Source organism: Bacteroides sp. 41_26 (assembly GCF_949740115.1).
GTDB classification, from domain to species: Bacteria; Bacteroidota; Bacteroidia; order Bacteroidales; family Bacteroidaceae; genus Bacteroides; species Bacteroides nordii.
Genome location: NZ_CATJGZ010000081.1, coordinates 57,672 through 111,008 on the forward strand (window position 1 = coordinate 57,672; position 53,337 = coordinate 111,008).

A 53,337-nucleotide genomic window follows, 5' to 3' on the forward strand; every position below is an offset into this window, starting at 1 on the left:
AAATCCGGGACTGGGTTCAAAGTTTTCACCTTCTTTCGGATTGAAGGGAGAATAAAAAGTTCCGTCAGGAAGTATGGGACGAAGCGTGCCAAACTCTTTACTGTAATAATGTTTATATCCTAATGAGCGATTGTAGAACAGTTTGGCATCCTCTTTCTTTCCCAAAGCACCGGCAAGCCGGGAAAGAGCGAAGTCTGCTATGTAATACTCCAATGCATGAGAAACCGAATTATCATACTGTTCGCGCAGAGGCACATAACCTTTAGACATATAATCGTCATTGTCCGGGCGCATCAGATTCTCAGCACCGGGCAGAGTGGCCGATTTGTACATGGCTTCATAAGCCAGATTAATGTCAAAATCGCGTAAACCTTTCATCCAGGTATCTACAATCACAGGAATACTGGGATCTCCCTCCATTGTCAGCGTCTCACGACCATACAACTCCCATTTCGGAAGCCAGCCGTGTTCACGATACATATCAAGCATGGTACGTACCATGTCTATCTGCCGCTCCGGATAAACCAGCGTAAGCAACTGATGCACATTCCGATACGTATCCCACAAAGAGAATACCGTGTAACGATTGCCACTGGCAGTCATTATTTTATCGCTTTCCATAGCCGGATATTCTCCGTTGACATCCTGCAAAACATTGGGATGAATCAGCAAATGATACATGGCTGTATAGAAAACGGTTTTCTGATCTTCTGTCCCTCCCTCTACAAGAATACGGGATAAATCATCATTCCAGCGAGCACGGGCTTCTGCATGTACTTTCTCAAAATCCCGGCCTTCCTGCTCCTTGTTCAGATTGAGACGGGCGTTTTCTATACTTACAAAGGAAACACCCATTTCTACTTCTACTTGTTCACCGTCTTCGGTGTCGAATGAAAAAAAGGCACCGATATCATCTCCGGCGATCTCTTTTCCATATTTGGTATAAAGTTTATATTTACCATTATCCGGATCCCACTCGGCTTCAACGCCGGTCATCGGACGCTGTTTCTTCCAATACCCTGTTTGCGAAGGGAGTTTGTTGACACGCATCACAAAATAGATAGGAAATACCGCCTGAGGATTATAACAGAAAGTGCCTAAGAGTTTAACTCCTTCTATCTCCTGGGCGTTCACCCGGCGAAGCATGGCACCCGATTCGTTGGTAAGCCCTTCACCCAAATTGAGTAATATATGACTCTTTCCTTCCGGAAATGTAAAACGGGTAACGCCCGTACGGGGGGTGGCAGTTACTTCAGTCTTCACATTGTATTTAGTCAGATAATTTGTGTAGTAACCCGGCGAAGCCTGCTCGTCTTTATAACGGCTTCCATATTCCTTGTAATCCACATTCAACTCTCCTGTGGTAGGCATTAACAAAAGAGAGCCCAACTCCGGACAACCCACTCCACTCAAATTTACATGGGAGTATCCGGTAAAAAAACAGTTATGATACTCATAAGGAGTAGACCACCAACGGGCGTCTTTATCATACTTGTTATCGGCGGAACCCATCACATTGAAAGGTACAACAGACATCATCCCATTCGGACAAACCGCTCCGGGATTTGTTGTACCAAAGTTGGTGGTACCAATAAAAGGATTCACATAATCAACAGGGGAAAGCTTCTCTCCACCTCCGGCAAAAGCCGGAAGCAGAAAGACAGCCAATGTGTAAGTCAATAAAAGTCGTTTCATTTATTTAATTGAAAGTTGAAAGGATCAAGAAAGATTGACGATTAGACAATTTACGATTTACGATTGAAGGAACTCTCTCTATTATATTCTCTCTAACTCTAACTTCTACTCTAACATCAATCGTAAAATCGTAAATCATCCAATGTTTGTTCTTTTTATAAATTCAATGATTTCGGAAATATAGCCAAAAGCAAGTCCCGTTACAGTATCGGCTGCTCCGTAGTATACGGCAACTCTCTCGCCATCCTGCAATGCTGCACAAGGGAATACAACATTAGGTACATCTCCCTGTAGCTCATAAGGTGCAGCAGGTGCAAGCAGATAATCACGGGTACGGTATAGCACTTTATCCGGATTATCTTTATCCAAGATAGCCGCTCCCATGGAATAACGGAAACCATTGCAGGTGGTAATTACTCCATGATAAAACATCAGCCAGCCTTCATCAACCAGGAAAGGAACCGAACCTGCACCGATCTTTGTACACTGCCATGCACTTTCAGGAAATGGAGTCACTTTCATCACATTGCGATGTTCTCCCCAATATTTCATATCCGGGCTATAGCTGATATAGATATCACCGAACGGAGTATGTCCATTATCGCTGGGACGACTCAACATGGCGTATTTTCCATTTATCTTCTGCGGGAAAAGTACCCCGTTGCGATTGAACGGAAGGAAAGCATTCTCGCACTGGAAAAACTCTTTGAAGTCGAACGTATAGGCAATGCCGATAGTAGGACCATGATAGCCATTGCACCAGGTAATCCAGTAACGATCCTCAATCCAGGTTACACGCGGATCATATTTATACTCCGACTCAATCATATCCGTATTGCCTGCCTTGAACTTTATAGGTTCGTGATTGATATCCCAATTGATGCCGTCCTTACTGAAACCGGCAAAGATATTCATTTGTACTGCCTTGTTGTCACAACGAAATACTCCGGCAAATCCATCTTCAAACGGCACTACGGCACTATTAAAAATACTGTTTGATGACGGAATGTGATAACGTCCGATAACAGGATTTTTTGAATAACGCCACATGGCATCTGTGCAACCAGCGGGACGTTCTTCCCAGGGCATATTAATTTTCTCGTTCATACTCTTCTTTATATTTAATATATTAATGTTTAAATTTAGTTCATACTATGACAGCTTTTTATTGAAACGCAGATGATCGCAGATTTTCGCAGATTAAATGGCTGCGCTATACTTGAGCGATGATATACTTTGCGTGAATCTATGAGTTTCTGCGTTTCAATAATAATATCATATAATTTAGAACATTTACTTATTTCTTGGCGTCCGGATATGTAAACGGCACAAAATAGGTAATCAGGAAAGCCGGAATAGTAGCAAACAGGATAAAAATAAAGAAATCACGGTAACCCAACCAGTCACTGACAAACCCGCTGACCATTCCCGGAAGCATCACTCCCAGATTCATAATGCCGGAAGCAAAAGCATAGTGGGCCATTTGATGTTTTCCGGGAGCCACTTGTTGCATCATAAACAAGGTGAGCCCCACAAATCCAAACCCATATCCAAAATATTCTAATACAATAGCACCACCTATCAGCATTCCATTGGTAGGTTGATAAATAGCCAGCAACGTATAAGCCATAAAAGGCAGGTTGAAGATGCAACAAAGAGAAAACAGTGTTCTCTTCAAACCACGGTGCGAAATATAGTAACCGGCCAGTAAAGAACCTAATACAAAAGCTGCTGCTCCATATGTGCCATAATAAATGCCAATCTCCTGTTCGCTTAATCCTAATCCACCTATCTCTCTACCTGCTTTCAGAAACAACGGTACAATCTTCATCACAAATCCCTCAGCAAAACGATAGAGAATAATAAAAGCGATGTAATACCAGATATGCTTCTTCTTAAAGAAATCAAGGATGACTTCTACCAGTTTATTAAACGTTTCAGCAAATGAGGTCGCTTCGGTAACAGCAGCTCCACCGGAAGGAAGCATCCGGGTATGATAGAGTCCTAACAATATCATCACAGCCGCCATAATGAACATGACAATCATCCAGGCATGTACGTTGGCTTCATACATCACTTCTCCGGAAGCTCCTTCCACCCCTCCAAAGTGTTTCACTAACCATCCGGCCAGGTAAACCAATCCACCGGAAGCGACAATCTTGGCTATATTATAAAAAGCACCCTGCCAACCGATATATTTAGCCTGATCCGGTTTACTGAGCTCAGTCATATAAACACCATCAGTAGCAATATCGTGTGTAGCACCACTGAAAGCCACTACAGCCAACAGGGCTATGGAACAAGCAAAGAAATGAGGAAGCTGTAACGATAAGGCAACAAGCCCAAAACCTATTCCGGAAACAATCTGGGTGAGGACAACAAAGTACTTTTTCGTCTTAAACATTTCAAGAAAAGGACTCCAGAGAAACTTTAAAGTCCATGGTAACATAATCAACGAAGTCCAAAGGGCTATTTGTGCGTCGGAGATTTCCAGTCCTTTAAACATCAGAACGGATACCATATTCAATACGACAAAAGGCAACCCCATGGCAAAGTACACAGTAGGAACCCATGAAACAGGGTTAAAGGCTTTTTTATTCATCAATAAGTATTTTATCGGTTAACGATTATAATGCATTTGTATATAATACAACCGAAACCGATAAAATACTAACTTGTATATACTACTTTTTTTTAATTCCAACGCAAATTATTTACTTTCAACCGTAAGAGTTGCTTTCTTAAGTCCACTTCCTGTAGCTTCAAGAACAATGGCTCCGGCTTTATCGGTAGTTTGAATAACCGCTGTCATCATTCCACTAAATACTTTCATCCGGGGGATTTGGAAAGACTCCAAAGAAGCCGGATTTCCATTGGCACCGGCACAATACACGCCAGATCCTTTCACTTTGAAACGAATTTCATCAGTAGCTTCCGGGCATAGATTTCCATCTTTATCCACCACTTTTACCGTTACAAAGCAAAGGTCTTTTCCATCTGCCTGCAACATCCGGCGATCCGGGACCAGCTCTATGTGATGCGGCTTACCGGCTGTGTGTATTTCTTTCTCAGCCACAGCCTTCCCATTCTCATCGTAGGCAACTACTTTTACTGTGCCCGGTTCATATTTAGTGTCCATCCACATCAGACGGTAACGCTGCTGGCGTTTCAAACTCATCATCGAAACAGAATCGGCACTATTGTATACTGTAACCGATAAATCTTTTGTGCGTTTACCCTGACTTTTGCCATTAATAAACAGTTCGGCCGAAGGATAATTGGTATAAACAAAAACCGGAGTCACCTCTCCCTCACGTCCTTTCCAGTTCCAATGGGGAAGGATATGCAATGTTTCTTTCTCTTTATTCCAATGGCTACGATAAAGATAATAGCGATCTTTGGGCAATCCTGCCAGGTCAATTATACCAAACAAAGAAGAATGACTGGGCCAATCCGTATAATAAGGAGTGGGTTCACCTAAATAATCGAAACCGGTCCACACAAATTCGCCAATACAATAGGGTAAATCTTCGTGTTGTATAAAATCATCTTCCGGCAAATTAGACCATCCGCAATGTTCCACATCATAGGATGAAGATTGATGATCATCGTATTTCTTCATCCAGGTACGAGTAACCGGAAATTTATAAATTCCCCTTGAACTTACAGTAGAAGCCGTTTCGCTTCCTAAAATGATCTGCTGAGGTAATTTCTTGTAAGCCTCCTGATATTTATGGGGACGATAGTTAAATCCCGCCACATCCATTACCGCTGCCATATTATTATTTATCACAGCATCCGGAGCATCCATTCCCTGCGTCACAGGGCGAGTAGGATCTTCACGATGACAAATATCCTGTAAATAACGGGAGAGCTTCGGACCACGATCCCCATTCCACTGGTCGGGTACTTCATTACCAACACACCACATCACTACACTGGGATTGTTGCGATAGTGACGCAGCACATTCACAAGATCTTTCTCTACCCACTGATCAAACTCTTTATGATAACCATTTTCACATTTAGCAGCCTTCCATTCATCAAAAGTTTCTACCATGAGCATCATTCCCATTTCGTCACAAGCTTTCACCAGTTCAGGAGCCGGCATGTTGTGGGAAGTACGAATAGCATTACACCCCATATCTTTCAGAATACGTATCTGACGACGGATAGCAGCGTCATTCACAGCAGCACCCAACGGACCTAAATCATGGTGGTTGCAGACACCTTTAAACACTGTTTTCTTTCCGTTCAGGAAAAAACCTTTATCGGGAATCACTTCAATAGAACGAATACCAAACGGAGTAACAGATTCATCTTTCAATGTATTACCCTCATATACCTTTGATTCGGCAATATACAAATAGGGAGTATCCGGGGTCCAAAGCATCGGTTTTTCAACCACAAACTCCTGACTGAATATCTGATTATCGAAATCAGTAAGCTGTTTACTCTCTTTACTGACCACCTTTCCATCTGCATCTTTTATTTCAGTAACAATACGGTAGGATGAAGGAGATTTGCCTTCCGGCATTACCCATGATGTATTCAAATGTACCCGTGCAAAGTTATCTTCTACCACCGGAGTAGTCAACTGCGTACCCCACATAGGGATATGTGCCTCTTCATTTACTATCAAATGTACATTTCTATAGAGCCCGGCACCCGGATACCAACGGGATGACTCTACTTCATTCTCCAGACGAACAGCCAGGGTGTTTTTACCTTCAGCATTCAGATAAGGAGTAACATCTAAATAAAATGTATTATAACCATATGGCCAATAACCTGCTTCTTTTCCATTCACATAAACACGTGCATGGCTCATAGCACCGTCAAAGACCAATGTAGCCTTTTTACCCTTCGCAAACGCAGGTGCTTCAAAATCCAACCGATACCAACCCACACCGACAAAAGGTAGTCCTCCCGTACGGCCGGCGTGCTCCATAGCTTCTTTCTGTCCATCTTGTGCTATTGCTACCTTCTGGCGATCATTCTGAATACTAAAAGGGCCATAAATAGCCCAGTCATGCGGAACCGTCACCTGTTGCCAACGACTATCATCATAATCAAAGAGACTAAAATTCGCATCATCCGAACGAATAAACTTCCACCCTCTTTCAAAGGTATAACGGGTATGTACTGATGCTGTTTTATCAACCGCCCATATCATTTGGCCGTGTGTTAAAAAAAATAGTGCCAGCATAGCAGTAAATAAAGATTTCTTCATGGTATTTTAATTAAATGTAAAAAATAAAAGCTGTTTTAGGGTAGACAAATATATAGAAAACTAACTCAACAATCCTAATTTAAAACTCATAAAATAGTAGAAATCAATTATTTTAAAGCCAACAAAGAAATTAATGACTTTTAGGTTAGCACTACCCGCTTTATAATTGTATTATATAATAAAGGAATTATCAATAACCCATTAAATTACTACTTATGAGTTTATCGAAACACTTTTGCGGAATACTGTCCGCATCGTTATGTACCCTCATGCTAAGCATGACCTCTTGTCAGGAAAAAGGAAACAAAGAGCAATGTTCTCTCATTCCCCAACCTAATGAATTAAAAACAAATACAGGACATTTCGCATTCAACAATTCAACTGTTTTCTATGTATCTCCGGAATTAGATAAAAACAGCACTCCCATTATCGAATCCTTCAGTGAAAATCTGAACACAGTATCCGGATTTCAAACAGCAGTTCAACCTCTCAATGAGACCGAAACACTTTCCAAACAAAGCATTGTTTTCAAAACCAATGAAAAAATAGCTCCCGAAGGTTATGAACTCAATATACAACCCGACGAAATAATGATACAAGCGTCTGACCGCAGCGGAGTATTCTATGCCCTTCAGACATTAAAGCAATTATTACCAGTAGCCATTTACGGAAACGAGCCTGTTGCTGATACTCAGTGGACATTGCCTTGTGTAGAAATAAAAGATGCCCCACGCTTCGGCTATAGAGGTTTGCACATTGACGTAGCCCGTCATTTCTTTCCTAAAGAAGAGATGAAAAAGATACTCGACCTTATGGCTCTTCACAAACAAAACCAATTGCACTGGCACCTTACGGACGACCAGGGATGGCGCATTGAAATAAAGAAATATCCCCTTCTGACAGAGATAGGCAGTATCCGTAATAAAACGATGATACGCAAAGAATGGGAAAACTATGACACTACTCCATATGGCGGATTTTATACACAGGAAGATATAAAAGAGGTTGTAGAATATGCCAATGAACGTTGCATCAATGTTATTCCGGAAATAGACCTACCCGGCCATATGATGGCAGCATTGGCAGCTTACCCCAATTTAGGATGTACAGGTGGACCGTATGAAGTATCCGGCCAATGGGGTGTACGCGATGATGTATTATGTCCGGGCAAAGAAGAGACCTTTACTTTCATTGAAAATGTCTTAACAGAAGTCATGGAACTATTCCCTTCGGAATACATACACATCGGCGGGGATGAATGTCCCAAAGCACGTTGGGAGAAATGTCCCAGATGTCAAGCACGCATCAAAGCTGAAGGATTGAAAGCCAATGAAAAACATAAAGCCGAGTTCTTCCTGCAAAGTTATGTTACTGCCCGTGTTGAGAAGTTTTTGAATGATCATGGACGGAAAATTATCGGTTGGGATGAAATCTTAGAAGGTGAACTGGCACCTAACGCCACTGTTATGTCATGGCGTGGAATGGATGGTGGTATCGAAGCAGCCCGTTTGAAACACCCTGTCATCATGACTCCTAACAACTATGTATACCTGGATTACTATCCGACCATGAATACACAGGATGAGCCTTTAGCCATCGGCGGATACAACCCTGTCGAAAAGGTATATTCATTGGAACCGGTTCCTGCCGTACTCAACGAACAGGAACGTGCTTACATTATCGGAGCACAAGGTAATCTGTGGACAGAATATATATTGAGCAATGAACAGTTGGAATACATGTTACTCCCCCGCCTGGCTGCGTTAAGTGAAGTACAATGGACACAACCTGCAAATAAAAGCTGGGAACGTTTTCAAAACAGCCTCAGCCACATTGTATCTATTTATAATGTAATGGGTGTGAATTATGGAAAGCATATTTATGAAATAGCAGCAAAATATGATGTACCTACTGCTTCTGAGGGCAAAGTAGTAGTAACTCTATCGACACTGGGAGACTCACCTATGTATTATACACTGGACGGAAGTCAGCCTACAGAAGAAAGTACCCGTTATACCCGACCAATAGCAATTTCTAAAAGCTGTGTGTTACAGGCAATCGTAGTAAGAGACAATGTGAAAACCCGTACATTCAAGAAAGAATTCAATTTCAACAAAGCAACCGGTAAACTGGCAACTCTGGCAACTACTCCAACAGAGAAATATACATTTGCCGGAGCTTCCATCCTTACAGACGGCCTACGTGGAGATTTCAACTACAGCACAGGTTATTGGATGGGATTCATGGATGAACCAATGGATATTACCATTGATTTGGGAAAAGCAACTCCTGTATCTTCTGTCAAAGTGGGAGCTATGATACAATTTGGTGAATATATCTTCCCGCCCACAAAGATTACCGTATGGACAGCCACCGGAAAAAATGGTGAATTTATCAAGCAGGGAGAGACAGATATTCCCGTTGCTACAACTGATGTTAAAGATGGACTGGCAGAGTATAGTTGTCAGTTTAAGGAAGTAGAAGCTGACCGTATACGGATATTGGTAAATACAACTTCCTCTATCCCTGATTGGCATGGTGCACACACGGAGAAGGCACACATGTTTATAGATGAAGTTATAGTAGAATAAATGTTCTTTTATGATTATAGAACGATCATAAAGTAATGATAATCAAGCAACACAAAAGTACGTACTTTTGTGTTGCTAAAATACGTATTTAACGCACTGTTAATATGCATTTTAAGTCACTGTTAAAATACTAATTTTACAATCAAAGAAATCCATAAGATAATCTCACCTTAAAGTATATCCTGTTTTTATATCCAGGTTTGTAACGATTTAAATCAGTTTTCACTCATAAGCCAACTCAATGTAAAACGAACAAACCAAAGTTTAAAGCCATCAGCGCCCGGTAATGAATCATCCCATTTACCTTCTTCCACTACAATGCCAATAGTTCCGTCCGGCAACACCGTCATTGATGAATAAGCTGATAATCCGGATAATATTGTTTTCTTTACCGGCCAGGTTCTTCCTTCATCATAACTTAAAAGAACAGAAACATTTTGTCGGATACGGTTATCATCGGGGATAGAATGAAGAATTATATTTTTAAGGGCACCTTCTTTTGTGGTAGAGTATCGCATAATATCGCCATTACAAGCCGGATCCTGAATATCTGACTGCAAGTATGATTTTCCCCATGTCATTCCTCTATCCTGAGATATACAAAATTTACGGACTCCTTTTTCCCTATTACGAATACTCATTAAAATATCACCATTATTCAGTTCTATTAGTTTGGCTTCATCACCATTATTATCGGCTGCATTCTCTGAAACCTTCCAGGTACTTCCACCATCATCAGAATAACAGACATAATTACTTAATGGCCCTCCCCAATCAGATGTAGTTCTTACAGCTATACAAAACATAATCCGGCCATCCTGTAACTGTAAAGCTCTTCCAGAAGAGGCAAAAGCCCCATACCAGTATCTTCTAATTTTATCAGGGCAGTCTTTTCCATAAATTTGCGAAGTGATATCCACAGGAGCATTCCACGTTTTACCATTATCAACACTTTTAGAAATATTAATTCTCATCAGATTATTCTCCCCCGATTGCCATAATCCATTACCGGAAGCAAAAATACAAAGTAAATGTCCGGTCCTCCTATCCAATACAATAGCCGGATCTCCGCAACCAACAGTCGTTCCTTCACCTGCTATTGTCACAGTTTCCGACCATGTTTTACCATTATCCTCACTCCGGCGGGACACTACATCTATATGTGCCGGAAGGTCATTTATTTTATCCCAACGCCTGTCTGCCACTACTACCAAAGAACCATCAGCTGCCGTTACAATTCCCGGAATGCGATAAAAGCGGGAGCCGCCATCTCCCATATCAAATAAAAGAACACGTTCCTCCAAGGGGATAGAAGGGTCGAAAGTAAAACCGTTACAAGGAAGAACAACCAGAAAGAGAAATAGCCCAATTATAAATATGTTTTTTACTTTTCTCATAATTAGTATATTCATAAAATAAAAAAAAGATTGCCCGAAGTGGAATATTCCACACAGCGAACTTTTACGTTCACTGTATTTTCGGGCAATCTATCAATTATAGATTCTTATATTTAATATAAAAAAGACCTTTACTGTTTAAGTAACTTCTGACTGCGAATTACATTGTTATATTCCATTTTTACAATATAAACACCAGATGTCAGTTCTGCTACATTCAAACTCTCCGGATTACCAATCACATATTTAACCAATTGTCCTGTAGTTGTATAAATCCAAGCTCTTTCTACATCCTGGAAGAATATTACATTCTCTGCAGGATCCATCCAGCATTTTGAGAAACCAGCATATCCTTCTTTTATATTCTCAACACCTGAAGGAGGAGTAGTCGGATCTTCATCTCTTACACGATCCGGTTCGTCAGCTTCTCCCTGATCATGCAAATCAGGAGCAACAGGACGTTGAGGATTATCACCTGTAATTTCTACACCGAAGTCAATAGAAAATCCTTTAGCAGTTTGTCCGCAAGGACCAGGGTGTGCAAACCATGCATCAGAGAATACAACACGAAGACGACTCTTTCCAACAGCAGCATCAGCAGGAATCGTAAATTCTTTTGTGTATCCAACAGTTTCGAATTCGGGCGTACCCTTCCTTACAGTACCTAAGTCAAACAATAATTCATCACCATCCGGTTCAAATGAATCACTCTTATCCAAATCCATATAACCTTTTGCAAAACAGAAGCGTAACCCGTCAACTTTAGACAATGTACTTGTATCGTAAGCTTTGAAAGACAATGTAATGGTTTGTCCTTGTTTTACTTTTAACACATGATCAGTAGCATTCACATATTGAGTTCCGTCCGGTTGAGGAGCACTTGCATGGTAATCTAAATTCTGGTCAGCACCAGTTGTAGTAAATGATTCAACATAACGTTGTTCACGGGCAATATCAACTCCTTCGGCCGCAGGATTTACAACAGATTCACAATATGTATTATCTTTTGGTGCAGGCAAATTAGGAGATGTAGAGCGTTCTACTTTCACCCACTGTATTGGAGAATAGGTCTTGAAGTCAACAGATGCTGAGCGTACTCCAACATAAGGTTCATCACTATCTCCTTCAAAAACAATATTACCAGCAAATCCAGACCATCCGGTTGTACGTGCTATCTCTGAGATCTTACCGTTTTCGCCATTTTTATACATGATCTCAAAATGATCTATATTAGCTTCATCATTATAAAGTAATCCCCAGTTTGCACGGCTGAAATTAAGACCTGTAGGATCTACCGCCCAATTCAATTTCAATGAAAGAGACTTGGTCGTTTCTTCTTTTACCTCAACAACTAAACTGTTAGATTTTATATTAGCAGGAGTAGCAATACGACTATCACTCAATTCTAACTTACCAACCAACATGTTATAATTACCAGCATATGCACCTTTCACACGGAATCCTATGTATTCTATAACATCATTAGAAGAAAAACCTGCTAAAGCGATCTGTTTCTCTTCCCATGTTGGGCCATTAGTTTCACCAACTGCATACTCAAACCATTGGTCATTATTTTCTTTCTTTAATATCACATATAAACGTGAAGGTTCTGTACCTGTTGCACCTGATTTCAAAGCAACTTTGACTACAGGATCTGTACCTGACACTTTTAACTTAGAACGATAGAGAACAATATCCGTACCGTTGTCCGTTGAAGAACCTTCCAAACGTAAGGCAGACCCACCAATATAAGCATCTTCATGAGTAAATGAAGGTTGAATTTTTGTAGAAACAGTTGTAGTACCCGCATCATACACCAACCAACGATAAGTAGGAACTACGTCCTGTGCCCCTATATTATACCAACTGGCAAAAGTTTTCTTTCCTTTATAGTTATAACGTTCTCCATTACCTAAAGAGAAGAATGTATTGAAAGGAAGATCTCCCTGAATAGCCGTACGTTCAGGAATAAAAGTTGCTAATCCACAAAAACTTTCTAAGGGCTCTTTGTCTCCATCCTGTTCCCAATTATTTCCTGTATTGGAAACTGGCAATAAATTGGCCGGATTTCTGTTACCTCCGGAAAAAGTTCTTTCTAATAATTTCTGATAATTAGACTGAAATTCCATAGATGTAGCACCCACATTATAACTCATAAAACGACTCTGACCGTGTTCGCCCCATAAGCATACTCCAGCTTTTTTGGCTGATTCATTTTCGTTCAAAGCGCTCCAGCGTCTATCCATGCTAACAATCCAAACTCCAGTATATACTCCATCGGCATTCCCATAATTTGCTTCGGCAATATCAACCGAGGACCCAATTCCATAAGAAAAGTCACCACCAGCATAATTAAGCATCAAATCAGCGGTTTTGCCTGTCTCTTTTGTTCCATACAATGCGTCAACATAGCGTTGGCTAAGTGTAGAATTAGATGTATAAATACCAATATGGAAATTTTTAAATCCTTCCCGCTCAGCTATTTTATACAATTCTTTATGGAAAGCCATTACATCAGCATCAGCATAACCGGTATCTTCCCAGTTATAATTGATACCATCTGTTCCAAAAAACATTAAACAGTTAATAAATGCTTCGGCATATTTAAAAGATCCGTCTGGATTTTTCGCGGTTATCATTTCTCTGTACTTCGCAGACTCACTTCCGGGTGTCCAACTTTCAAAGAACTTAATTCCACTAAAAATATCCGTACCGTTCTTATGAGCAGCATCTACCCACGAACCTGGTGCCTGAAATAAACCATGGTTCCATGATCCGAATAAATTTGTATAATTCCACATAGAATATGTATCATCACTGAATGTAGAACTTGGATACCCACCAATTGCTTTACCTACTCCCATTGGAATATTCATCCACAAATTACGGTTTTCGTATATATTCGGATATAAGTTTTTACTTTTATCTTTCAAAATAGCTCGTGGACGTACATGAGAACGTGCAAACTCTAAATCAATCAAATTGAATCCTGCTGCTTCAAATTCCGCCTCGGTTGGATATTTACGTCCATTTTCCTGAGCAGTCAAAAACAGCTCCAACATTTCCCTATCATTGAAAGGGGTAAAATCAAATAATTCCGTTGAAGCAGAAGGTGGTATATCTCCTTCAGCCATTACCGGCGTTCCCCACGATAAACAGCACACAGCTGCCATACATGCCAATGTAATTCTTTTCATAATAAAAAAATTTAAATTATACAATCGGTATCCGGATGGTACTTTTCATAGTACCATCCTTTTACTTTAAAATCACTCCATATTAAAAATTGGGTTTATCAATATCCCACCATAAACGCGTAGCCTGTACATCACTACCTCCCAAAGCTTTCAATCCGGTATCATTTATATCCTGTTTAATAGCGTCCGTATCCCCCGGATAAGGCATTCTGCGAAGTAAATCTCCTTGTTTTAAGCTTCTATCACCATCTTCAACATTCAACACAGGAAATAACTTAGGATACCCTGTACGACGTAATTCACTCCATGCTTCATATGAATATGGGAAAAGAGAAATATATTTTTGAGTTATAATTTTTTCCAACTTCGTTTCAAGGTCATCGCCTTCATTCCACTTCACACCTATTTTTGTGACACTAACCATATTATTAGCATCATCCATCGGATCTTCATACACATAAGCAACCGGTGTATCCAAAGATTTATATTCAGGTAGTTTTGTAGCGTACCGACTCCCCAATGCTCTGTTTTCTACATCGGCATTATCAATACCACGTTCATAAAGTACTTGTGCACTTTCTCCCATATTCCAGCCACGTATCGCTCCTTCAGCTCTTAAAAAATCAACTTCTGAAAGTTTCATAAAATAAAGTGGAGCCATAGCTATGTAAGAACTGCCAATACGAGAATATGCAACACGAGGATTATTATCATAAGATTGTCCGGGTATCATACGCACACCCGCACGTAAACCTACAACGCGCGTATTTGCTGCAAGTATTTTATTATTATCATCACGATTGACTAACGGATTAGAGTTCTTCTCAAACAAATAAGTTGTATATGGGTGTTTCAGGCTCATCAACAGGCTCTCAAAAGAAGCGTTCAGACGAGTATCCCCCCATGTCTGAGAAATCTCAAGCAAAGGATTCGAAAATCCGACAAACATAGGATCCAAAGCTATTTCTTGTGACAACTTTTCAACAACACCAGCTTCTATGGCTTCTTCTGCCCATTTTCTTGATCTTTCAGGATTAACTTTTACTGTACGCATAGCCATTCTCAGCTTTAATGAATTGGCAAAACGATCCCATGTATCAATTTTCCAATCGGTTGTTATTGCATCATAACTCATCAATAACTTATCCACCTTTTTCTTATACCATTCCGGACGCTGTGGATAGTGCTTAAAGCAAGCAGATATGGTGTCAATATTATCAACGATTGTTGCGTAAATTTCAGATAATGTATTATAAGTAAACGGATGCTCCTCCTTGTTCTCTTTATAATTTATATATGGAAAAGGTCCGTATATATCAGCCATTTCTTGGGAAGCATAATCGTATAATAAAAGTGCAATTGCTTTTATCTCAGGAATAGAATCAATATCCGGATGATTCAGCATAGGTGTCAGATTATTTTTGGTAATTGTAAACGAACCATTAGGACCGGAATTAAAATCTCTGTTTACGTAATAAGTAGACGCTATGCGACCATCGAAATTATGTGGAAGACATAAATATCCTGCGTAATTATCAACTCCCAGACTGAATTGATATTGATACGCATGGCCACCGGGCATATTCCCCTCTTTTCCTCCACGCATACTATATTGAGCAGTCAATAATTGTCCAAATGTTCTACTTAATGCAGTTTCAGCTTTTGCAAATCCTTCCTCACTGATTTCTTTATGATAATCAATCAAATCTGCCTGACCATGATATACGACATCATCTTTAAGTTCATCATTTCCGGTAAATTCATCTCCCGGAATATCAAAATCCAAACAAGATTGTAGTCCAAACGTGGCAAATACTGCACACGCAACTGATAATATATATTTTTTCATAATTGTCATTTTTAACGATATATACTAATTAAAAATTAGCTTTCAGTGAAATACCAAACGAACGGGCAGAAGGCATATTAAATATTTCAAAAGCTCCTAAACCATTTTGAGTAGAAAGAGAGATATCCGGATCTACAGGTGCATCTTTATAGATAAAGAACAGATTGCGCGCTATCAAAGACAATGACACATTCTTGGAGGCACCCAACAAATTACGGAATGTATATCCCAAAGACAATTCTCTCAAACGGAAGTTTGTAGCATCATAAACATATTGTGTTGCATTTACATCACCGCCAATTCCTTGGTAATAAGCATTTATCGGTGCGAGATTTCCATCTGGCATATACATAGCAGGTTTTCCATTCCATATTAAATCATTATTGTTTTCAGCAGCCAGGCGTGCATCGGCAGTACGTTGAGAAACTCCTAACTTATCCAATTCCGCTTCAGTGAAGGAAATCACTTTACCGCCAATTTTACCATTAATCAAGAAATAAAGAGAGAAATCCTTATACGTGAAAGTATTACTCCATCCCAATTGAAATTTTGAGTTCATATTTCCAATATAAACACCAAATTGCTCACCAGATAGTTGTGGTTTACCCTCATCTGTTAACAAAATGTTTCCATCTTCGTCACGTAAAAAGTCAGTAGCATACATATCTCCATAAGATCCGCCTTCAACATATTTAACTTGAACTTTTCCACCTGCTATCTTTTGCTCAATCAAGACTTCACCACCATTTTCATTATGATAGGTTTTTACTATTTTATTATTGTTGTAAGAGAAATTCACAGTTGTTCTCCACAATAAATTTTTAGCCAAATTCAAAGAGTAACCTACAGTAGTTTCAATACCTGAATTTCGAATTAATCCGGTATTAACAGGAATGGCCTTTCCACTACCACTTGCATTCAACAAATAACCATTATGCAGAGCTGTATTATAATAGGTAAAATCCATATCTAAAGAATTGCCAAATAATGAAAGATCAAAACCTGCTTCAAATGATTTCGTTTTTTCAGGTATAGGATTAGCAAAATATCCATAATTAGAGGTTGTCACTGATCCTGTCAGTTTATTTTCTGTACTCTTAGAAAATATTATATTAGGAATAGAATTACCCACTTCACTATACGAGGTTCTCAACTTTAAGTTAGTTATAACTTCTGGTAAGGAGAAAATTTTACTCAACAAAGCATTTGCACCCACAGCAAAATAACCATAATTAGTAGGAGTACCACGACCTTCAAATTGTTTGAAAGCACGATACCAGTCTCTACGATAACTACCGTCAATATAAACTTTCTCTTTATATCCTAACTGTGCAGTAAATAACGCAGCTTTATCCCAATCTGAAGATTTTGAAAAACTTCTACTACCCAAAGATCCGTCTGAAGCTGTAGGCTCAAAAAAGTTAACCTGGGTTGGCAATATCCTTTTTTGAGGATCTGCAACAGTAGCTTGAGTCCATATTTTCTGAATCTCTCCTTTAATAGTATGTCCTACCCATCCGGCTGTAGCAGATACAGAAAAATCTTTAATATCTTTATTATAACTCAACAAGTAATCTACATAAATCTCGTTACTGCGGTTGATATCTTGTCCAAATATACCATAATCTTCCATTGCAGCAGGAGTCCATGTTGTAGCTGAACGCTTGGATGTTCCTTTAGTACGGGTACGATCCATACTCAAACGTCCTTGTACATTCAACCCTGCAAGTAATTCATATTTAGCAGTTACGTATCCATATAATCGCTCTTCTTCCGTTTTTCCCGTACATTCATTTACCAACCAATAAGGATTATTATGACCTTTAGAGGTATAAGCCCATTGTTGTTGCTTGCCTTCCAAGGGTACCTGAACGTCAGAAATCCACTCATAAGAGTTACCGTTTTTCTTATAGTATCCCTGCGGATTAGATAACCATTGCCCCTTTTCTATCATATAGTTGTCTTTATAATACTGCATATCGATATTACGAGGAGTTGTATAAAGGTCATACAACGGATTTAATGCCGTACCACCACCAGGTCGATTACGCAGAACAGTATGTACATAATTCACAGATACATCAATATTCAATTTCTTATTAAATAGCGCATAACTCTGTCTAAAAGAAAGCGTATTTCTATTGTAATTATTCCTGGGAACCATACCATCCGAATGAGAATTAGCAAATGAAAAATAAGAACGTATCTTTTCCGATCCTCCACTCAATGATATTGAGTTATTCACAGTAACACCTGTTTGAAAAAAATCATCAACATCATCATTTGCATAATTGCGTAAATGAGCTCCTTCATAAGCAAGCTCTTCTGATGTCATATCCGTCAACTTTTTGCCCCAACTATCAAGAGCTAATGTGTTCGCAGACAGATTAAGAGACGCACCATAGATATTTTGTATTTCAGGAGTTAATAATGGTTTTTCAAATGTAACATTAGAAGAAATATTGACATCGATACGTCCCTCTTTACCTTTCTTAGTAGTGATCATAATGACACCATTCGCAGCTGCACTACCATAAAGAGCAGCTGCATTAGCGCCTTTTAGAATGTTAAGACTCTCAATATCATCAGGATTAATGGTTGAAAGAGGATCAGAACCTTCAGATGTACCTGAGTAATTAATACCAGAACCATCCCCCCAGCCTTTTTGTCCACTAATATTGTTGGTCATAGGAATACCATCTACCACTACTAAAGGGCTATTGTTTCCTAAAACTGACTTGTTTCCTCTTAATAAAATCTTTGATGCACCACCGGCGCCACCGGCACTTGGAGTAATTGTAATACCAGACGCCTTTCCCTGCAGTGAGTTAACAAAATTGGCATCTTGCACTTTCATTAGCTCCTCACCGCTCACTTTTTGAGTTGCATACGTCAAGGACTTTTCTTTGCGTTCGATACCCATAGCAGTAACTACCACTTCATTTAATTGTAGTGCATCTTCTTTCATTGTTACATTGAAAGAGGTACGCCCTGCAATCGATAATGATATTTTTTGATAACCAATATAGGAAAATTCCAATACACCATCTTCAGGCACTTCAAGGGAATAAATTCCGTCCATATCAGTAATAGTTCCTGTAGTAGTTCCCTTAACCAGTACGCTTACTCCAATCAAAGGCTCACCGTTTTCATCCGTTACTACTCCTTTTATTATACGTTTGTTCTGCTGTGTCACGTTTCTCACTTCATCCACTTCTTTTGTAAAGAGCACCAAATACTTATCCCGTACTGAAAAAGAGGCACTAGTATTTTTAAGTAAGCGATTCATAACAGTCCCTAATTTCTCACGATTAGCTTTAATCGTCACTACTCTATCAGGATTAATATCTTTAGTATTATATACAACTGACAGAGAAGTTTGCCGACCAATTTCGTTCAGCACCTTACTCAAAGGGACATTAGTAAAATCCAGATTTAACAGTACATTTTGTGCAGATGCACTTAAAAAGGCTGGAATAAAAAGGAAAAGGAACCCCAACAAGAATTTAATCTTGTACTTTGTAATTTTTTTCATTTCGTATTCTTTTAACATTAACAGATTAAGAAACCATCTCAATATAAAATCCAATACAGGAAATCTTTTTTATGGAATATCTTTCATTATCTATAATTATTTTAGGTTATTATATTGGTTGTTATTTCGCTTTTACTAAAATAATACAGTTAACAGAGCATAGTTACTAAAAGAAAAGAGAAAAATTTAAAAGAAAAGAGAAAAAAAGGATGTTAAAAACCCCAATAGTCTAAAAAAGATATGAATAAAAGATAGATAAAAAGACAAAGAGAGTATATCAAAGAGAGACACGTAGATCACATGCAAACTCTTCTTTGATATACTCTCTCTAATTTATTAGTTGATGAGTACTTAGAATTTATCTATTTTTATTTCCCGGCAGATAAATAGATCTTATTTCCGTCTATTTTATACTGAAAACGTTTGGTTAATGATAATACAGAGAGAATATCTTCTATATTATCATCCGTACGGAACTCACAAGTAAAACGTTCTTTTTTTAATTGTTCATCTTTAAAATAAAAATGAACGTCAAAGTGCTGTTCAAGACATCGCGTCATTTCTAAACACGTAGCTTGCTCAAAAGCAAGTTTTCCTTGTATCCATAAAAGTACATCCCGGGGTGAAGAAGATTCTGTAAGTTCTGCCTGCAGAGTTGAAGTATTCACATTAAGAATCTGTCCTGGTTTTAAAATGAAACCCTCATTATTTTCCCGAGGTAAATCAACACGAATAGAACCTTTCAGCAAAGTAGCAACAACTTTCTCTTCTGCAGCACGAGCACGTACATTAAACTTCGTACCCAACACCTGCGTTTTTATGTTTTTGCTGTTTACAATAAAAGGAGCATGTTCATCACGTGCCACCTCAAAATAAGCTTCACCCGTAAGATTTACCTGACGTTCCCGACTCCATAAAGAAGATTTATAAGCTAACTGAGTAGAGGCATTCAACCATACCTTAGAACCATCCGGCAACACAAACTGCGCACGCTGTCCAGCTGTTGTTGCCACAATATAATTCGATGTTTTATTTAATGCCAAATAAGAAAAGCCGATAGTAAATACAATTCCAGTGAGAAAAGCAGCCAATGGAATAGCATAACGCTTCCAACCAATAGAGCGACGCTTCTTTACTGCACTCTCTTTGGGCTTCATTGCGACTTTCAACTTCTTCAGAGAACCTTCTACATCAACTGAGTTCATCACAGCAACGCGATCCCCGACAAATGCTGTATAATATATTTGTTCAAGTAGCTTCCGGTTTTCTTCAGAAGCTTTGGACCAAGTCTCTACTTGTAAAACTTCCTCTTCACTGAGTTCTCCATTGAAGTAGCTCAGTAATTTCATTTCATCCATCATGTTCAATCTTTATACCTAATATATACTATTGTCGTAGGTAATACAATTGTGGCAGCAAAGATACTAAATGAAATAGAAAAAAAAATATTATTTAATGATTCATTTTGAGAATGGAGAAATTATAAGTATGTTTGTTGTATATTTAATTAAAAAGAATGGGGAACTTTACTAAACCTTTAGATATAAATGATAATAGTACCGTAATCGCCGCATTAAAGGACAGCGATGTACAGGCTTTCGAAGAAGTATACCGTTATTATTTTCGAGGATTATGTGCGTTTTGTTCTCAATATGTTTCCCAAATTGAATCAGAAGAAATCGTACAAGATACCATGATGTGGTTATGGGAAAACCGTTCAAGTCTGATTGCAGAGCTTACACTAAAAACTCTGCTTTTTACCATAGTAAAAAACAAGGCATTAAATCGTATAACTCATCATGAAATTAAACGAAAAGTCCACCAAGAAATAGCCGATAAATACGAGAAAGAGTTCATAAGTCCTGACTTTTATTTAGAAAACGAACTATTCAGACTTTATGACAAAGCATTAGCAAAACTACCTGTTGAATTTCGGGAGGCTTATGAATTAAACAGGAAGTATCATCTCACCCATAAAGAAATTGCCCTCAAATTAAAAGTTTCTCCACAGACTGTTAATTACCGAATCGGTCAGGCTCTTAAAATTTTACGTGTAGAATTAAAGGATTATCTACCATTTTTAATTTTCATATATTATATTCGATCCTTATAAAGTAATAGATAAAAAAAGGATCATATTTGTACCATTTTTTCCGCAAACAATCTACAGTTAGCCCGATCTATTTTTCCACTACCTGTAAGAGGGAGATGAGAAATTACAAGTATTTGCCTGGGGCATTGATATTTAGGTAATACAGAATGAATCTTTTCTTTTAGCATATCTGTATTCATTCCTTCTTCCAACAGAAGTACAACCGCCTGTCCTAACTTTAAATCCGGAATGGAGGTTATTGCAAAAGGAACTGTTATAAGAGATTTCAATAATTCCTCCACTACTTCTGCCTGTATCTTAATTCCTCCACTATTAATAATATTGTCCTTTCTTCCAATGATGATAAAACTACCATCCGGATAAAGTTGTGCCACATCATTTGTAACCAACACTTCGTCACAAACCAAGGGTGCCTTTATCATTAATGTACTTTCAGGAGATAATGAAAGCTCGACTGAAGGGAACGGCCGGTAATATAAAGAGGCAGAAACACCATTTAACCTGCGCAAAGCGATATGTGAAAGTGTTTCTGTCATGCCATAAGTAGAATAAATTTCTCCGGGTAATGAACGTATCTCTGTCTCAAGAGCTGCATCAATAGCACCTCCACCTATAATAAGTATATCTGTGTGACTAAGACGCTCTTTCTCTTGTGGTACCTGCAAGGTATTAAAAACCTGTAAAGGTACCATTGCCGCAAAACGAAGTGGCATATCCACATCGGCAAGCGGATGCCCGGAGGGAGTACGTAATATAAGATTTAAGCCAGCCACCAATGCGCGAACCACTACCATTTTACCAGCAATATACTGTAAAGGCATGCAGAGTAAAACAGTGTCATTTATACGAAGATTCAAAAACTCACAAGTCAAACGGGCACTTTGCATCATCTGTTCTTTACGGACCATCAACACTTTGGGTATCCCGGTAGAGCCCGAAGTATGGACTTCTATAAAAGGGGAGTCATTAAACCAATCAGCAAGAAAATGATATAAATCGAGCAAAAAAGGAGAAGTCACTTCTGAAACATTACTAATCAGATGCACTATTTCTTCCCGGGAGTACTTTTTGCCTTCTAATGTCAAACTCTGCTCACATCTATTCAGTTGCATGACAAATCAATAATTAATGTGTTACAGAATACCACAAGCAATCTTTCCTTACTTCAAGAGGCATCTCTATATTATTAGTGAACAAGGCACCGGTACCAAGTCCCTGTGGCAAAGGATTATTAAATGTAGCACACCAATGAGCAATAGCATTCAATCCAATATTAGATTCGAGAGCAGAAGTAATCCACCAGCCGATTGTCAGCTCCTCAGCCAAACGAATCCATTCGTCACCACCGGCAATACCTCCATGAAGAGATGGTTTCAAGATAATATACTGAGGACGGATCTGTTCAAGCAAACGCCGCTTATTTTCTGAGGTATTGATTCCGATTAACTCTTCATCCAATGCGATAGGCAAAGGGCTTACCTCAGTAAGACGTGCCATTTCCTCCCACTGTCCGGCACGAATAGGTTGTTCTATGGAATGCAGGTCAAGCTCCGCCAAACGGCTTAACTTATCCATTGCATCAACCGGAGAAAAAGCACCGTTAGCATCCACACGAAGCTCTATTTCCTTTGCAGAGAAATGAGAACGAATAAAACGTAATAAAGTCAGTTCCTCCTCAAAATTGATAGCACCTATTTTTAATTTGATACAACGGAATCCTGTTTGCATCTTCATTTCAATCTGTTCAAGCATTTTTTTGTAATCGCCCATCCAGATAAGACCATTAATAGGAATTCCAACTTCTCCATGTGAAAAAGGCGTATTCCAAAGTGCAAAACTCCCTGCCTCCAGATGACGGAAAGCAGTTTCGAGTCCAAAGAGAATAGAGGGATACTCCCGAAGTTCTTCTACCGAAAAAGTCCCTTCGGCAGCCACACGGTTACAGATTCGGGATAAGACTGATTCATAATCAGGAATATCATCGCAACTCAGTTTAGGGAGCGGAGCACACTCACCAATACCTATCCTATCGGGATACATATCAGAAGTAAGATGAAGATACCATACATCACGAGTGACGTAAATACCTCGTGATGTACCCGCCGGCTGCTTAAAATGGAGCTTATGAGGATGAATCTTTATATCGTACATAGCATTTATACTCTTAAAGAAAGCCGATCTTCTTTATTATGGCAATTTGGGAAATTGTTTAAAATCTGGTTTACGCTTTTCAAGAAAAGCATTTTTTCCTTCCTGAGCCTCATCAGTCATATAATACAGCATCGTTGCATCACCCGCCAACTCCTGAATGCCTGCCTGTCCGTCAAGCTCAGCATTCAATCCGGCTTTAATCATACGAAGAGCAAGCGGACTGAGTTGCATCATCTCTTCTGCCCACTGAACATATTCATCTTCGAGTTGCTCTAAAGGTACCACTTTATTCACCAATCCCATATCAAGTGCTTCTTGTGCATTATACTTACGGCAAAGGAACCAAATTTCACGTGCCTTTTTCTGTCCTACCACACGGGCAAGATATGAGGATCCAAAACCAGCATCGAAGCTACCTACACGAGGTCCCGTCTGTCCGAAGATGGCATTCTCTGACGCAATACTAAGATCACAAACCACATGGAGCACATGTCCGCCACCAATAGCAAAACCATTTACAGCAGCAATAACAGGTTTAGGAATGCTTCTAATTTGCTTCTGTACATCCAATACACTCAGACGAGGTACCCCATCCTTTCCAATATAACCTCCGCGACCTTTTACATTCTGATCGCCACCACTACAAAAAGCCTTATCGCCTGCTCCGGTAATAACAACTACACTGATACAGGCCTCTTCACGGCAAATACGCATCGCATCACTCATTTCACCGGTAGTAGTAGGCGTGAATGCGTTACGATACCGTTCGCGATTGATAGTAATACGGGCAATGCCGTTATAGTAATCAAAAAGAATATCTTCGTATTCTTTGATTGTTTCCCATTTTCTTTCTGACATATTCTTCTTTTTTATAAATTTAAGTACTGTATCCTAATTAAATAACCGTATCATTGAAACGCAGATTATCGCAAATTCACGCAAAGAATATCATCCCCTCAAATACAGCAAACCATCTAATATGCGATTATTTGCGTTTCAATAAAACGCTGCCATAACTATGAATGAAATTTGAAGTACTATTTATTTCTTCTCTTTATTCGGTGCACTTTCACGTCCGGCAGCCTGATGATAGAAGTCTTTCAGAATTCTTGCATCTTTATTCTTATTGGTAAAGACCTCTACCAATACCGGTTGCGTCATAGGCTCCGGTTGTGTAAACAATTGCATTGCTTCTTCTAATTGCACCTCATCTTCCACTTTCTGGTAAAGAAAACCGCGGTCTTCCGCCCATCCTTTGGCAGATGCTTTATGAACAGCAGTAATAAATTTGTGCGATGTACCCGACATTTCCAATCCCGGCAGCGTATGGAAAATTTCCCCTCCTCCATTATTCAACAGCAGAATACGCAGATTCGCACCAAAATTTCCATTCCACAAAGCATTCATATCATAGAAAAAACTAAGATCGCCAATGACTACAAAGTTCAATTTGTCCGAAGCCGCAGCATAGCCAACAGCAGTGGATAAAGAACCTTCAATACCACTCGTCCCCCGATTACAACAAACTTCTACCGTTGCAGGAACAGTGAACAACTGGGCATAACGCACCGCCGAACTGTTAGCTAAATGAAGCGCACACTGTTGGGGTAATGCTTGTATCAATGCTCCGATTGCAGACATCTCCGAATAAGGTAACTCGGGTTGTGGCAATGTTTTACAGAAGTTCTCCCACAACAAAGGATACTGAGGTGTTTTGTTCTCAAGTAAAAATGCAATTTTTTCAAGAAATTCAAAGGGGTCCATTTCTATCACAGTTGTCAATGAACCATAAAGATCGACTATCTCTCCATCGGGAGATACATGCCAATGTTCTTTTGGAGGATTATTCCGCAAAAACTTCTTCAGACGTTTGGATACAACGTGTCCACCGTAAGTAATCAATAGTTCCGGTGCCATTTTTCCTTGCATCTCTCCGTCCATTGCATAAATTGCCACATCGAAATTCTTCACAGGAATACCTGGAATGGTCTGGTTTCCAATATGCTCTGTCAACCAGGCAAAATGCTTGTAAAGTAGCTTCGAATATTTTTTTTCAAACAAATAAATCAGATTCATCTGTCCGACAATAATCATACGCTTTTGATATTGATTGAGCCGTTGGATAAGATCGTTATAATCCCGGTCATAAATATTCAAACCCTGATAACGGGTAATAACCCGTACTTCAGGAAGTGTCTCAGTAGTGAAACGGAATATCGGCTCGGTGACAGGGACATTGATATGTACCGGTCCTTTGCCATGATGATGTGTCTCCAGCAAAGCTTCATTAACCAGACGATTACAATACCATTCGTCTTCATCCGTATAGATTTCCGGAAGGTTTACTGATTTCTTCACCAGCGTGCCAAAAACACCCGGTTGCGGTAAAGTCTGCCCATCCATCTGCCCTATCCAGGCAGCAGGTCTGTCAGCAGAGATGACAACCAAAGGAACATTCTGATAAAAAGCTTCGGCTACAGCCGGATATAGATTGAGCAAAGCTGTACCGGAAGTACAACATACGGCAGCAGGTGCTCCACCATTCAGAGCTAACCCAATAGCAAAAAACCCGGCACTACGCTCATCCGTTACAGAATAACACTTAAAGGAAGGATGGGTGGACAGGGTATGAACAAGGGGAATATTACGACTCCCCGGACACAATACAATCTTCGTCACTCCATGTGCTTCGAGCAACGCCACTAATTGGAGAATATTCTTCTTATCTGTATACACTTTATTTAGTTGAAAGTTGTTTAATTGACAGTTGACAGTTGACAATTGACAGTTACTATGCAGTATCATAGCGCAGCTCACTGTCAATTGTCAATTGTCAACTGTCAACTGTCAATTAGATTAAGCATTGTTTGCATTTTCTTTTCCGTCTCCAACCATTCGTCCTCCAATTCGGAAGAAGCGAGCAATCCGCCACCGGCATAGAGAGTCAATTGTTCAGAACTTATATTCATACAACGCAAATTAACATATAAATCAGTCTTTCCACTGGGATTCAATGTACCAATGAAACCAGAGTAATATCGACGATCGTACTTCTCATTATCCTGAATAAACCGATATGCCTCTTCTTTGGGAAGTCCGCAAACGGCAGGTGTGGGATGCAACAAATTCAGCAAATTTCCCAGTTTATTGCTATCCGGCAATGAGAAATGAAAATCAGTCTTCAAATGAGACAGTGCCCCGGCAAATGCCGGATAAGGACCGTTTTCCTCAGGATGGATATTAAAAGAAAGAAGCTGGCTCCGAATATACGAAGCAACGTACTCCTGTTCTTCACGGTTCTTATCATCCCATTCTTGTGGTAATTTTCCATTTTGAAGAGACTGTGTACCAGCCAGTGCTACCGTGCTCCATTCATTTTTTTCTCCTGCAAGAATAATTTCCGGAGTACTACCCAACCATACCCCGGTTTGTGGAGTATAGCATAAATAGACATAGGAATACAGATACCTCCTACAAGCCTCATGAAAAGCTGCTGCCGGTGAAAATTTCGATGGAACGTCCAGTTTCTGATCACGGGAAAGTACCAACTTATCGAACTGCTTTTGACGCAATGCCTTGATGAAAATGCCAAAACAACCGGCATATTTGTCCGTACATGGCGCATAATGAACAGACTTTGGCGCCCGTTCCGCTACCGGACTATAATAATCCGGCTTTATGTCATCCGAACACTCTTTCGTTGAGTCAAACTCTATTTCACATACTTCATCCGGCCTCAGCAACACAATCGGTGCATCCTTCCCTATCCGAAAAGGGGCTATCACAAAGCCACTCCGTCCATTCAACTCTTCTATATCATTAAACAGACTTACTTCACTGTTGAGTTGTACCATCAAATGGATAACCTTTTCTCCCGGTATACGATACATGGCAAAAGGCATTCCAGTCTCAATAAAACGATCCACGAGGATATAGGCTTCCTGTTCTCCTGTATTAATCATCCTTTTTTCAATACACTATTTACTACCCGTATTGAAGACACCAGCTTGGCTGTAGAAGTAAACACATCCACGTTCCAGACATGCGAAGAGCGTCCTTTATGAACAATTGTTCCCACAGCTCTCACCGTATCTCCTTCGTGAGCAGAGGATATATGATTTCCACTGACTTGCATACCTACTACTATTTCGTCGGGGTTGCAGAGTATCATCGAACCGAGTCCTGCCACTGTTTCGGCCAGTGCCAGCGTTGCCCCTCCATGAAGGATACCGAATGGCTGACGGGTACGTTCGTCTACCGGCATAGTAGCTTCTACCCTATCCTCAGAAGCATAAGTATATTGAATGCCCAGGTTTCCCATCAAGGCATGGCGAGCCCGTTGATTAAGTTCGTCCAAAGGAACTTCTGCCGGACGTATTTCTGAGAGAATAGCTTTCTCTACAGCTATCGCTACTCCATCCTCATCATTAGAAGTGGTGATTCTGTCAGCACATACCTTTACTGAATCCTGCGCATTACCCATAGCAATGCCCAGCCCGGCAGACTGTATCATAGAAACATCACAAACACCATCACCAATAGCGATAACTTCTTCTGAACTGATATTCAGTGTTTCGAGCAAAGCTCCCAAGGTATTCGCTTTATCAATAGAACAAGGGACCACTTCGAGGAAGTAGGGTTCGGAACGGAATACGTCCAACGCACCGTTCAGTCGTTTGCGCCAGTGCTCTTCAAGTCCCACAAGGGCTTCTTCATCATCACTGACAAGCATACATTTGCAAGGAGCAAAGTCTATTGCAATTGAAAATTCCGTTTCAGGGATTATCTTCAGACCATTAAGCTCAGCTTCCTGGCGTATATGTTCATTTTCGGGTGAATCGGTAATAATAGTGTCGTCATGATAGGTAAAGATAGCAAAACCGTTTTTACGGGCTTTCTTTTCCAGATAAGGCAACATCTCAGGGTTTATCCTACGCTCAAACAGGAGTTCACCATTTTGCGCATTGATAATCTGCCCACCATTATAAGACAGAATAAAGCCTCCATAGTTTCCAAGTTCCAGCTTCATGGCAAGGGGCATAAGGCCATATGTAGGTCTGCCGGAAGCCAATACGATACGTACTCCCATCTGCTGCACTTTCAATAAAGCGGCAAGGGTACGTTTACTGATTTCCTTTTCACTATTGAGCAACGTTCCGTCTACATCAAGAACTAATAATTTATACTTCATAACTTATTGGTTTTGGGGTTCCGACAGCAAAGGTAGGATTATTTAATTGAAAATTGAAAGTTGAAAGTTGAAAATTAAATATTAATTGGAAAGAGAGGGGAGGAAAAAAAAGCTGCACTGTAGTTGTTCTCTCAACCTACAGCGCAGCTCCTCTTTTATTTTTTAATTTTTATTTTTTAATTACCTTCCCCATTGTTAATTCCAATGTACCCCCATCTACAATGTCTTGATGTGTAAAGAAAGGTTTATCCAGCGGTTTTCCATTCAACACCATAGACTGGATGTACTTATTCTCACGACTATTATTTTTAGCTATAACCGTAAATTTCTTACCATCTTTCAGATTCACCGTAGCTTTGTTGAAAAGAGGGCGACCGATAGAATACACTGGTTTTCCGGGACATACCTGATAGAATCCCATCGCATTGAGTATATACCATGCAGACATCTGACCACAGTCTTCATTGCCCGAAAGCCCATCCGGATCATTGAAATACAACGTTTGCAATACGCTGTCTACAAGTTCCTGTGTTCTGTAAGGCTTATCCACGTAATTATACATATGAATAATGTGATGACTGGGTTCATTGCCATGAGCATATTGTCCGATCAGACCGGAGATATCAGCTGAAGTATTTTCACCTTCCAAAACAGAGCTTACAGTAAACAATGAATCGAGTTTGCTAATGAACCCTTCGCGGCCCCCCATCAGTTCAACCAGTCCGTCAATCTGGTGAGGTACAAACCAAGTCCATTGCCAGGCTGTTCCTTCACAATAATCATCGTTGCGATGTGTAGAAGAGCGGGGATTAAACGGTGTACGCCAATTACCCTTACTGTCAAGTCCACGCATAAAACGTGTGGACGGATCAAAATAAGTTTTATACCCTTCGGCAAATTTGGCATACTTCTCATGATTGGCAGCATCTCCAAGGCTCTCGGCAAATGCAGAGATACACCAGTCATTGTAGGCGTATTCCAACGCCTTGGCTACAGCCTCATTGTCTTTATCGCAAGGTACATAACCTATTTTATTTTTCCAGTATTTGGCTTGTGGCATCAGATGAGGCAGTACCAACGGAGGACACTTAATCCCTGTCGTATCATACTCAGCCACACGTAAACAGGCTTTATAAGCCTCATTTACATTAAAGTTATGATACCCTTTCATATAAGCATCTACAATGACCGGCACTGCATGGTAACCAATCATTGTACCGGTATAGTTACCAGCCAGTTCCCACATGGGGAATACACCACCTTCACGTTGCTTTTGGATAAGAGAGCGAATGAATGCTTCATTCAAATCGGGATCAATAATGGTCATCAACGGATGATAAGCACGGAACGTATCCCACAAAGAGAATATAGTATACATCGGTTCATTCACACTACCCTGATGAGCTTTCAGATCCATACCCAAATAACGACCGTCTACGTCAGTGAAGAGATTGGGCTGCATACCAGTATGATAAAGAGCGGTATAGAACATCGTTTTCTGATCCTTATCATCAGTATCAATATCTATTTTTGCCAGATAGTCATTCCATGAAGCACGTGCCGCTTTACGAACGCCATTAAAATCCCATTCGGGAATCTCAGCTTCTACATTCTTGCGTGCTCCATCTATATCAACAGCCGAAATACCCACTTTCACATACACCTCTTCACCGGCTTTGGTATTAAAATGCAGCAAAACTTTAGCAGTAGGCAACAAAGGACCACCTTCGTCGAGCACCATAGAATCAGTCACCATTGTATAAGTAAATGGTTTAGAGAATTTTGCATAGAAATTGATATACTGATCAAAAGCCCAGTAAACCGTTTTCTTACGTCCGCATATTTCTGTATCGCTGATTACCTCCAATTCCATTTCTTCATTCTTCTGGCGTTGCAGGCTATAGTCTAAATCGAGAATAAAACCCGATTCATCAGATTGTGGAAAAGTATAACGATGAATGGCTGCGCGTTTAGTTGCCGTAAGTTCTGCTTTCACATTGTACCGGTCCAGCACTACAGAATAATACCCCGGTTGAGCCATTTCATTCTGATGTGAAAAAGCGGATGCATAAGCCATCTGCTGGCTTTTCGAACCCATAGCCTGATAATCCTGTTTGCCAACAGTAGGCATCAGTAGTACATCACCATAATCGCCACACCCTGTACCGCTAAGATGAGTGTGCGAAAATCCATTGATGGTAGAATCATTGTAGTAATAGCCCGAACAGGCATCCCACTGATAAATACGTGTATCCGGACTCGGTTGAATCATACCATTGGGAACCACCGCTCCCGGATAAGTGTGTCCGTGTCCTCCGGTACCGATGAAAGGATTTACAAAATCCGTGTAGTCTTGCGATGTAGATGTCTGAGTACAAGCGGCCATTCCCAGTAACAAAGAGCATCCGATTAGTGCAGAAATAAGTCTCATATCTATTCGTTTTTTTGAAATGTTTCAATACATATTAGTTTTAAGAAGACAAAAGTGTGGCCTCTTACAGTATATAATACAACTGAAAAGCAAAAAACACTAACGCCCCGGAGGGCAAAAGTAGCAAAAAAACGATAATAAGTAACTATTACTTAAGGTGTATCTCTAAATATTGTTGCAAAATACGAGCATGATTATATACAGGTTCTTTGGAAGCATACAGTAGAGTAACAACTTTATAAGACGCTATTTTTGTAAGAAACTCCTTTACAGCAGCAGCAGAGCCTTCCAGTTCTTTTTCATACATTGCTGCAAACTCTTTCCAATGTCCGGCAATATCTCCGTGAAACCATTTACGCAGATCCGGAGAAGGAGTGATGTCTTTTTCCCAGACATCATATTTCAAATACTCTTTTTTCATCCCCCGAGGCCATAGGCGATCTACCAAAACGCGATATCCATCTGTATCGGCAGGTTCTTCATATACCCGCTTAATTTTTATCTGAGTCATAAATTGATACTTAATATTATACTGAATGAACCAACAAATAAAGAAATGGTTCATCCTGCCTGGAGACTACACCTCGCCTGCATGCAATAAAAACAAAGCTATATGCGTTTCAATACAAAAACATAACGCACTGATAATCAACAAATATCAGAATGTACACTTTTGTCATACAAGAGTGTACACTTATATATAGCAAGAATGTACATTCTTGTATGACAAAAGTGTACATTCTTATTATTCATCACAAATTGAGCTTATTTCTGCGACTTCACATTGTTGTTGCCACGTTGCATATTACCCTTCTTTGCTTCCGCCCGTTGTCCCTGTTTTTGTCCTTGGCGTTTTTTCCATTCTTTCTGAAATTTATGTGCATTCCCTTTCTCTAATTGATAAATCTTCATTATCTGTTTAGGAGAAAGTATCTTACGAAATTCATTATAATACTTCTCACGTATATCCAGCAATTTACGGCTCTGTGTAAAACGATCTTTAATCGCTTTTTCTACTTCCGCATCCGTAGGGATAGCCTTCGGAGCTGGCTGTGTAGCAGCTGCATCCTTCACTCTGGGTTTGCGGGCATTCTCCATACGTACCTCACTCAACTCCTTCAGATATTTCTGATACACAGGAACGAATTTAGCAGCAGTAGCATCATCGAGCATCAACGCCTTCACTACCTGATTACATTGCATGGCCTGAATCTGTTCTCTATCCGGACGTTTTTTCTCTTGTGCAAAAGCGGACTGGTTACACATAGCAACAACAGCCAAAAGCATAATAATAATTCTTGTTTTCATCATTTGTTCTCCTTCTTTTTTAATTATCTATTAAAATAAAAATATATCAGTTTCCGAAAGTTCGGCAAGTTCCTGTAGTTCTTCATCCGACAGATTCTCTATAAAATGATCCATCGCATCCGAGTTAGCAGACTCCGTTTCAGCCATCAGCACAAGAGTCGGTGATGCAGTAGGTACCTCACCCCCCCCCGGTTCCAGTGGCATGAATAACAATCCGGCCAATAGCGCAGCGGCAGCCAATACAGTCGGAATGATAATGTGCAACCGATTCTTCACACGGCGTTCCTCTCCACACGTATGCTTTAGTATCCTACGCCGGTTGTCTTCAAAGAAAGATTCAGGCGTTTTATAAGGCATCCGCTTCCCAATGTCATCAAAATCAAAATCTCTGTTCATAACTCTAACTATTTACAATGTATTCCTTTATTCTTTCTTTCGCATAGTGATAATTCACTTTGAGTGTCTCCGCACGGTCACCCGTTATCTGGCTAATGGCCTCGTAGTCCAGTTCGTCATAATAACGGAGGTTAAACACCACCCGTTGCTTTTCCGGCAATTTCAGAATAGCCGTCTGAAACTTCACAGCCAACTCATTTTCATAGTCTACGTAATCGGAAGTTTTCAACTTATCGAGCAATTCCTCCTGTATCTCTTCAGCAGAAACAACCTCTGCTTTGCGGGTTTTCAAGAAGCGAAGGCTCTCGTTAGTGGCTATCTTATAAATCCAGGTAATAAGCGAACTCTCTTCACGAAATTGTTCCAAATGCCGGAAAATACGGATAAAAACTTCCTGAATAATATCTTCCGCATCCTCATGGGACACAACAAGACGCCGTATGTGCCAATATATCGGTTCCTGAAAACTGTCTACCAGCATTCTGAACCCCTTTTCAGGATTGGAAGCACAAGTCTCCCTGATTTTATTTTCGTTTATCATCTGTTCTTCTGGGCTTTATAGGTTAGAACTCAGATGAAGGGGAAAGTTAAACCGGAAGGATTCTTTTTCATGTTCATTAACAAAAAGGAAGAAGTCCCGCTATATTTTTAAATACAACAGGACTTCTCCCTTTTGAGTTGAACTCACCACAGAGTGGAGCAGAGTTTTATTGCTAGAAATCAGAGAAATAGCATTTTCTGAAACGCCATGCTATTCTGTGATAATATATATAATACTTTCTTAATGCTTCAACCAATCTTTACCAAGTATTTGTTTTTCTCCTTTTTCATTGATTAAAGACATCTCCAACGTACCGCCATTATTGTCGAAGTAACGAATTTCAATCGGATGAAGTCCCTCCTTCAAAGTCACCTGAGCTATTACTTCACGCGGTGAATGAGGTCCGTCATTATCAATGAGCAGTTTTCCGTCAATCAACAGCGTACTGCCATCATCCGAAAGCAAAGCCAGTGTATATATTCCATCGACCGGGACCTGCAAGTAGCCTTTCAACACCAGTCCGATATCTCCTTTCACTCCCTCAGGGATAGACACCGTTTCAACCACATATGTATCCTTCACCGGAGCAGCATCAATATCAGCACATTTCTCTCCCTTAAAATCATGCCATACAACATTCAACCCGTCTCCTGAAACAGTTGCCGTACCATCTGCCTCTGCATAAGGAGCTTTCACAAGCTTAGTTTTCACCATATCACAAGCCGAACCATCAGGACGGAATGTGCGCAATGTAAACTCTGTGGTTTCTGTCACCTTCAGCGGCCCCTCGTATAGTTGAGATGCCTTTGTCGGAAATTTACCATCTGTAGTATAACGTATTTCAGCATCAGGAAGCGGACATTTGATATCCAGGGTGGCTTCATCCACAAAAGCATTCGTATTATAAAAGCCTTCCAAATCGGGGATACGATAATTAATATTCATAGCATCCAGCCGTTTAAACTGAGGAATAAGGGCTTTGTAAAAGTCATCTATATTAGGCTTGGCAGAAGGTTCTACCCAAGCTATTTCACTCAGTGCAAGCAAGCGCGGCATCATCATATATTCCAGACGCTTCATAGAAGGAATCCATTCGCACCAGAAATTGGCCTGTACACCTAACACCCGTTTTTGCTGTTCGGGAGTAAGTTCTGCAGGTATGGGTTCATAAGCCAATAACTTAGGCAGTGTCGTTTTATCCTGTAGATAATCGAAATAGAAATAATTATTCTCCGTATTAATCACCTGCTTGCCTTCGGAAGTAGCAGTGGGAATAGCTTTAGGTGCCCAGCTTCTCCACCACATAATAGTAGCATTGTCAGAAAGACCATCTGCAATAACTTCGTCCCAACCAATAAACTTCTTTCCGTTCTCCATAAAGAACGTCTCCATTTGGCGCACAAACCATGCCTGCAATCCATTTTCTGATTGTATCCCCTCCCGCTTCATGCGGCGCTGACAATCAGCACATTTTTTCCAGTTGGCCATATCCACCTCATCACCTCCCATATGTACATACATATAAGGAAAGAGCTGAAACACCTCTTTATAAACATTCTTACAGAACTCCAAAGTAGAATCCTTTCCCGGACAAATGGGAGATGAGAACACACTTCCCCAGCCGATCAGCCCCGTACAGGCAATCTCCGGATATTGATTAATAGCTGCCAGGAAGTGTCCCGGCATATCAATCTCCGGTATTACATCAATGCCACGCTGAGCGGCATAAGCCACAATCTCTTTAATGTCATCCTGTGTATAATATCCGCCATACAACGTATCTCCCTCTACTATTTCCATCTTATCTTCAGGGATCCGGAAATCCAGATTATCTTCTTCTACCATACGATGCATACACTCTCTGTCGTGGGAATTGAATTTACGCCACGCTCCTTTTGCGGTAAGTAGCGGATATTGTTTGATTTCAATACGCCATCCCTGATCATCGGTCAGATGCCAGTGAAATTTATTCAATTTGTAAAGAGCCATCATATCGAGCACGTGCTTCACCTCCTGCTTGCTCCAGAAGTGACGTGAAGCATCGAGCATCATCCCGCGCCATGCCAGACGCGGCGCATCTTCTACCTTGACGGCGGGGATAGAATAAGAAGCACCCTGAGAAAGCTGTTCAATGGTGGCGGGTAACAATTGACGAATAGTAGAAATAGCGGAAATGATACCGGAATAATCAGCAGCTTCCACTACAATGTTACCGGAAGTGATATTCAGCTTATACGCGCCCTCTTTCTCTTTTGCATCGGTCAATTTCAAAAAAATATCAGCAGACTGTTCACCTGCTTCCGTAGTAGAGGTCACTGCATTTTGCAATATAGTTTGCAAATACTCCGCAGCTGGCAACAATGATTTATCGGAAACACCAATCTTTAGTTCGTTCTTCAATACAAATGCACCAGATTGTGTTGTTAACTGAACGGGTGTGGGAAGCACAGCAACCTCTTGTCTGACAGACGAATCTGAACAAGAAGAAAGGATGCATGCTGACATGGCTAGCAAAGAGAAGCAAAGTTTCTTAAACATAAAGGCTATTTTTAATAAGTAATGTTGCAAAATTATTTTGTATAATGCTGATTTATCCGTTCGGGATTAATTAAATTAATCAATCTGAGTTAATCTGCGTTTTAATTAATACAACTGAGAAGGGCAAAATACTAATCCGGATAGCAAATATTACAATAAATGGAAGCCCTGCAATACAATTATGTATGCAGGGCTTCATTTGTTGCGGAGAGAACGAGATTCGAACTCGTGATACCCTTTAGGGGTATACACGCTTTCCAGGCGTGCCTCTTCAACCACTCGAGCACCTCTCCTTCTAGGTTTCGGGCGGCAAAAGTAATGGTTATTTTTGAACTTTGCAACAAAAACTCCTTATTTTAGTTTCAACTACCGGAGAGTTTTCATCCTCTCCGGCAAACGAGACTAAAATAAGGAGCATAAACAATATTGAAATAAGAAAAATCTTCAATTAATTGTCAAGTACAACAATCTTAAATTTATACATATCCTTTGTATTTGCAGATACTTGCAGAATATACATACCCGGAGTTAAATTTTCAACAGAAATAACGTTCCGGTCACCCTCTATCCGGATTACTTCTACCCCTTCCAGATTGAACAACTGGGCCGACATGAACTCTCCTTCAATGAATACCTCTTTGCGTGCCACTGTAGGAGAAACCTTGACTTCACTCTGTGAAATATCAGAAATACCTGTTGCCACGTTTAATCCAGGGCGGGATTCTGCCACAAATTTTCTCATGAATGCGGCTTGTTCCTTTGTAAACATACAAGCACAGTCCAGCGCATAATCCATATAATTCTCTGTTTGCACGAGATGCCCACATTGGAAAACCGGTTCTTCACAACCTACCACAGCATATTGTGTAAACTGAGTGTATGGAGTATCTTCAAATCCGTCATCAACAGGAACGTAAATACCATTCTTATCTACAAGAACAACGTTGGGATGACGTAAACCAAAATAGTGTCCCAATTCATGAATAGCCGTTTTAAAGATAGCTTTATCATTAATTTCATTTCGTCCGCCAAAGGTATAATATACATCTACCGTCAAACCATCGAGCATAGAGCCTTCTTCGGAGTCGAGCCAGGATTGCCAGAATGTCATATCCTGTTTTTCCACCCAGTTCAGATAAGCCTGATAAGCAGAGCCCGATTCGGGGTTCGTAACAAATCCACCCACCGTACTCAATTCATTCCAACCGCCCAAATCGACAACATAAATATTGATGTAACGTTTATGATCCCAGTTCCGGGGTGTTAAATCATCCTCAAACTTATATGCATACTTTTCCCAGATAGTCGTTCCTTGCAGCAGATAAGCACTCTCCTTCGTCTGATGATAAACAACGCCGGTTGTTGTATTGCCCGATGGGTCAACCTTAGCAAGTTCAAACTGGATATGCGGATTACCTACTACTCCCTTAAACGGTTCACGAACATTCTCCATATCAGTGGAACCGTATGCTCTATTCAGCTCATCAATCATTTTCTGAGCTTGCGCTTCGGTGATAGATTTCGATGGAGTATTCGGATTATACACCACATGCACCACTACCGGGAGTTTGATCACTTCATCTTCACTCAGCAGTGCAACCGTACGGGGAGTAGATCGTGTTTGGGGAGACACCGTAAATGCCGCACTATCCGACAGATGAACAGGAGTCTGCATTATCATACTCCTGGCACCCGAACCTTCCGGGGCTTGTAATAGTTCACAATACCCATCCTCGTACTGCTCATAAATAGTAGGATTATTATTTCTCACATAATTTTCCAACTGAGAAGTAGCCAAAGACATATCATTCACATTGGCACACAACAACCCGGCAGACATCTCATACATTTGAGGAGCAAATACCACTCCATTGGCAACAGGAATGGGAGAACCACCACCAGATACTTCCCAAAAATCGATATTAAACAATCCGTTCAAAGCGATACGGGAGGTAAAATCTTCCGGTTTGGAATAGCGGCTATAGCAAGCCGGAGAAAATTTAATAACGGGTACCTTTCTGCCATCGATATCAAGTTCCCGCTTATAGCTGACCTCTGCCCAATCGTAAACAGTATTTCCATCCTGTCCAAACTGAGTAATAACCCAAGAGTCTCCCGGTTCTGCATCCATATCAATCCATTTGAACCAGAATTTCTTTGGCATGTCTCCGGTAGTAAAATCAACATCGCGAAGAACATAAGATTTATTCCCCTCTCTAAAAGCATAGAAAGTACCGTCTTCTTTAAGTGCTTTTCCCGGCTCAGTTGAGTTTTGCCACGTTTCATTACGCCATATTTCTATCTTTGCAGCCAGAATCTCTTCTTCAACTTCATCGGCATCTTTCTTGCCGTTTCCATTACGGTCTACAGCGGCTCTGATCGTTTCATGTGCCGTCACTTTATATTTACGGAATCCGTAACTATGCTCTCGGGCAAACCAGTAATTCCAATGAGAGCCAACTTTAGCCAAAGGTTCCGGTGTATTACCCTCCACTGGAGCGGCAATAGCCCCGGTAAGCGGGAAGCTTACCAAGGCTATACAAATTAATACATATGAAAAGAACTTATTCATAGATATATATTTTTTTATTATAAACTTTACCGTCTGCAATGAGACTGACAACATACAATCCCTTTTCCAAACCACTTACATCCAGTGTATACTGACTATTATTCACAGCAGATACGCGCATTACCTCCAATCCGGCAACCGAATAAACAGAAATATTGCCGATATTGCCTTCTGCCTGTACATAGATTTCTTTTAACGAAGCGTTGTAATACACTTCCATATTCTGCACCCCTATATTCCCAATCGAAGTAGAAACAAGAGGAGTATAATAGTAACTGTGAGAGCTATCGGGTACCCATTCGTCTTTGTAAGACTGGTAAGTCACCGAAGCTATTTTTGCCAGATTCCCATTCGTATCGTATGTGTAAGTTTTCTTTGAACTGATCTCTAAAAGTCCTGTTGAATAGCTTTTATTAAAGTACTCTTCATAAGTTACCTGTCCTCTTTCATTGAGAGTGTATACATAACTGGTAGATACCGTCCACCCTCCGGCCTGGGAATCCATATTATAATTTTCCCGCTTCGTCATCTGATTCTTATCATTATAAGTCATAATGGTGTAATAACTAAGATTCCAAGTACCTTCTCCCCCGTCTGCTCCTGCAGTAAAATGATAATTTTCTATCTTTTTCGGTACATCAACTGCCAGGAAATCCGAATATTCATTTTTAGCATTTACTTGCATCGGCTTAATAGCTGTCTCCCACGGTGCCCCTGACGGACGGATGGATTCTGTCATTCTGACCAATGAACCGTCAGGCCCATATTCATATTCATTAATCGAATTGTCTACATAATCCTCAATGTTCTGGTTATATCTGTAAGTCGTTACCTTTACCTTCTGATCTTTATCATTATATTCATAAACAACATAACTGTTCAACCGATAATCAACTACATCACCATAAGATTCATTACGATAAACACACTCTTTTATCAAAAGCCCCTTTTGATTATACTCATAGCTGATAGAATCTCCATATGTCGGTTTAAAAGCAGGAGTTGTCCACTCACTGTAAGTAATACTCATTTCGTACGTCTTACGTTTCTCCGAATCGTAGCCATATAAAACTTTCCTTTCGGGCTTGTCATTCCGTGTCTTCGTCACGATAGAGTCCAGAACAAATTTATCATTATTGCTTGTCCGCATCGCTATATCCAAATTCGAAATTTGTCCCATCACAGCACCACTTGCTATCAGTGCTACCCCCATAAGTAATGTTTTCCTCATAATACACATTTTTTTAAATTAATATTAAAGTCGTTTATCCCTCTCCTTTCTGTTTCCGTTTCTTGTCTTTGTTGGCAAGAAACGGATATATGATAAAAAGCTTATTTATCAGTTAATAAATGGATATTGTATTGGTTCTCTGGATAAAATTATTGTATTGGTAGGACGATCATCCTGCGTCAATTTAATTTTGGTAGGACGCTTCGGATTATCTACTGCCGTTATAGTATAAGTCTGCCTCCGGGACATGAAAAGCATGATACTCCACCAGGTTGCATATCCGTCCGGAATAAAGTTCCTGTAATCACCACCCATATAGCCGCTGTATTCCATAATAATTTTGTTTTTACCGGACAATTCATAATACATTAGTGCATCGGAAAAACCAAATCCTTGTACCTGCGTATACCACACATAATCTAAAACACCCTCGCCATAAGGTTCGAATCCTACAGATTCCACCTTTTCGGCAGCAACAGGACTATTTGCATCTATAATTTCCTGCCAGAAATTCTGCCCGATAGGTCCCAAACCACTGAACGAAAGATACCATACATTATTCACAAACATAGCGTTCAGTGGATAATCAGGAACAAACTGCACCGACGGGTATTCTGGCGAATACAGATAACTATTCTCTCCCGCATCTTTATAAGTTAATGAAGTAAATGTCTTTCCATTCAGAGTAAAAGGTTTATAGAACTCGAGGCCCTCTGCCGTCAATACAAAAGGCGCATAGGTATAAACAAGGTTATCTCCGTCTTTCTCGGTCAGCACCAGGCGATTCCAGGATACGGTGAGCTCCTGTGAGTAGCCGTCGTCTTCAAAAATAAATGCAGGATATTCTTGCATTATATCATTCATGTCAAAAATCTTTTTAATGTATTCATCCCAGTCGACATTTTCAGCTATTGGAGTCATAACTGCCAACGAACCGGACTTAGTACCCTTCAATACTACCTTCTGCGGCGTACATTCATCCATCACAGTAAAATCATAATCACCTTCCATACCACTTCCTATACCTCCGACTCCACTATCGGGTGAAGCAAAAAAGTGAATGATAGAATTGTAAGTATCAAATGACAATACTATTCCTGCCGATTGTTTTAAAGAGTACAAGCTTGTCATTCGTTCACCAACTCCGGCAACATCACTGGCCGCTGTCACCTTTCCATCCGTAGAAAAGGACAGGAACAGGTTATATCCACCATACTTTTGGGTTGCATTCGGATAATATTGCATCAGCCATCCATTTTTTGCACCCAACAGTACCTCATTCACATGTGTCAGAGATGCTTCTATACGATTGGCAGACGAATCCTCAAACAGATTTTCCTCCTCCGGAGAACAGGCCGCCAGAGTAAATACCATGAAGAAAAACAGTATATAATTTATTCTTTTCATAATTCGTATCTTATTTTAAACCACTTAAATCAAGAGAAGAAACTTCGGCAGAACGACGTTGAACAATGGTACGAAGTTCGTCCAAACTGATATCCCAGGAAGTAATTAAGTATTCTTTTACTATCTCCAGTTTCTGCTGCAAAGCTTCTTTGCCTTCACCAGCCATATTCATTCTCTCTTTCCACCATTGAGCATCGTGAGTCACATAGTTGGCTATCATCTCCACAAAATCTTCCTGAGATTCCGTACTGGCATAATTAGAAATAAAGCCCAACTCTAAAGCTTCCTTTTCAGACAAATTCATCCAGCTGGGGCCAGTATATTTGCCCATTGTGATTTCGTTGTACTCCACCGGATAGTCTTTGGTTTGATGCAGAATATGAGCAAATTCGTGATGCATCGTTTTAAAATACCATTCATTCAACACCTCCACATCAGGATTTTCAGTATCCAGCTCATTTACATTGTATAATACAACCTTCAACCCGCCTTCGGCTGTACCCAACACTACTGAGTGAGAATCCGGATTATAAGCTTTGGAACCTATTAGGGTTATAATCTTCGGACAGTAGGTTTTAATGAACATGCCCCCATCATTCATCAATTCCTCATAAGACTCCAGCCAAAGGAACTTTACCAGTTTAGCCAATGCGATTGACTTGTCATAATCCGCCGGAAGCAGATTGTATTGATGATCAGACTCTTTGTCTTCAAACCGGTACTTAAAATCAATATTATACGGATTGACATATTCTGTCAGAAGCCAATTGTCAAATTCATTTCTTTCAGGGCTCTCCGTATCAAAAATACTTGTATCACTCAATGAATCTTCACTGCAAGAGGTTAGAATCCCCCCTGCTATCACTGCCACAATAAATATCCACTTATTATATTTCATAATTCTTTCTTTTTACTTATTATCTTGGATTAGCCTGTAAACCTGCACTTATCACATCCTGAGGTAGCTGGAAAGCACGGCGTCTATCTTCTTTTTTCAGCACGATGTCTGAGTTTCCATCCCGATTATGAACCAATTCAATGCCATAGCGTTTCAGGTCGAACCAACGCATACCATCATGAAGCAGTTCGATACGGCGTAAATGGAGAATTAATTGAAGCATATTTTCTTGTTGTGATCCCTCTTCTATCGTAAACCCAAGTGGATTCAAATGTTTCTTAATACTACGAAATTGTGTATTTTCGGTAGAAGCATAACCGATACCATCATAAAAGCGGTTGATTTCTCTCAGGGTAGTAGCCGTTTTTGTGGTACTATGCGACTTAATCCACATATTAATATCCGCCAATGCTTTGTTCTCATTTTCTTCTCCGCCTAATAAGATATAGGCTTCGGCACGGCAAAGGAGCGTTTCATCCGTCCGGAATGGTATATCCAGATAATGTACAAAACCAATACCACTTTCTTTGTCAATATATTCAAAATATATCTGGCTTTTAAAGAAATTGTTTTTAGTTTCTAACGCACTAATCTGATTCAACATGGCCAACCGGCCCCAAGGACAAATATTATCATCGTAATAAGCAGCCACAGTTTCACTCGTAAAAATCTCATTACCATGTCCGTAACGTTCCCCCAATGTATAGGACCCCAATGCATAGCCAACATCGGAATAAGACGGTAAAAACATCAGGTTACAGGCTAACTTCGGATCATTATACACATTTGCCACATCTTTCGAGGCAGATTGTACAATATCACTCCAATCGCGTAAAACTTTGCTCGGTACGGCACCCAATACACGATCAGCAGCCGTTATCACTTTGCTCCATTGCTGAGTAAACAAATAAAAGCGGGCAGCAAAAGCATAGGCAGCCTTTATATTAAAATGATATTTGGGAACCGAATACAGGTTATCATTAATCAATGGCAAACCTGCTTCCAGATCTTCCTGGATATACTTATAGGTTTCGGCCAATGTTCCTCTCTCATAGTAGGGCCTTACTTCTGTTTCCGGACGGATAGCATATGGAATACCCAACTCTGCAGAAGCCGTAGCCGGATTATAAGGCATACAAAAGAGATTGGCTAATACAAAGTGGGAATACGCACGGCACAGCAATGCTTCTCCTTTATGTGGATTCAAACTGGCAGGGCTCCCCTCCTCTTCTATCTTTTGAAGTACCTGATTGGCAGCCGCAATGGCATTGTAATGTGCATCCCACAACATTTTAGGAGAGTCGTTAGACTCTGCCGTTACATCTTTCCACAAATAAGCCTCTTCCTGTTCCTGTCCTATCAAGTCATAGCTAATGCCATTGTCCATTGCATTGTCCGATGCCATTTCCGTCAACAGAATATAAGTAGTAGTAGGATAAGCAGAAACAAGCAATTTGGCCATTTTATCAGCCGAGTCTATTTCAGTGCGATTGTCGGGAAGTGTATCCAAAAAATCACTGCAAGAAGATAATACCAAGACTCCACCTAATGCTATATGTAATATATTTCTTTTCATAATAATTTTCAATCTATTAAATACCCAATCTCAAAGTCAATGTAAATTGTTTAGGAACAGGAACCGCCACTCCACCGGAGTTGAAAAATTCAGGATCTTGTCCGTTCAACTTCTTGTCTGCATAAAGCAGGAATAGATTCGTACCTTGTATCTTCAATGACAGATTACTCATACGTAACTTTGAAACCAGTACTTTCGGGAAATCATAGGTTAATGAAATCTCTTTCATACGAATAAAATCACCCTTGGCAATACGGGCCGTTGAGTAGTTGTAAGCATTGTAGGCTTTATTCAAATAAGAATTCATTGTGTTCTGGCGTAAATCTGCAATGACCGGAATCGATGTTACATTTTCGTCACCAGCCACAGTCCAACGGTTTTTAAACTCTTTCGGAGTAGCATCCAGATCCGAATAAGCATTACTAAACACCGGATCAAGACGAATCACATTGCCGAATGAATATGTTATAAACAAATTCAACTTGAAACCTTTATAATAAAACAGATTGCCGAAACTACCTGTAATAGTAGGATCTGTGGACCCTTCATACACCAAGTGAGATTTATTTTCGCGCTCCTGGAAATTAATATCAGTCACCGTCACTTCACCCTTTTCATTAATAAAAGTCGGCAAACCTTCTTCATTCAATCCCCGGAAGTCCAAAGAGTACAATGAGCGTACCGGATTGCCCTCCAATGCAAAACCACTGCCCGAAATCATAGCCATCACATTCGCATCCGATTTTAATTCCGTCACTTTATTCTTTGCATTCGAGAAAATAAGATCCGTTGTCCATCTGAAATTATTCGTCTGAATGTTCTTGGTAGATAATGTAATCTCCACTCCATGCGATTCCATGCTCGCCACATTGGCCAACTTGGATACCTGTCCGCCTACTCCCATGGTATTTATCAAACCAATCAGATCATAATTATTACGCTTGTACCAATCGGCAGCCAGACTGATACGATTGTCGAGGAAACCAACTTCGGCACCAATGTTCAATTCGTGCTTCTTTTCATAAGTCAACTCACTGTTTTCCAGATCAGAGATCTGTAAACCTGACTCATTCACACTTGATAGAGGCCGCCAGGGATTATATCCTATGATAACAGCCAATGAGTTCGTTACGTTAGCGGGACCACGGTCAGCAGTCAAAGAGTAAGACGCTTTCAATGTAAAGTTAGAGAGAGAAGGACGTAAGGTCTCGAAAAAACTTTCTTCATGCATATTCCATGCCCCCGAAACGTTCCATGTAGGCAACCAGCGTGAAGAACGGCTCCGTCCCAGTTTATTGGAGCCTTCATAACGCATCGTCCCATTCACTGTATATTTTCCCTGATAGGAATAAGTAGCTGTACCAAAGAAAGAAACCTCACGGGATTTCGTACGGCTTACTGTATAGTAAGACGTGTTTTCTTCGTTACCCTGTTTGAAATAGCGATAATCATAATTGGCAAGCAAACCCATATCATACTGCATACCCACACCGTTGAACCAGCTTCTGCTACGGTCGGTTCCATTCAACTCCATACCACCAAATACATTCAGGATATGAGCATCGTTGTACATATCATTATAGGCCATCGTTGCACGAAAATCATAACTGTTCATTCCGTATTTCGTTTCACGATAGAAACCACCCACCGGAAGTACACTCACCGGAAGAGAGTTTGTATTATCCGGATCGGTATATAACCACGGATTGGCATTACGCATCGTCGCATCATCCATAGCACGGAATGCCCATGCCTGATTGGAATAATCTTCAACTGTATGAGTCTGCGTAGTGGTAGAATATTTATAAGCTCCCAAAGCAGTAACTTCTACTTTAGGAATAATCTTCCATTTTGCTTCTGCCTGAAAACGCATATCCACGACATTCAAATTCATATTGTTATTTTCTAACTCATGGAATATATTGAATGGAGCGTAGTTACGTACATAGTATTCATCGGGATCTAAAGTACGTGATGTGTTCAATGCAAATGAATAGGGGTTGATATCGAAGTCACGCTTCACCTCACCACTCACCGGATCAGTCTGAGAACCAAGCGCTCCCGGAGCTTTCTGCTTACGGTAAGAAGCGTTTCCTATTAGGTTTAAAGAGAAGTTCTTAAAGATATTATACAATGCATTCGTATTGACAGTGTAACGCTGAACGGAGCTTTGAGCATACCATCCCGGATCATTCATTACACTGATAGACGTATAATAAGAGGCCTTATCTGTTCCGGAAGACATGCTGACAGCATGATTCTGAGAAACACTATTGGAAAACAGAAGATCAAACCAGTCCGTGTTACGATATTCAGCATCACGCAAATACGAATTCACAGTTTCCGGTCTATTGGCAAGCATATATTGACCTGTAGCCGGATCATATGTATTCATCAGATGATACATCTTTCCATAAACTCCACTGTTGGAAGCACGATAAGATTCGGCAAATTTCAGATAACCGCCGGCCTCCATTTCTTTATATACTCCCATCTGTTCCTGGGAATTCATAATATTAAAGTTGCGATAGCTGGGTTTCATACGCATGGAAAACTCTCCGGTATAACTGATTTTATTGACTCCGGATTTACCTCTCTTCGTAGTCACCACGATTACACCCGCCATAGCACGTGCACCATATATAGAGGTGGCCGAACCATCTTTTAATATCTGAAAACTTTCGATATCATCGGCATTCAGACCAGCGATAGCAGAACTTATCAAGGTTTCGGCATCCCCGGAGGAAAGTTCATCAGCGCTAACCTCTGTTACGTCTTCCATTATTACACCATCGACTACCCATAAAGGCTTAGAACTACCATAAATAGAAGTAGCTCCACGTACACGAATCTTGGGAGCCGTACCGAATGTGCCGGATACGTTCTGTACAGAAACACCAGCCGAACGACCTTCCAGAGCACGACTGATATCCGGAATACCATCCAGCTTGGTTGCCTCTCCGGACAACTTATCCGATGCACCTGTGAAAAGACGTTTGTCCATCCTTTGCATACCGGTAACCACAACTTCCTCAATCATCTCGCTATCGGACTCCATTACAATGACCAGATTGGCTTTGATTGACACCTCCTGTGGCTTCATTCCCACATACGAAATCAGAATTTTCTTAGCATTTGACGGAACGTTGGACAAGATAAATTTACCGTCAATATCGGTCACCGTACCGATCCCCGTATCTTTAATTAATACAGAGGCACCAATGATCGGCTGACCGTCCTCTGCTGAGGTAACAGTACCTGTAACTCTTGAAATTTGGGCTACTATCAAATTCATTCCCATCATGCAAAAGCATAGTAGTAGCAGTAGTTTCTTTTTCATATTAACTATTTTGGTTCATTTTCAGAAAGAAGCATCAGAATGGAGCTTCTTCGTTAACGAACGCAAATATAGTCCTTCTGTTTCCCCGGGAATATTTTTGTTGCATTTATAACTACTTCCATCAAATAAGAACACACTTCAAAACTACGCACATCAATATAATAAACTAATAAACAGAAATATAGATAATCAAAAAGTCTTATACAATCGTTTCGAAAGACAGGTTTATATTTTGTTTTAAACTACTTATCGGCTCTTAAAAGAAAGACTGTCCCTATGTGAAATAGTTATAAAATAGTTCCTGATATTTCATCATCACCACTGCTCTACTTCCAATAAATAATCATAAATATCTTTTGAAGTATCTAAATCGAGTTTTTTCTTTAAACGGAATTTTCCGCTTTCAACTCCGCGCACAGACTTATTAGTGAGATTGGCTATCTCTTTGGTATTCAGGCCCAATTTAATTAATGTACACAATCGCAAATCCGATAAGCTCAAGTCCGAATGCCTCTTTTTCAGCTTATTATAAAACTCCTGCGATTCCTGTTCTACATAAAAAGTAAAGTCTTTCCCTAATTTTTCCGGAGTCAAAAAGCTAAGAACATCCTCAATCTCTTTGATACCTCTCAATACATCCGCCTTACTGCCGGCCATGCTCTTGATACGTGTTATAATCTTCCAGAGCTTAGGCATTTTTTCCTCCAAAGCCAGTATTTTCAATAACATATCATTTCCGTTGTATGATTCTGGCAGAGATTCAACACTCTCCCCGGCTTGCTCGTCTAAGGAAGAAACCTCTGTTTCTGTTCCAGTCTCTCTGCCATTGTATATCATAGCCCTTTTATTCCTTTTTACAGCCATTCTCCATTTGATAAAGACAAATGCTAATATCAATAAAACAATGATCCACAGATAAATACTCACTGAAAAGTGGTCAACCTCTTCCAATTCGGACAAAATGCGCAGGAACTTTACATTATATTCATCCAACTGTGTATACTTAGAGTTCTTAATGGCTTCTATAACGAGCAAACGAGCTTTTTCATAAGACTTATTATCAATCAGAAACTCACAATAGCCGGTCAGAATAATAGAATAAACTATCGGAGCTTTTTCTTTAGACATGGCAAGGCTCTCAATAAAATATTGTTCCGCCAACCCTTTCTTTCCCAAACGATAATAAACAAGAGCTAAGTTTCCGGTAGAAATAGCCTCATGTTTCTCCAAAATAACAGACAACCTCCGTGTCTCCAGATATTTTTCCAAAGCCTTTCCATATTGTTCAGTCTCCACATAGATATCTCCCAGATTGGATTGTGCATGAAACATCGCCTCAATGTCATTTATTAATTCTGCCTCATGCAAGGAATACAGTGCATATTTTTCTGATAAATCATACATCTTTTGCATCCCGTACATAGAAGACAATCCCATATAAGCCATAGCAAGCCTATGATGGGCACTATCGGGCAATTCTTGTACCAACCTGGTATAGTTATACTCAGCCTGAGAGTAATTCTTTGTCAGTGTTTGGTTCCACGCTGAAGTGGAAAGTAACTGATAGTAAATGTTCCGCACCAATTTACTCTTTTTTTGTCCCGCCGACATACTTTCATAACAATCCCACGCCTGTTTATCAAAAGTGCTCCCCTTCATCAAATCCCCTTCATTATTACAATAGTTTATCGAATCTAACAACCCGGCAAGGCTATCACACATTAATTTAAATGAAGTATCAGTTAGTGACACAGCAAAAATATTTTGCCCCAAAAGTAAAAGCAGAACGAACAGCACTTTTCTCACATAAATCAAGAATCCGATTCCTTTCAGCAATCTCATAGATGTAAAATCCCCCTCTAATATTATTCTATCATCACACAGAGACAACAAGTCTCTTTCTTGCAAAATTAAAAATAATATTCACTAAACGAGCACATTTTAGAGTTAAATGATAACACTATTTATGAATACGTATTTATTTTTTAACATAAGATAAAAATAAGAAAAGCATATAGCTATCTCAAAGATAGCTTCTACAAACTAAATGAGCATACTTTCATAAGTAATCCCTCTACTTTTTTTTATCCGTCATTCCTTTAAAATAGTATTCAGAACTTCATTATACCTCATTCACAGCTATCACGTATGAACTATATCACAATGATTATACCACGTATCCCGAAAAAACATATCGTTGATATTTGCATGCCGGTAAAACCATTGTAAAAAGAAAAAAAGTTTATCAATATCTACTTTGATATTGATAAACTTTTCATCCAGTACATTACCTCTTTCAATCATAAGTATTTCATCAAAATTATAGTTCTTTGGTAATTTAGTTGAAAGATTTGTCCTTGTACGGTTCTGAGTGTTGTATAATAGAAACATACAGTACATGCCTACTTACAATTTGACAAAGTGATATTCCTGTTCCTCTGTAATCCTCTAATTAAAGGAAGGTTTCTCACAAGTGATAAAAATCTTCGGCATTTCCGGTTTCTATTATCCCTATTGTACGACCTGCAAAGAATTACACGACAAAAATATCTTATTATTTTAACATTCACTACACTATTCAACTTTATAAGCTTCTTTGATTACACTTTAATAGTTAAAATTGGGATGAATTTAGCCGTCAGTTAGCGTCCGAAAGCGTTTTTCAAGGCGGTTTTATTTATTCTCGTAGAGTCTCGAATTGTTTCTCTACGAGGTTCGAGTGGTTCCTCGTAGAGAAACCGAACTTATCATGCCGGGAAAATTAGAATAACATGCCCATTAAATATGCATGTTTATCCAAATAAAGAAAGATTATACGGCAGAATACGCATAATAATTTGTATTATTATACAGATTATTCTCCAGTTACAGCAATAATCAGAATAAAGGTGTCATAAGAATCAGTCATATAAAAACAAAAAGACAGGATAACTACATTTCTCAAAACTTTTATTAATCCCATCATGACATTGTATTTAATGCTATCAACATCGGCTCATCAGTTCACTATGCATTTTACCCCCTTGTTAAATACGTACTTTTACAAAACATACAAACGTTACCGACTTTCCATTATGAATCGGTTTTAGAATTATTATTAAGTATCAGTCTTTTAATGTATTTAGCAGTTTTCCGCTTTAGCCTATAACCAATAAATATGATTCGGATTCTATTATATGTATTCAAAAAGAACTCAAAAATACAATTATGTTCTTCCTTTATAATGTATATAGTATGAATTTTCAGATTAATATTGAATGAATGGAGATGTCTGTTCTTCTTAAATAGTATAAATAGTACATCACCCACTTCTTCATATTCAACATAATCTATTGTACTTAATGGTATTGCAAACAAATCAGTATCTTTTTCTAATTTCAAACAGAATTCATCACAATATAAATTCAACCTTTCGAAGAAGGGTTTTATTAGTTCATATTTTTCCTGATTGGTTTGATTTGCCAATCCCATCAAACAAATCAATTCGATAACTCCCGAATCAGCCAGTTTAACTTCTATTCCAAATTCACTAATTTCATACATGTTAGTTTAGTTTTTTGTTGATCAAAAGATTTAATTTCATTCTTAATTTTGACCCGGAAGGTTTGGGGTTCAAAAAAGTATCATATTCTTTCTTATAAAGTACGTAAAAGAGATAGTTATTGAAATAAAATATATCATCTATTTCTATTGGACCAAAAATATTATTTAATGGCATCAGGTAATAACAAAAGATTTCAGGAAATTCGATTACTTCAAAATCTAAGAAGATGCAGTGATACTTCGTAAAAGGAAATAGGGTTAGATACTTCGAGTTGTTGTTTTGCTTTGGGATTTGTTTAAGACTAACATCTATAAACTCCCTTGTGTAAATATTCATACTGATAGGTTTTTAAGTTTCCTCTTAAAAAAAGAGGTGCGAACCGTACTCATCTGAAAACTGAAGGTAGTGGTGCTAACCCTTAATCAAACAGAGTAAGTACGCCCGCACCATATCAGTACGAGCGTTCTAAACTCATCTTGTTTGATTAATTTTTCTTCTAAAGCACCACCTTTTTCAGATAATCAAGACGTTCCGAAACGCTGTAATAAATTACATTTCGTGAAAATGGATTTCTCCCCATCTTCATTTGCAAAGATATACATTTTTCAATTAAATATCCTTTTCTTTTTGTTTTTTATTCGAAATGTTAGGTTCAGGTTATTCATCAACAGTTTCTTCCTTAGCTTGTTCAGCTACTTCAGAACTGATGACGATTCTTTTTCTTCATTAATAACTTAATAGCCGACTCCTTTTTGATAGCGCACTGATTATCTGAATAATAAACATTTAACCATGGGTGTTTTTATCTCAATTATTGGGTATGATTTAACTACTTCCAACACTTATTATCAGTGCCCAATTGCAATAACCCAAGTGACAATCAATTATATAGCTATCAGTTTAGAGAGTCGCAAATTGATAACTTTTCCATACTTTTGACACAGTCTTTTTACACCCTTCAGCGAAGAGACAGCGTAAATGCTATTAGCTACTAATGAAACAAAATTCATTTATTTTGGTGGATATTTAACGAATATTTTATAATTTTGCAGATGTGTTTTTGAATCTTTTGCGAGAAAAATGAAAATATCTTTAAACATTAGACGAATTTTTCTTTTTACTATCCTTTTCATCAGTAGTTCCGTAAGCAGGTGCCAGATTTATAAGTACATAGGACTGGAAGATGGCCTGAGCAACCAGAAAATATATCATATCCAAAAAGACCGAAGGGGATATATGTGGTTTCTAACCCAGGAAGGGGTAGACCGTTATGATGGAAAATATATCAAGCATTACAACTTTTCAGACGGCAGCATGAAGCTGGATTCGCGGGTTGCTTTGAGTTGGCTCTATATGGACAACAAGAATGTATTATGGGTAATCGGCCAGAAGGGTCGTATTTTCAAATATGATTCGCAGCATGATAAATTCGAACTGGTTTACGTACATCCGGAGCTAATCAGAAATAAGTCGCAGGCATTTCTGAATTACGGTTATTTGGACAAAAATGATCGTATCTGGCTGTGCTATAAAGATAGCATTACATGGTATGATATCCATACCGGAACAACTTTACATACGCCGACACCGGTCAACGGTGAAATAACTGCCATTGAACAGACGGATGGTAATCATTTCTTTATCGGTACAGGAAGTGGCCTGTTTCGTGCCGGGATAGAAAAGGGGAAGTTGAATATAGTGCCTGACGAAGCAGTAGAAAGTATCGATACACCAGTGCATGAACTCTATTACCACGCCCTTTCAAAACAACTATTTGTGGGAAACTATAAAGAGGGAATACTTATATATGACATGGGGAAAACAAGAAAAATCATCCCTTGTCAATCACCCAATAATGTAGAGATAAACCGGATTGTTACTTTGAACGCTCATGAACTTTTAGTAGCCACAGGCGGGAAAGGTGTATATAAACTGGATATGAATACATGCATGAGTGAACCCTATATAACAGCCGATTACAGTAGTTATAACGGAATGAACGGAAACAATATTAATGATATTTATGTGGATGAGGAGGAACGCATCTGGCTTGCCAATTATCCTACGGGTATTACCATCCGTAACAACCGTTATGGAAGTTATGACCTAATAAGGCATTCCATTGGCAATAACCTTTCATTGGTGAACGACCAGGTCCATGATGTGATCGAGGACAGTGACGGTGACCTCTGGTTTGCGACCAGTAACGGCATCAGTCTTTATCAGACCGATACAAAAGAATGGCGCTCATTCCTCAGTTCCTTTGATCCGGTACCGGATAACGAGAATCACATCTTTTTAGCACTGTGTGAGGTCTCTCCCGGCGTAATATGGGCTGGAGGTTTTATGCCAGGCATTTGCAAGATAGAAAAGAAGAAAGGGTTTAAGATCAGCCACCTTTCTCCTGCTGCTATTGCAGGAGTACGTCCCGACCAATATATATTTGACATCAAGAAAGATTCGTGCGGTGATGTCTGGTCCGGTGGATATTATCACCTGAAACGCATTAATCTTGAGACCAAAAGTGTGCGTCTATATCCGGGAGTAAACTCCATCACTACCATTCAGGAGAAAGACACCCGGCAGATGTGGATCGGTACAAG

General features: G+C 39.7%; 32 protein-coding genes and 1 tRNA gene (1 of these 33 cut by a window edge). 3 read left to right on the forward strand and 30 right to left on the reverse strand.

What is annotated here, in order from left to right; all coding sequences use genetic code 11:
* The 4 genes from QX565_RS11435 to galB form a co-directional block, all read right to left on the reverse strand.
* Window positions 1-1,695, reverse strand: the 5' portion of a protein-coding gene (locus tag QX565_RS11435; RefSeq protein ID WP_002561889.1) for a GH92 family glycosyl hydrolase. 555 nt of this gene lie to the left of the window's left edge; only the first 1,695 of its 2,250 coding nucleotides appear in the window; the start codon lies at window positions 1,693-1,695; the stop codon falls past the left edge of the window.
* Between the two features lie 135 nt (window positions 1,696-1,830).
* Window positions 1,831-2,802 carry a glycoside hydrolase family 130 protein gene (locus QX565_RS11440; RefSeq protein ID WP_025866909.1) on the reverse strand — a complete coding sequence of 324 codons (972 nt, stop codon included), beginning with the start codon at window positions 2,800-2,802 and terminating at the stop codon, window positions 1,831-1,833.
* A gap of 190 nt (window positions 2,803-2,992) precedes the next feature.
* Window positions 2,993-4,297 (reverse strand): MFS transporter, encoded by a 1,305-nt coding sequence (locus QX565_RS11445; RefSeq protein WP_007484754.1) that lies wholly within the window; start codon window positions 4,295-4,297, stop codon window positions 2,993-2,995.
* 108 nt (window positions 4,298-4,405) lie between these two features.
* A complete protein-coding gene (gene galB, locus QX565_RS11450; protein ID WP_474006461.1) occupies window positions 4,406-6,904 on the reverse strand; it encodes a beta-galactosidase GalB in 2,499 nt (832 codons plus the stop codon).
* A 239-nt stretch (window positions 6,905-7,143) separates the two neighbouring features.
* On the opposite strand from galB, the gene QX565_RS11455 reads away from it, so the two are divergent.
* The gene (locus QX565_RS11455) at window positions 7,144-9,519 is read left to right on the forward strand and encodes a beta-N-acetylhexosaminidase (RefSeq protein WP_289292803.1); all 2,376 of its coding nucleotides are present in this window, start codon (window positions 7,144-7,146) and stop codon (window positions 9,517-9,519) included.
* Window positions 9,520-9,734: 215 nt separating this feature from the next.
* Here the strand turns inward: QX565_RS11455 and QX565_RS11460 are convergent, their stop codons facing one another.
* The 5 genes from QX565_RS11460 to QX565_RS11480 all read right to left on the reverse strand — a co-directional run bounded on the left by QX565_RS11460 (window position 9,735) and on the right by QX565_RS11480 (window position 20,855).
* Window positions 9,735-10,916 (reverse strand): sialidase family protein, encoded by a 1,182-nt coding sequence (locus QX565_RS11460; protein WP_289292804.1) that lies wholly within the window; start codon window positions 10,914-10,916, stop codon window positions 9,735-9,737.
* Window positions 10,917-11,047: 131 nt separating this feature from the next.
* Window positions 11,048-14,113 (reverse strand): endo-beta-N-acetylglucosaminidase, encoded by a 3,066-nt coding sequence (locus tag QX565_RS11465; protein WP_007484749.1) that lies wholly within the window; start codon window positions 14,111-14,113, stop codon window positions 11,048-11,050.
* An 82-nt stretch (window positions 14,114-14,195) separates the two neighbouring features.
* Window positions 14,196-15,962 carry a SusD/RagB family nutrient-binding outer membrane lipoprotein gene (locus tag QX565_RS11470; RefSeq protein ID WP_007484748.1) on the reverse strand — a complete coding sequence of 589 codons (1,767 nt, stop codon included), beginning with the start codon at window positions 15,960-15,962 and terminating at the stop codon, window positions 14,196-14,198.
* Between the two features lie 28 nt (window positions 15,963-15,990).
* Window positions 15,991-19,497, reverse strand: a complete 3,507-nt coding sequence (locus QX565_RS11475) for a SusC/RagA family TonB-linked outer membrane protein (protein ID WP_025866913.1) — start codon at window positions 19,495-19,497, stop codon at window positions 15,991-15,993.
* A gap of 368 nt (window positions 19,498-19,865) precedes the next feature.
* Window positions 19,866-20,855: a FecR family protein gene (locus QX565_RS11480; protein ID WP_007484746.1), complete on the reverse strand. Its 990-nt coding sequence runs from the start codon at window positions 20,853-20,855 to the stop codon at window positions 19,866-19,868.
* Between the two features lie 158 nt (window positions 20,856-21,013).
* On the opposite strand from QX565_RS11480, the gene QX565_RS11485 reads away from it, so the two are divergent.
* On the forward strand, window positions 21,014-21,610 hold the full coding sequence (locus tag QX565_RS11485) for an RNA polymerase sigma-70 factor (protein WP_007484745.1): 597 nt from the start codon (window positions 21,014-21,016) through the stop codon (window positions 21,608-21,610).
* A 20-nt stretch (window positions 21,611-21,630) separates the two neighbouring features.
* Here the strand turns inward: QX565_RS11485 and QX565_RS11490 are convergent, their stop codons facing one another.
* The 21 genes from QX565_RS11490 to QX565_RS11590 form a co-directional block, all read right to left on the reverse strand.
* Entirely contained in the window at window positions 21,631-22,722 is a 1,092-nt protein-coding gene (locus tag QX565_RS11490) for an AMP-binding protein (RefSeq protein ID WP_289292805.1), read from the reverse strand.
* Window positions 22,723-22,735: 13 nt separating this feature from the next.
* On the reverse strand, window positions 22,736-23,761 hold the full coding sequence (locus tag QX565_RS11495; protein ID WP_289292806.1) for an o-succinylbenzoate synthase: 1,026 nt from the start codon (window positions 23,759-23,761) through the stop codon (window positions 22,736-22,738).
* 36 nt (window positions 23,762-23,797) lie between these two features.
* A complete protein-coding gene (gene menB / locus QX565_RS11500; protein ID WP_002561903.1) occupies window positions 23,798-24,619 on the reverse strand; it encodes a 1,4-dihydroxy-2-naphthoyl-CoA synthase in 822 nt (273 codons plus the stop codon).
* 183 nt (window positions 24,620-24,802) lie between these two features.
* Complete coding sequence (gene menD / locus QX565_RS11505; protein ID WP_195661546.1) at window positions 24,803-26,497, reverse strand: 2-succinyl-5-enolpyruvyl-6-hydroxy-3-cyclohexene-1-carboxylic-acid synthase; 1,695 nt, start codon at window positions 26,495-26,497, stop codon at window positions 24,803-24,805.
* A 104-nt stretch (window positions 26,498-26,601) separates the two neighbouring features.
* Window positions 26,602-27,723 carry an isochorismate synthase gene (locus tag QX565_RS11510; RefSeq protein ID WP_195661545.1) on the reverse strand — a complete coding sequence of 374 codons (1,122 nt, stop codon included), beginning with the start codon at window positions 27,721-27,723 and terminating at the stop codon, window positions 26,602-26,604.
* Window positions 27,720-28,952, reverse strand: coding sequence for a Cof-type HAD-IIB family hydrolase (locus QX565_RS11515; RefSeq protein ID WP_007484738.1), 1,233 nt, complete (start codon window positions 28,950-28,952; stop codon window positions 27,720-27,722). The genes QX565_RS11510 and QX565_RS11515 overlap by 4 nt, the downstream gene beginning before the upstream one ends.
* Before the next feature lie 169 nt (window positions 28,953-29,121).
* Window positions 29,122-31,383: a GH92 family glycosyl hydrolase gene (locus QX565_RS11520; RefSeq protein ID WP_195661544.1), complete on the reverse strand. Its 2,262-nt coding sequence runs from the start codon at window positions 31,381-31,383 to the stop codon at window positions 29,122-29,124.
* A gap of 148 nt (window positions 31,384-31,531) precedes the next feature.
* Window positions 31,532-31,894, reverse strand: a complete 363-nt coding sequence (locus tag QX565_RS11525; protein WP_289292807.1) for a DUF488 domain-containing protein — start codon at window positions 31,892-31,894, stop codon at window positions 31,532-31,534.
* 254 nt (window positions 31,895-32,148) lie between these two features.
* Window positions 32,149-32,694 carry a hypothetical protein gene (locus QX565_RS11530; protein WP_007484735.1) on the reverse strand — a complete coding sequence of 182 codons (546 nt, stop codon included), beginning with the start codon at window positions 32,692-32,694 and terminating at the stop codon, window positions 32,149-32,151.
* Between the two features lie 27 nt (window positions 32,695-32,721).
* The gene (locus tag QX565_RS11535) at window positions 32,722-33,087 is read right to left on the reverse strand and encodes a hypothetical protein (RefSeq protein WP_122202197.1); all 366 of its coding nucleotides are present in this window, start codon (window positions 33,085-33,087) and stop codon (window positions 32,722-32,724) included.
* A 4-nt stretch (window positions 33,088-33,091) separates the two neighbouring features.
* Window positions 33,092-33,628, reverse strand: coding sequence for an RNA polymerase sigma factor (locus tag QX565_RS11540; RefSeq protein WP_002561911.1), 537 nt, complete (start codon window positions 33,626-33,628; stop codon window positions 33,092-33,094).
* Window positions 33,629-33,868: 240 nt separating this feature from the next.
* Window positions 33,869-36,166: a family 20 glycosylhydrolase gene (locus QX565_RS11545; RefSeq protein WP_289292808.1), complete on the reverse strand. Its 2,298-nt coding sequence runs from the start codon at window positions 36,164-36,166 to the stop codon at window positions 33,869-33,871.
* Between the two features lie 205 nt (window positions 36,167-36,371).
* Window positions 36,372-36,459: transfer RNA gene (locus tag QX565_RS11550), tRNA-Ser, on the reverse strand.
* A 155-nt stretch (window positions 36,460-36,614) separates the two neighbouring features.
* Entirely contained in the window at window positions 36,615-38,738 is a 2,124-nt protein-coding gene (locus QX565_RS11555; protein ID WP_289292809.1) for a zinc-dependent metalloprotease, read from the reverse strand.
* Window positions 38,731-39,969, reverse strand: coding sequence for a T9SS type A sorting domain-containing protein (locus QX565_RS11560; protein ID WP_221650853.1), 1,239 nt, complete (start codon window positions 39,967-39,969; stop codon window positions 38,731-38,733). Before QX565_RS11560 ends, QX565_RS11555 begins: the two co-directional genes overlap by 8 nt.
* 108 nt (window positions 39,970-40,077) lie before the next feature.
* Window positions 40,078-41,376 carry a DUF4302 domain-containing protein gene (locus tag QX565_RS11565; protein ID WP_289292810.1) on the reverse strand — a complete coding sequence of 433 codons (1,299 nt, stop codon included), beginning with the start codon at window positions 41,374-41,376 and terminating at the stop codon, window positions 40,078-40,080.
* Window positions 41,377-41,386: 10 nt separating this feature from the next.
* A complete protein-coding gene (locus QX565_RS11570) occupies window positions 41,387-42,274 on the reverse strand; it encodes a zinc-binding metallopeptidase (protein ID WP_289292811.1) in 888 nt (295 codons plus the stop codon).
* A gap of 19 nt (window positions 42,275-42,293) precedes the next feature.
* On the reverse strand, window positions 42,294-43,850 hold the full coding sequence (locus tag QX565_RS11575) for a RagB/SusD family nutrient uptake outer membrane protein (RefSeq protein WP_289292812.1): 1,557 nt from the start codon (window positions 43,848-43,850) through the stop codon (window positions 42,294-42,296).
* A 16-nt stretch (window positions 43,851-43,866) separates the two neighbouring features.
* The gene (locus tag QX565_RS11580; protein ID WP_289292813.1) at window positions 43,867-47,190 is read right to left on the reverse strand and encodes a SusC/RagA family TonB-linked outer membrane protein; all 3,324 of its coding nucleotides are present in this window, start codon (window positions 47,188-47,190) and stop codon (window positions 43,867-43,869) included.
* Window positions 47,191-47,505: 315 nt separating this feature from the next.
* Window positions 47,506-49,032, reverse strand: coding sequence for a tetratricopeptide repeat protein (locus QX565_RS11585; protein WP_221650858.1), 1,527 nt, complete (start codon window positions 49,030-49,032; stop codon window positions 47,506-47,508).
* A gap of 1,230 nt (window positions 49,033-50,262) precedes the next feature.
* Window positions 50,263-50,733 carry a hypothetical protein gene (locus QX565_RS11590; RefSeq protein WP_221648518.1) on the reverse strand — a complete coding sequence of 157 codons (471 nt, stop codon included), beginning with the start codon at window positions 50,731-50,733 and terminating at the stop codon, window positions 50,263-50,265.
* A 1,171-nt stretch (window positions 50,734-51,904) separates the two neighbouring features.
* Between QX565_RS11590 and QX565_RS11595 the strand changes: the two genes are divergently transcribed.
* On the forward strand, window positions 51,905-53,337 hold a 1,433-nt coding region (locus QX565_RS11595), incomplete at its 3' end, for a ligand-binding sensor domain-containing protein (RefSeq protein ID WP_289292817.1).

Excerpts from the sequence above, each read along its gene's own strand:
- QX565_RS11440 (WP_025866909.1), bottom strand. The coding sequence starts at position 2,802 with ATGAACGAGAAAATTAATATGCCCTGGGAAGAACGTCCCGCTGGTTGC.
- QX565_RS11445 (WP_007484754.1), bottom strand. The coding sequence starts at position 4,297 with ATGAATAAAAAAGCCTTTAACCCTGTTTCATGGGTTCCTACTGTGTAC.
- galB (WP_474006461.1), bottom strand. The coding sequence starts at position 6,904 with ATGCTGGCACTATTTTTTTTAACACACGGCCAAATGATATGGGCGGTT.
- QX565_RS11455 (WP_289292803.1), top strand. The coding sequence starts at position 7,144 with ATGAGTTTATCGAAACACTTTTGCGGAATACTGTCCGCATCGTTATGT.
- QX565_RS11460 (WP_289292804.1), bottom strand. The coding sequence starts at position 10,916 with ATGAGAAAAGTAAAAAACATATTTATAATTGGGCTATTTCTCTTTCTG.
- QX565_RS11465 (WP_007484749.1), bottom strand. The coding sequence starts at position 14,113 with ATGAAAAGAATTACATTGGCATGTATGGCAGCTGTGTGCTGTTTATCG.
- QX565_RS11470 (WP_007484748.1), bottom strand. The coding sequence starts at position 15,962 with ATGAAAAAATATATATTATCAGTTGCGTGTGCAGTATTTGCCACGTTT.
- QX565_RS11475 (WP_025866913.1), bottom strand. The coding sequence starts at position 19,497 with ATGAAAAAAATTACAAAGTACAAGATTAAATTCTTGTTGGGGTTCCTT.
- QX565_RS11480 (WP_007484746.1), bottom strand. The coding sequence starts at position 20,855 with ATGGATGAAATGAAATTACTGAGCTACTTCAATGGAGAACTCAGTGAA.
- QX565_RS11485 (WP_007484745.1), top strand. The coding sequence starts at position 21,014 with ATGGGGAACTTTACTAAACCTTTAGATATAAATGATAATAGTACCGTA.
- QX565_RS11490 (WP_289292805.1), bottom strand. The coding sequence starts at position 22,722 with ATGCAACTGAATAGATGTGAGCAGAGTTTGACATTAGAAGGCAAAAAG.
- QX565_RS11495 (WP_289292806.1), bottom strand. The coding sequence starts at position 23,761 with ATGTACGATATAAAGATTCATCCTCATAAGCTCCATTTTAAGCAGCCG.
- menB (WP_002561903.1), bottom strand. The coding sequence starts at position 24,619 with ATGTCAGAAAGAAAATGGGAAACAATCAAAGAATACGAAGATATTCTT.
- QX565_RS11510 (WP_195661545.1), bottom strand. The coding sequence starts at position 27,723 with ATGATTAATACAGGAGAACAGGAAGCCTATATCCTCGTGGATCGTTTT.
- QX565_RS11515 (WP_007484738.1), bottom strand. The coding sequence starts at position 28,952 with ATGAAGTATAAATTATTAGTTCTTGATGTAGACGGAACGTTGCTCAAT.
- QX565_RS11520 (WP_195661544.1), bottom strand. The coding sequence starts at position 31,383 with ATGAGACTTATTTCTGCACTAATCGGATGCTCTTTGTTACTGGGAATG.
- QX565_RS11525 (WP_289292807.1), bottom strand. The coding sequence starts at position 31,894 with ATGACTCAGATAAAAATTAAGCGGGTATATGAAGAACCTGCCGATACA.
- QX565_RS11530 (WP_007484735.1), bottom strand. The coding sequence starts at position 32,694 with ATGATGAAAACAAGAATTATTATTATGCTTTTGGCTGTTGTTGCTATG.
- QX565_RS11535 (WP_122202197.1), bottom strand. The coding sequence starts at position 33,087 with ATGAACAGAGATTTTGATTTTGATGACATTGGGAAGCGGATGCCTTAT.
- QX565_RS11540 (WP_002561911.1), bottom strand. The coding sequence starts at position 33,628 with ATGATAAACGAAAATAAAATCAGGGAGACTTGTGCTTCCAATCCTGAA.
- QX565_RS11545 (WP_289292808.1), bottom strand. The coding sequence starts at position 36,166 with ATGTTTAAGAAACTTTGCTTCTCTTTGCTAGCCATGTCAGCATGCATC.
- QX565_RS11555 (WP_289292809.1), bottom strand. The coding sequence starts at position 38,738 with ATGAATAAGTTCTTTTCATATGTATTAATTTGTATAGCCTTGGTAAGC.
- QX565_RS11560 (WP_221650853.1), bottom strand. The coding sequence starts at position 39,969 with ATGAGGAAAACATTACTTATGGGGGTAGCACTGATAGCAAGTGGTGCT.
- QX565_RS11565 (WP_289292810.1), bottom strand. The coding sequence starts at position 41,376 with ATGAAAAGAATAAATTATATACTGTTTTTCTTCATGGTATTTACTCTG.
- QX565_RS11570 (WP_289292811.1), bottom strand. The coding sequence starts at position 42,274 with ATGAAATATAATAAGTGGATATTTATTGTGGCAGTGATAGCAGGGGGG.
- QX565_RS11575 (WP_289292812.1), bottom strand. The coding sequence starts at position 43,850 with ATGAAAAGAAATATATTACATATAGCATTAGGTGGAGTCTTGGTATTA.
- QX565_RS11580 (WP_289292813.1), bottom strand. The coding sequence starts at position 47,190 with ATGAAAAAGAAACTACTGCTACTACTATGCTTTTGCATGATGGGAATG.
- QX565_RS11585 (WP_221650858.1), bottom strand. The coding sequence starts at position 49,032 with ATGAGATTGCTGAAAGGAATCGGATTCTTGATTTATGTGAGAAAAGTG.
- QX565_RS11590 (WP_221648518.1), bottom strand. The coding sequence starts at position 50,733 with ATGTATGAAATTAGTGAATTTGGAATAGAAGTTAAACTGGCTGATTCG.